Source organism: Vibrio sp. 397, from assembly GCF_033339395.1.
Taxonomy (GTDB): domain Bacteria; phylum Pseudomonadota; class Gammaproteobacteria; order Enterobacterales; family Vibrionaceae; genus Vibrio; species Vibrio alginolyticus.
On record NZ_JAWOUN010000003.1, the window covers coordinates 345,174 to 402,844 of the forward strand.

Sequence of the window (57,671 nt, forward strand, 5' to 3'; positions counted from 1 at the left end):
AGAGTTACTGCCATTAGGGGGTTATCAACCAGGACAAGATCCTGAGTTAGATCAATCTGTTGCTATGTATCCAAATTTGCGTGCATATCTACAACAAGCTGCCAACGAGTCTGTAGATTACCCAACCAGTTTGACCGAGCTCGCGCAGCTTTTTCAAAGTGCTTAATCAAATGGGAGTGACAAGGCTGAAATGAAATCCAAGTTAAAAGCCGTAGGCAAGTTACAGCAAATGGAAGAAAAACAGCGTGACCGTGTGGGTCAACAACTTGATGCCATGCGTCAGCGTCACTCCCATCTTTCAATGCAATTGGAACAGTTGTCGGCGTTGAAAGGCCACGCTGGACAATCAACCCGAACCGGCCCGACGCTGACGAGCGCGGCTTTGATGAACTTTAATCGTGTTGACCAAATGCTACAAAGAATGCTTCGTCACCACGAGCAAGAGCAAGCCGTTATGCAAGCGGAATGTGCATCTGTACAGAAAACGCTAGAACACAAGCACGCACGCGTTCAAGGGTTAGAAAAAGTGCTTGAACGTTGGCGTACTAAGCAGAACTATGAAAAAGCGAAAAAAGAGCAAAAGATGATTGAAGACATCATTAACTCTCGCGTTAAGCGCAAGATATTATGATGTCTTGTTGACGCTACTAGGAGCGCGAATAATTTCTGCGGTGTCTTAGCCAACCAAACCAGCCTCCAAGCATGATCAACCCTGATCCGAGAGCACCGCCGCCACTGCTGCCGTTGTTACCAAAGCCAGATGTGTTGGTATCGACAGGCTCAAAGCCAGAGTCCCCTTCGCTATGATAATCTTCCGAACTTGCTAAGAGGGCGTTATAACTGGTTTTTACACCTGAGCTGGTTTGGGTCTCAATCCATGTTGCATAGTTCAAAATCTCGGTAAACACACTTGGAATCGCAGCGGATTCGCAAACTGAAGAACCGTAGCTCACAATGCCAATTTGCTGATACATGCCATTATTGTCTTGATAGGTGAGAGGACCGCCTGAGTCACCACGACAGATGCCAGTGTAGCTTCGTTCAGGAAATCCATTCGCACATAAACTTTCCTGAGCGTTAAACCCTGTTACCAACGAAACGCATTGGGTGTCGGTAAGGGGTTTTACTTCTGCCCAGCGTAAATAGTTAGGGGGGCTTTCATCATTGGTTGAGGTCTGACCTAAACCGAATATCTGATAAACTGACTTGCTGCTGTAGTCTCCAAAGTCTTGCGGTAAAGTGATGGATTGGACGTTATCGGTGATAGGTCTAGTCAATTCAAGGACAGCGATGTCATTAATCCATAAATCGCTAGGCACATAATCAGGATGAATCGTGATAGAGCGAACATCTTTGAATTCTTCAACAAACACGTCATTCATCGTAGGGTTTTTGACTAACACTCGTAGGTCGTTGATTGTCCAGCCGTCAGTAAAAACGCTTGGTTCTACGCAGTGGGCCGCAGTTAAAATGAAGCGGTCGTTTACAATGGTTCCCCCACAAATATTGGCAAACTGATTCGCGCCAGTTTTATGTAGAATAAGACGTGCAAAAAAAGGAAGTTGGTTTTGGGTAGCCTGCTGACCCCCAATAATTGCCGTGGAGATCCCTTGTTCTGAAAGGCGGTTATCATTTTCTACTTCAGCGGTCGTACTCAAAGATACTGCAAAACAGAGTGCGCTTAGCCATATTTGATACTGCTTCATAAACCATCCTTGGATGAAAAGTGCTCTTCTAACTTTATACTAGTTTTTCAGTGAATGCGCTTAACAAAAGTTTCTAATAGTTGAATGATTGTTGTAGCCAAGATCGCAACAGATGAAACGATTCAAGCTTTAGCTTGTGTGGCGGGCATACAAAGTAAAGCTGTTGATGAGGATTAATGACGGGTTCACCCAGCTCGATTAGCTGACCATATTTGATGTCATCCTTCACAAACAAGCGATGAGTGACCAATAACCCCAAACGACGAGTTGTGGCCTGGACGGCTTGTATCGACATGTTAAAAGTGATTGGTTTTTTATTTTTAGGTCGCTGGATACCCGTCGCGTCCAGCCACACGTTCCAGTCATTTTTTCTTCGTTCGTTAGTAACTTCAATGATGGGGTACTGCTTTAAGAGTTGAGTGATGTTTGAGTCCTTTGTCTTCGCTATCAATTCAGGACTGCACACCAAAACCAGTTCATCTTCACTGAGCTTTTCGCAGTAGTAATCCTGCCATTCTTCGGGATTTCCATGCACCAAAGCCGCGTCGATACCTTCTTGTTCTAAATTGAATCTGCCAGACAGGTTTGATAAACGAACGTCTAATTGAGGAGCAAACCCTTGTAAATCTGACATTCGAGGAATCCACCAGTGAAGAGCCAATGAATTCACCATATTGAGCGTAACACGTTGCAAATTCTGATCTTGGATGAGTGCTTCCGTTGCATCGACAATTTGCTCTAAAGCGGGTGCCACCTTTCTGTAATACTTTTTACCGTCCGCATTGAGTTGAACTTGTCTGCCTATGCGATCAAACAGAGGCTTGTTGACTTGACTCTCCAGCGATTTAATTGCCTGACTTACGGCTGAGTGGCTCACACTTAATATCTGTGCTGCTTCTGTCATGCTGCCAGACTCAGCTACTGCAACAAATGCGTAGATGGACTTTAAGGGGACTAGTTTCCGCATAATTTAAAAACCGTAGCTGGTGATAGATAAGTTAAACTGTAAGTTTTTCTTACATCAATGGTTAATATTACTCGCTATTTACGATAAGTGATGTCTTTTAAAATGCTCCATATATTAAGGAGTATTGAATGAATGCTGTAAATAAATCTATCCTTTTCATGTTGATGTCTACGTTAAGCTTATCTGTTACTGGACTGTTAGCAAAGCAGTTGTCAGGCGAACTTTCCGTCACACTATTTAGCTTCTTACGTTTTTTGGTGCCTGCGCTTATCTTACTTATCTTACTTCGTGTGAAAAACCTTACCTTTCCTAAAGCGGGCACGCTAAAGCCTATTTTATTGCGTGCTCTTTGTATCGGTTTGTCACAACTTTGCTTTATCGCGTCATTACAAACGTTAACGCTCGTTGAAGGGGTTGTGTTGTTTGCTACTGGCCCATTATTTATTCCCTTGGTTGAAAAGCTGTTCATGAGGGGGCGCATTCGTGTTTCAACATTGGCGGCTTTAGCAATGGCGTTCACTGGTGTGGTTATGTTGGCGGGCGGTGGAAGTGAGATTACATGGCGAGCGGATTTATTGCTCGGCTTGGCTGGTGGACTCTTCAATTCTGGTTCTCAGCTTACGTTATATAAAGTGAGTAAAACAAATATGTCGCCGCTAGAAATCAACTTTTGGGCGTTTGGTTTTGCTGCCGTATTTCTGTTGCCGCTAACTTTGTTTAATGACTTCGACGCGTTACTTAATATGAGTGTTATGGCGCCTGAGATTTCTTCAAATACGCTGTGGATCGGTATGATGTCTCTGATGATCATTAACACCCAAGTTTTTCGCTCCAAAGCATATAAACTGGCAAGCAGTGGCTCTCAACTTGCGCCACTCATTTTTACTAACTTATTGTTCACTGCGGTTTGGCAGAGCCTGTTTTTTGAAGACCGAATGAGTCAAAGTCAAATTGTTGGGATGAGTTTAATAGTGCTCGCAATCATACTGAACACATGTTGGGTTCGTTTTACGGCGCATCGCAGTGGCGGTTTACAAGCGAGAACTTCTTAGTCTGTCGGAAAATGAAGGGGGCAGGTAGATAAATTGGTCGTGTGGTTTGATTTTTCCTGAGTATGGGCTAGCGTCAAGAAAGGTTCAGGGAGAGAAATCATGCTTACGCTAAATTATTACGTCGAAATTTCGGCGACACCGCAACGAGTGTGGGAAGTGCTAACCGATGTTGAGTTGTATAAACGTTGGGCACAAGCCTTTTCACCGCAGTCTCAATTTGAAGGAGCTTGGGAAGAAGGAGGTGGCATCACTTTTTTTGATCCAGATATGGGCGGGACAAGGGCGATCATAGATACGGTGCTACCGCTTCAAAAACTTGAATTTCATCATGTTGCCATTTTTAATCCGGATAATCGTCAACAACTCGATGCTGACCTAGCATCTAGGTGGATCGGATCGCGAGAGATCTACCAGATCGATACCAACAACGATCGTTTACTACTCAATGTTACCATTCATACTCACAACGACTTTGTTTCCATGTTTAATCACGGATGGGAAAAAGCTTTACCCTTGATAAAAGCCATTAGTGAAGAGCAAGCTTAGGGTTCTTGCTTATCTTGGGCTGACGATGCGTTGCCTGAAGGTATACAATAGCACGCAAGATAGCGCACCTAAGAGAGTGGATGATGGAATTTAAAGTTGATACCCATACACATACGTACGCAAGTGGTCACGCGTACAGTACCTTGATTGAAAATGCAAAGTTGGCAAAAGAGAACGGGCTGGATATGTTCTGCACGACCGATCACGCAGAATCAATGCCGGGTGCGCCTCATTACTGGTTCTTCTCTAACCAGAAAATTCTGCCTCGCTTTCTTGAAGGCGTTGCGATTATTCGTGGCGTTGAATCTAACATTATGAATACCGAAGGCGACATTGATATTCCACTGAGTGTGGACCGCAACTTAGATTGGGTGATCGCGAGTTTTCATGAACCCGTTTTTCGTCCTGCAAACAAGCAAACTCACACGGAAGCACTTGTTAATGTCATTCAGAGTGGTCGTATTGATGCGCTCGGTCATCTTGGTAATCCAAATTTCGACTTTGATTTTCAGACCGTTTTAGCGTGCGCGAAAGAGCACAATGTCGCGATTGAAATTAATAACACCACGCTGAAAGGCAACAGCCGAGTAGGCAGCGTAGACCGTTGCCACGAGATTGCACAAATCGGGAAAGATCTCGGTGTTTTCTTCACCACGGGCAGTGACGCGCATTTCTGTCACGATGTTGGTAATCTGGATTTGGTTGGAGAGTTAATGGACAAAGTGGGTATTGATAGCAAGAAAGTGATTACTCAAACCGCTCAGCAGTTTTTGTCTTTCTTAGCTTTGAGAGGCCGTAAACCAATTGCAGAATATGACAGCATTCTCAACGCATAAACTTGATTACATTTAAGGTATGCACCTGACGCCAGATTGCTTTACACTGCGACCCGGAAATACTCAAATAAGCTAGTTTTTCGCCTTTTATGGCGTAGGTTATTTGGGTGAATAAAGCCGACACAGAATTCGGCACTATAAATGGAGAAGTGAAAAATGTTACGTCCTTTAGTCCTAGGGTGTGCGATTGCGTTTGGCTCAACATACGCAATGGCAGAAGCGGTTGATTTAAAACAAAACATGAAACAGATGAAGATGGAATTCAAACAGGCGGCAGAAGCATCTGATGTCGAAACCATGAAATCTGCGATTGATAGCTTGCAAGCGATTGTTGAACAATCTAAGCGTGGTAATTACCCACCAGAGAAGTTTGATACTTACTTAGAAGGCTTTAACAAGCTGACGGTAACGCTAGATAAGATTGAAGCGGATCTTGATGCGGGCAAGCTACAAGAAGCAAAAGCTCAACTGCGTGAAATCGATAGTCTTCGTGAAGAGTACCACGACAAGCGCAATCCAAGCATTTGGAGCAAGTTGTTTGGCTAATTATCTACTGAGCGGAGCATTTGCTCGTGGCAGTGGATTACGCGTTATCTCTAAGTAATGAATGAACACATTATCAGCCTGCCATTTCGGCGGGCTTTTTTGCGACTGTCAATCGATGCATTCAAGAAAACCTGTGAGGTAGCAAGCACTTATTGATCCTGTTTTTGAGCTATCACTCAAAATTGGTTACGCTGTGTGAAATTTGTTAAGTCACCGTTATGCGTAGATTAATTCCTTTTTACCGCTCGATGTTATTTGCTAGTGCTCTCAGTTGGGTGCTAGTGACACTGATGCCTGTTATCAATGCTCATGGTAACAGCATGGGTGTGTGGGCGACGCTATGTACGCTTAACGGATTTGAGTTGGTCCAAATAGAAGAGGGCGACAATTCGGTCAGCCACAAAGGCAAGCCTTGTCCGTTTAGCCACTTCTCGACTTTTCATCACGATACACTTCCAACGACACCGATACTTTCAAGACAGAGCTTGGTGACTTCTGACAGCTACGCTTATTTGGCTCTAAGTGTGCGATTTGAAACACCAGTTCCTCGAGCGCCGCCAGTTTCCCTTTTCTCATAACAAAAACAATTACACGATACCCAAGTAACCTCGAGATGCTTGGTTCAGCGAGAATGACTTGGTTTGTAGACGCGGCGGCGATTTAAAGGTCTAGTGGGTCTAAATCAAGATATCGACAACAAAGTATACAAGCCAAGGCAACTCGCCCTTCGGGAGCGTGTTATTGCTCCGATTGCTGCTTCAAACAACTTGGAAAGAGTTGTCTATTACACAGCGTTGTTTTCTTTGCACTCGAATCAATGACAACGCTCTGAATCCAGCATCTTGAAGTCACTTGGGTATATAGTCAGCAACACTGCCACTTCGAGCAGTGGTACTCCCAAATCTAAGTCAATTAGCGCCGCATACAAATGTGTATGTGCAGGATGCGTTTGACTGAATTTGGGTGTTCAACAATGAAAAAAGGAAAATACACATGTTGAGAAACTCGGCAAAGCCTCAACTCAAGGAAGCCTCACGCGCAAAATCCATCTACTTTATGACGTGGCGATGGCACTTTTACGCAGGTTTGTTCGTCATTCCATTTATGCTCATGCTTTCCCTCACGGGGTTGGTGATGTTGTTTGATGATGAAATCGAACTGGCTCGATACGAAGCGACATTACAAGTTTCACCACAAGAGCACATGATTCCTGTCTCTGCACAATTGGAAACCGTAAAGCAGGCGTATCCCGATTTTAATGTCACTCAATTTGTACCTGCTAAAACGGCCGATATCGCCAACCGATTCTCGATTCAAAACCAAGAAGGCAGCTCGCTGATTGTTGCAGTAAATCCTTACACAGGAGACGTACAAGGCACCATTAATCGTGGTGATAGCATCTATGAACTGATGAATAGTATTCACGGTACGCTGCTCATTGGCGACCTAGGCGACCGTTTAATTGAAATCGCCGCAAGTCTGGGGATTTTGCTGTTGGTATCTGGTTTGTACCTTTGGTTACCTAGAGACAACGCCAGTCGCGCCGGCTTTTTGAAAATTCGCCTTAACAACGGTCCTCGGATTTTGATGCGTGACCTGCATGCGAATTTAGGTGGTGTGCTGTCGATTGTTCTGTTGTTCTTTTTGATTTCAGGTTTGTCGTGGGCAGGGATCTGGGGGGCGAAAATGGTGCAAGCTTGGAATACCTTCCCAACCTATTACACATGGGGTGAGAAACCGGAATCCACACTGACACACAAAGATCTCAACCATGGCGCTTCAGAAGAGATGCCATGGAACTTAGAGCTTGCTGCTGTGCCTGAATCGAAAGACAAACCCGCTCATGATCATGCCAATATGAAGGAAGATATGGCATACGCAGGCAGCCATGATGCGCTCTCCATTGATGATATCATCCTCAAGGCTGAAATGATGGGCTTCACTGGTTATAAGCTGTTTTTGCCACGCTCTGAGAAGGGCGTTTACACCGTTGCAGCTAACTCCATGGGTGGCGATATCTCCGACCCAAGACAAGATCGCACCAGCCACTTTGACCAATATTCCGGTCGCTTGTTGGTGGATGTAACGTGGCAAGATTACAGCGTATTTGCCAAGTTCATGGCGGCAGGTGTGTCATTGCATCAAGGTGATGTGAGTATATTGAACAAAGTGCTCAACGTAGTGTTCTGTTTGGCGTTCATCTTAATCTCAATCACAGGTGTGGTGATGTGGTGGATTCGTAGACCAAGTCGCAGTGCCACATTGGGCGCGCCACCTAAGTTTCAGCAAGACGGTATTTGGAAGCTTGGCTTAGTAACGTTGGTGATATTGTGTCTGGCGTTTCCGATGGGCGGTTTGGCAATTGTTACGGTTCTCGCACTGGATTGGCTGTTGTTCAACCGCGTTGAGAAACTGAAAACGGCGTTGAATTAGTAACAGACAAAGAATGGAATAATAAAAGAGCCTGCGAAGTCGAAGTGCTGGCTCTTTTTATTTCTGGTAAATCTCCAGTGGCAAGCCATCTGGGTCTTGGAAGAAGGTAAAGGCTTTGCCTGTAAATTCGTCAATACGAATTGGCTCAACTTCAACGTCATTCGATTCTAGGTAGGCTTTGACTTGCTCAACATCATCAACCAAAAAAGCGAGATGTCGCAGGCCTTGCGCTTCGGGAAAGCTCGGTCTCTCAGGGGCGCCCGGAAAGCTAAACAGTTCAACTTGACTGCCGTCAGGTAAAGCGAGGTCAAGCTTGTAGGAGTCTCTGGCTTCACGATAGTTTTCGGCAATGACTTTCAGTCCTAACACTTCAGTGTAAAAGCGTTTTGACTTTGGGTAATCGCTGCAAATGATCGCGACGTGATGAATGGCATTAAACATGGTTAGCCTCTTCAAGCATGGTTAGTATCCTCGGAGACTAAATGCTCCTTAACGAAGTCGATAAACACACGCAGACGAGCGGGCATGTATTTGGTTTGCGCATACTGCATCGCGATAGCGCCATGGTAGTTACTCTTGATCATCCAATCCGGCAGAACCTCTACCACTTCTCCTTGCTCTAACGCGTCTTTGATCACGAAGTCATGGAAGATCCCAATTCCCAAGCCAGACTTAACCCCGTTCAAGCGCATTTGAGAATGGTTGACGGCGTAGCGTCCACTCACGGCAATGGAGTGGAACGCTTCTTCTTTAAAGAATGACCAGATGTTGTCTTTGTCGTTCTCGGCAAGATAAATGCAGTCGTGTTGCTCAAGCTCGGTTGGGTGCTCAGGCATACCGTGTTTGGTGAGGTAATCTGGAGAAGCACACAAAACAAGATTGGTCTTGCTGATCTCTTTGAGGACCAGATTCTCATCGGGTTTGTCGGTGAGCTTAAAGGCGACATCAATACCTTGGCGGAAAAGATCGATCTCACCATCTGCTGCACGCAGCTTAAGCTGTATGTTTGGATAACGTTCTAGGAATGGCAACACAAACGGTTGAAGCACCGAATTAAGAAATGCTTCAGGGGCTGCTACTGTGAGTGCGCCTGTTGGCTCAGCATGATCTTCCGCAGATAGCTCAACGGCTTGCTGCGCGGCATTCACCATTGCGATGCTTTGGTCGTAAACCTTTTGCCCAGCTTGAGTGATGATCAACTTACGAGTCGTGCGCTCAAACAGTTTGACCGAGAGGGCTTGTTCCAACCGTGTGATCAACTTACTTAAAGCCGATGGCGTTACGCCGAGTTGTTTAGCAGCAGCGGTAAAACTGCCTTCGTTTACCACCAAGATAAACGAAGCAAGATCAGGAAGTAGGGCAATGAGTTTTGGATTAACCATAATTGTTCAGTTCTGCGCAGCGGAATAACGATATTGTCTGGTACGGTTTCACGAGGTTCAAGTGTCACCGTCTCGCTTTAACGATATTTTGCCAAAAATGCATTGAGTGCAGGCAAGCCAGATTCACCAGTATGGTATTGCTGCCAACAGTGATAAATGGCCGTTTCGTGGTCTGCAATTAACTCGATAGCTTCTCGCTCAGCGATTGAATACTGCTGTGAAGCGTTCACTTCTTCATGCCACTCTCGATACTTGACCTCATAAGGTTCTACCCATTTCAGAAGAGTCGCCACCAACTCTTGCCATGGTAAACCAATCCACTTAGTTGCATCTGCCAAGCCTTTATCCAGCATCTCTTGGTGTCGACTTTCGATATCCATGCCATTTGTTAGCAGTACAGGTTTGAGCTTTTCTGCGGTTAGCTCTTCCACTTCAATCAAGGTTTGCCACAGTGTTTGTTGTTCACTTTGGGTGTAATGGCTCAAGTAGTGGTTGAAAAAAGCGATGCCGTAGATTTCGCCATAGTAGGCAGACAGAACGTTATGAATCATGGTGAGAATCGTGATTTAAACAGGGAATATCGCATTGTAGGAGGGGAAAGCGCGACGTGTAAACACCTGATTAAGAGTAAAAAAGTGCTGCTGACAGAATTCGAACAGAACTTGTGAGAATTTTATGAGAATTCGATGAAGTTGCTGATAGATTTGCTCGTCATTCTTAGAGGCAAGAACGCAAAACGTTCGAAACGTAATGCTTAACCTACTCAAGTCACGAACAAAGAAGTAAAGCCGTACACATGGGCTTGGGTAGTTCAACCCTCATTAAAGGATGGAATCACAATGAAAAAACGTACCCAACTCGGACTCGTCATGACTTCAGTCGCTATGGCACTAGGCTCTGCATCAGTGAATGCGGCGGAATTGGAAATCACCGTGACAAACGCAACCAAAGGCATCTACTTTACGCCACTTATTGTTGCTGCACATGGTTCTGATCTTCAAATGTTCAGAACGGGTCAAGCAGCAACGCCAGAACTAGAAGCTATGGCAGAAGGCGGTGATATCTCTGGTCTTGCTAGCGTGATTGGTAACGCTGGTGGTGCGGTGGTTGAGAACCCTGCTGGTGGCATTTTGAATCCGGGGGTTGCAACCACCTTCACCTTAGACAGTGGCGACCACGGATATCTTTCTCTGAGCGCGATGTTGCTGCCAACCAATGACGGTTTCGTCGGTCTGGATAGTTGGAAGATTCCAACGGAAGCGGGTACATACCGAGCAACGCTAAGAAGTTACGATGCCGGTACAGAAGCGAACGATGAACTTGCGTCTAGCATGCCAAACCCACCTTTCATTACCTTTGGTACTGGCGGCACAGGCGTTGAAGCAACGGTAACTAACGACAAAGTCCACGTGCATCCGGGTAACCTTGGTGATAGCGATCCAACCGGTGGCATCAGTGACCTAGACAGCAGCAGCCATCGTTGGTTAAACCCAGTTGCAACCATCACAATCGTTGTGAAGTAAGGGGGATGTATGAAATACAGAATCTTACTAGTAGCAGCTTCAGTCGGCTTGCTCGCCGGTTGTCCAAGCGATGATGATAATGACGTAGTGAAATCGTACCGCTACACCGTCAACGTTGCGAACTTGACTGCGAATCAACCTATGTCTCCGCTTGCTGTACTCACTCACAATGGTGACTACCAATTGTTTGAAATTGGACAAGCGGCATCTGTTGAACTTGAGCACCTTGCCGAAGGCGGGAGTAACGCTGAGCTGATTGAATTGATGAACAGCAATGACAGTGTTTACCAAGGTATTTCGGGTAATGGATTGGTGTTGCCGGGTGCATCGGACGAAGTCACCATTACGGTTGACCCTAGTCGTTACGGTTACTTGTCTGTGGCGTCTATGTTCGTGAATACCAATGATGCCTTTGTTGGCGAAACGGGGCTATCGCTCAAATCGCTCGCAGTGGGTGAAAGCTACGAAATGAGCATGAACGTTTGGGATTCCGGCACAGAGCTGAACGATGAACTTGCTGCAACCATTCCGGGCCCAGCAGGTGGCGGTGAGGGTTTCAATGCCGCTCGTAATGACAGTAATGACGTTGTTGCATTCCATGCGGGTGTTGTTAGCCAAGATGACGGATTAGCAAACTCAGCACTTTCTGCGAACCATCGTTTCTTGAACCCAGGTGCGAAAGTCACCATCACTCGAGTCGAGTAACACAGGCTCCGATGACGTCTCCTTTCCAAAGCGCTTGTAGCCGAGCGCTTTATCCCTCATGGCGTCATCGGAACCTTTTTTGAAAGAATTTCTAATTTGTTCCGGTCATGTGCAAAGTGAGGATACTCGAAGGCAAGGAAAGGACCATGGAACAACAGGCAATCAATTTAGTCGCGAACATCTTGTTGGTGGAAGATGACGATGATTTGGCAGAACTGGTTCAGATGCATCTTAAGTTTCAGGGACACCAAGTGTCGCGAGCCACAAATGTCGCCGATGCTAAAACGCAATACCAGCAACAACCCTTTGATTTATTGATCCTTGACCGAGGTTTGCCAGATGGTGATGGTCTAGACATCTGCCATTATTTGCGTCAGCAACAAGATTGGAGCCCAGTGCTTATGCTGACAGCCAGAGACGGTGAAATGGATAAGGTTGACGGTTTAGAAGCAGGCGTTGATGACTACATCACTAAGCCATTTAGCGTATTAGAATTTCAAGCACGAGTGCGAAACGTGCTGCGCAGAGTCAGCCAAACCGCTGAAGCAAAGGTGGCAGATGAAGTCCTCGATGATGCGATGGATTTTGGCCCGCTGAGAATCATTCCGGAGTTGCACCAAGTATCCTTAAACGACAAGGATGTCACGCTCACCGCGACAGAGTTTACTTTGCTGCAGTTTCTCGCGACTCGTCCGGGCAGAGTCTACAGTAAAGATGAATTGCTCGATCACGTTTGGAACACCAGTCATTCTGGTTATCACCACACGGTGTGTAGCACCATAAATCGTTTACGCAGCAAGTTGTCGTTGTCTGATTCTGATCATCACTTCATCCAAACCGTGTGGGGTGTTGGATATAAGTTTCAACCAAGACACTAATGCCAAGAAAGTAAGTCAAAACATCAAGCCAAGACAGTAAGTCGGCAGTTGTTTTCACCATCATTTTTCAATCATCACGGGTGTTGCAAAAACACCGCTGTTTAAGGAGGCGATAGGATGAGCTTCAAATCTCGCTTAGTGGTATTTACTAGCTTGTGGTTCTGTCTCGCGGCGGTGGTGATTGCACTGACTTACAATTGGCAAAAAGAAACCATTGAGTTACGCACCAAGCAAAGCCTGCATAAAGAGCTAGCCAGCCACATGCGTGATGATAATCCGCTGATGATCGGAACGGATTACAACCCTAAAGCGCTCAAGTCGATTTTTCACACGCTCATGCTGATCGGCCCTGATTTTGAAATCTACTTCCTCGATAGCCAAGGCAATATCACCACTCATGCAGCACCGGAAGGGGCGGAGATCATGGGGAAGGTGGATCTCAATCCCATTAAGCAATTCTTAAATGACCAGCCTTTTCCTATTTTGGGTGAAGACCCACGTAATCGTGGTGAACACAAAGTCTTTTCTGTCGCCGCGATAGAGGAATTAGGCTCTACGGTCGGTTATCTCTACGTGGTGATTGGCAGTACCCGACATGACGCCATTGCCAATGCTCAAGTCGATACTCCTTATATCGCGCTGGCAGGATTGGTCTTAGTCTCCATTTTAGGCTTTGCTCTTGGGGCTTATGTGCTGGTGAAACGTAGCCTATTGAACCCGATTGAGCGTGTGACCAAGCAACTTCAACAGCAAGCCGAACATGATTTCCGCCTGCAACCTGATTTTACTCACCAAGTGCCGGAGCTCGTGCCGATTGCGCACTCTTATCAGATGATGGCGAAGCACATTCAGCAACAGTTTTTACAGTTGGAGTATCAATCGTCTCATCGTCGTCAAAGCTTGTTGCAGCTTAGTCATGATTTAAAAACGCCGTTATCGAGCGTGCTGGGCTATTTGGAAACGTGGCGTTTGCAACATCCGGAATCCGATCCTTTGATTGACGTTGCTTTCCGAAATTGTGAGAAGCTCTCAACTCAACTGCATTCTTTATTAGACGCCGCACGCAAAGAAGCTCCAATGCCAAATTACGAGTACCGCCCCGTAGATCTGGGCGCTTTGATGGCAGAATGTGCTGAAACGATGCAGAGCCAGTTTTCTCGTAAAGAAGTGGTATTGAAAGTGGATATCGATAGCGAAATCCAAACCGTGGGTGACAAGGGGCTATTGGAGCGATTGGTATTGAACCTGCTTGAAAATGCATTGCGCCACAGCCCAATCGGTTCAGAAGTGCATTGCCAAGCGCATTTGAGTGAGGATAAGTCGCGTATCCATTTTACCTTCGTCAATCACATCGAGAAAGAAGCGGAGGGCGGTTCTTTGGGGATCGGGACGAAGATTGTCCAATCGATCTTAATGCTTCACCACAGCTACCTTGAGACCAATGCAACCTCCTCTCAGTATCAACAGAAGTTCACACTTCTCGCAATCTAAAGAGAAGTGTGAGACATAAGTTAATGTTTATTCAATAACACCACATACGACGCGAGCGCCGCCACCACCTAGCTTACTTGGGTGATCGGAGTGATTGTCACCACCTGCATGGATCATTAACGCTCGACCTTTTAAATCCGATAATTTTAGGCGAGGCGCGACAACGGGCTGATTGGCATTGCCGTCCATGTCCACATAGAGTGGAGGCAAGTCGCCTAAATGATTGTCATTGGTCCAAGGATAGCCATGCTTCCCTGTGTTGTTAGGATCATAATGGCCACCTGCTGCGCCGCCTAATACGGTTTTGTCATCCTTTTCTATGCTATCGCAAGATGGATTAGTGTGAACATGGAAACCGTGCACACCTGCTGACAAACCTGATAATTGAGGCGTAAAAACAACGCCATAATCACTTTGTGAAATCTCAATGGTACCCGCGCTCTCATTGGTGTTGAGAGCAGTCATTTCTACCGTTTTTGCTAGCGCGTTAGGGGCGGCGACAAGAGCGGATGCAACTGAAATGCATAGCAATCCTTTTAACATGGGACCTCCTTCTTTTAGCGTGTACGCTCAAGCACATATTAGTGAAAACCTGTTTTACTTATGTCTGTTGAGCGGTGAGTTTATGTCATAGAGTGATGTGTATCACTTTATGGTCTTAAACTGATATCTCGATCCGAAATCAGCTTTCTCTTATTTAGTCTTAACATATTGAGATCGTTAAGATATAAAAAGAATAGACGCCAATCTTAAAATAGCCTGAATATTTTTAAATTAACGCAAAGTTAAATTTTTAATGACTTTATAACAAAGCTCATAATTGTTTTATAAAGAATTTGGTGGAATTGTCCGCAATAAAGAATAGTCAAATTAACGAATATATTAATGTGAACATTGTTGTTTATAGATTTGTGGTCAAACTGTTGCTTATATCATCAAATAAGATAAAAAATTGGAACTAAAGTCACTTAATGGCAGAGGAAAAAATTAAACTCTGATTGTAATGGGTAATAATGTTTTAGTAACAGATAGTTACGCACTTAAAATTAATAATATGGCTAATTTCCGACAAGGATTGAAAAAGATGAAAGACAAGGAATCTATTCAGACTAATAGCAGCCGCCGTAATTTTCTGAAAGGCGCAACAGGAGCTGTTGTTGCTGGTGTGAGTGCTTCCGCTTTCTCAGGCGTAGCTCAAGCACGAGAACAGAAAATTGATTGGAGCAGCCGCGGGCTAGGTAGAAAACACGATAAGCGCTTCTGGCGTAAAGTGCGAAGACAGTTCGTTTTGGACAAACGAACCACTTACATGAACATTGGTACAACAGGTTCAATGCCAAAACATGTTCTTGAAGATTACGAGCATAACAACAAGCTGGTGGCTAAATATCCTTGGGATATGAAAGGCAAATTTGGCTCTTGGCCTTATGTTTCAGAGATGGTTAAAGACGTCGCACCAGGTTTTGGTGCTAACCCAGAAGAGATCATTCTCAGCCGCAACACTACTGATGGCTTATGCTCGATCATTAATGGCTTACACTTTGAACCAGGTGATGTGATTCTAACGACACACCATGAACATATTGCTGCAACATCACCTATGAACGTAGCGAAACATCGTTTTGGTGTGGATGTGGTAGAAATTCAACTACCAGTATTTACTGGTACTGAAAACGTTTCTGAGCAAGATTACATTCAAGCGTTCCAAGACGCGCTTGATGCGAATCAAAACGTTCGCCTAATTGTTTTCTCTCATATCACATACAAAACAGGAACCGCGCTACCAGCCAAAGCCATTTGTGCTTTAGCAAAAGAGTATGGCGTGCCTACTCTTGTTGATGGCGCGCATACGGTCGGTATGTTTGACCTTGATTTCCACGATATGGATTGTGATTTCTATGCAGGATCTGGTCATAAGTGGCAGTGTGGTCCGGGCGCGACAGGTATTCTGTATGTTCGTGATAACGGTAACCGTTTGAATGAGTATTGGAGCGACCGAGAGAACCCGTTATGGTTGATCAACTCCTCACTTTCTCATGCTGATTACCTGGGTAAACAGCTGCAAATGCAATACATTGGTAACGATAACTATCCTGCGAAACAAGCACTAGTTGATAGTTGCAAAATGTGGGATGAGATTGGTCGAGACCGTATCGAAGAGCGAGTTGTAAGCCTTGGTAGTTTATGTAAAACCTTGCTTCAAGAGTACTTACCACAAGCCAAAATGTATTCACCAAACGTGGAAGGCTTAACCAGTGGCTTAACGACGGTTAACCCGTTCTCCGATGTAACTAATGAAGAGATATTGACGGAATTCCGAGATCGTTTACGTGAAGAGTATGGTTACATCATCCGTACGACTAGCTTTAAGCTGCATAAGGATGATGACTTTGATACTTACGCGCTGCGTATCTCTACGCATTTGTTCCATGACGAACAAGATGTGGAAGGGCTCGTAGTGGCGATGACGAATTTGTATTACTCGTCGTTCTAACATCGTTGTTTATCACTCAAGCGCCCATTATTGGGCGCTTTGTGAAAGGTAAGGATATTATTATGTCAGTCATAACATTCAAAAGAACTTTAGCGACGGTGGCGCTCATGGTTACCTCTGTTGCGTCGTCTGCCGCTTGGTCAGACGATTTACAACAAATCCGTGAACGCGGTGTACTGCGTCACATTGGTGTCCCGTACGCTAACTTTGTCTCCTATATTGAACAAGGTGAAGTGGAAACTTTGACTGGCTTGGATGTAGAGATAATAAAAGGTTTTGCCAAGTCGTTAGGTGTTCAGTACCAGTATGTTCCAGCACAGTGGAGCGACGTGGTTGGTAAGTTGACAGGGCAAAATGTGCAATATCACAACAAGCAGGCTGTTGTCGGAGAAAGTGTTCCAATTGAAGGCGATTTGATCGCAAATGGCGTTACTATTCTTGATTGGCGCTCTGAGGTTGTCGATTTTTCACAAGATTATTTTCCTTCAGGTGTATGGTTGGTTTCCAGATCCGACTCTAGTCTGAGCCCGATTAAACCAAGTGGGTCGGTCGATGAAGATGTTAAAAACGTCAAGCAGCTGATCGATGGTCGCGAAGTGTTAGCTTTAGAACATTCTTGCTTGGATCCTAACCTTTATGACTTATATGACACAGGTGCAAAAGTTATATTACCTGATGGGGCGCGTCTCCTTAATGAGATGGTTCCAGCGATAATGAAAAATGATGCGGAAAGCACATTATTAGATGTTGCGGATACGCTAATTGCCCTCGAAAAATGGCCGGGTGAAATAAAAGTCATTGGCCCTATATCTGAAAATCAAAAAATGGCTGTTGCATTCCGTAAAAATTCCCCTGAATTACGCAAAGCATTTGATCGTTATTTAGACTCGATAAAAAAAGACGGTTCATACGAAAAACTAGTAAAAAAATACTATCCATCTATTTACTACTTTTATAACGATTACTTTATAGAAGATAAAAAGAAAGTCCGATGAATAAGGCCGTTAAAAAATTTTCCAGTAAAAGATTTATTACAATAAGCGCAATATTAGTTTCAATTTACTTAGCTATGCTTATTACTGTGACTAGCGTAGGTCAAAATAAGTTAAAAGAATCTCAATACAGAGAACTAGATTTAAAAGTAAAAAGTTATGCAAGCACACTCGATAATTTATTTACCATAGCGAGTGAAGATGTTGATAATCTAGCTACAGATAAAACAATACAAACATTCTTTGGTAATTTAGCTTCTGGCATGTCAATGGAGTATGGGTTAGGTGCAAGTTTAATTAATTTAAAGCGTCGCTTCGATGAGAAGATAGACAGTAAGCTAATTAATAGCAGCCAAATCTATAAGAAGCTCACGCTGGTAGGCAGTGATGGAGTCACCATTGTCACCACTGGATCTGAAAACCTTGCCGAGCACAAAATGGACATACAAACCTTAATGACTCAACACGGGCATCCCGAAGAGGTTTGTGCGACGCGATACAATGATGACGTTCGCATTCAAGTCATTAAGCAAGTTAAGTTCTCCGGAAAGCCTGTTGCCTTTTTAATTGCCGATCTTAATAAGAATATTGTTATTGACCAACTTACTAACCAAGAACATGAAGATAGTTATAGCCGAATGGTGCTAAAAATAAAAGACGTGGAAATGGTTGTATGGGATACCATAAATAAAACACCTTCTCACAATAAGGATGAGAACTATTTCGTTTCTGAGGCTATAGACGGAAAAATTTACTTTGAAGTGCCTGTGGATAAACATCACTTCAAATTGATGGCGTGGTTCGAGCCTTTGAGTGAACGAGATATATTTACATCACGGCTCTTTATTATTGGTTTGAGTATTCTCGCCGTTATGATCGTCATTGCTTTATGTTATGCATTCATCACGAACAATAATAGGATTGAATTGAAAATTAAGCTTGAGGAAGAAAAAAAGCGTAAAGATATTCTTTCTAAACAGAATAAAAAATTAACGAACGAAATTGAACGTCGAAAAGCGTCTGAAAAAGAACTCGCCTTCCAAGCTAAATATGACACATTAACCAATTTACCTAATCGTAGTTATGGTTCCGAGCGATTGGCTTTGGAGTTAATTAGGGCATCGCGTAGTGGGTCTAAAGTTTTGGTGATGTTCATCGACTTAGACCACTTTAAGCAGATTAACGATTCAATGGGACACTTTGTTGGGGATGAAATCCTTAAACTCAGTGCTCAGCGACTGTATCAAGTCGCAAGAAAAACAGACTTATTGGCGAGAATTGGTGGGGATGAGTTTTTACTCGTCATCCCAGACTTGCCTGATAATGATACTGCAAAGCGAGTTGCTTCAAGTGTGCTTTCGGCGTTTAACGATCCGTTTGTTTGGAACAACCATGAATTCTTCTTGAGTAGCAGCGTTGGAATGTCTGTGTTCCCGGATGACGGAGACAACGCTGAGCAGCTCCTTGCATGTGCTGATATGGCAATGTATCGGGCGAAACAAGATGGGCGTGATGGCTTTTGTTTTTATAACCATAATATGAACCAAGACTTGCAACGCTACTTAGATCTGGAAAATCGTCTGAGAAGTGCGATCTCCAATCAGTTGTTAGAGCTGTATTATCAGCCAATTATTGAGCTGAGTAGTGGTAAAATCGTAGGGGCAGAAGCGCTAATGCGTTGGAATGATGACAAGTACGGATTCGTAAACCCTGAAGAGTTTATCTCTATTGCAGAGAAAAATGGTTTAATTCATCAAATTGGTGAGTTTGCTATTCAACAAGCGTGTCGACAAGCGGCACAATGGCAGAGTCTGACTCCGTTGTTTGTTTCTGTAAACTTTTCTAGTGTTCAATTTAGGTACTGCGAGCGCTTACTTACGTTTATTAAACACAGCCTTGAGGAGTCTGGTCTTCCGTCAGATAAGTTCGATATTGAAGTGACAGAAAGTCTCCTCTTCAATCACGATTCTGAGCTATTAGACATGCTTAATAACTTACGAGCGTTAGGCACCAAACTTACTATTGATGATTTTGGTACTGGTTATTCTGCGCTGAGTTACTTGCAGAAGTTTCCGTTCGACCGCTTAAAAATTGATCGTAGCTTTATGCAAAATATGTTCGAGAACGACTCAGACCGCGAGCTTGTCAACGTAATCATAGCAATGGCGAAAGCGCTGGATCTTAAGATCGTCGCAGAAGGCATCGAAGAACAGCGTCATGTGGATTACCTGAAAAACCTAAACTGTGAGTTCGGACAAGGTTTCCACTATAGCCGACCATTACCTGCTAAGGACTTTGAAGCACTTTTGGCTAAGCCTACCTGGCTATAATTCCTTTTATAACAACCTCATAGAAAAGCATTAATTGAATTTGTGCCTAGGATTCATTAATGCTTTTCCACCTTAAGGTATAATCCTTCCTCCTTCCTTGAATTACACTACAATTAATTGATGAGTGATAGCCCGTGACGCCCGTCACATAAAGGCTAAGCCTAATTCTAAACGAGTAAATACTCGCCAAAATAACTAGGAAGGAATTTCAAATGTCTTCTGCATTCTACCAACAGATTCAGCAGCAAATCGAAGAAGTAAAGGCGGAAGGCCTTTACAAATCAGAGCGTGTCATTACGTCTCAACAGCAAGCGGCTGTTAAAATCTCTACTGGTGAAGAAGTACTAAACTTCTGTGCGAACAACTACCTTGGTCTTGCTAACCACCCGGCACTTATCGAAGCGGGTAAAGCAGGCATGGACGAGCACGGCTTTGGTATGGCTTCAGTACGTTTTATCTGTGGTACGCAAGACATCCACAAAGAGCTTGAGCAGAAGCTTTCTAAGTTCCTAGGTAAAGAAGATACGATTCTTTACACATCATGTTTCGACGCAAACGCGGGCCTATTTGAAACTATTCTAGGCAAAGAAGACGCAATCATCTCTGACGCTTTAAACCACGCGTCAATCATTGACGGTGTTCGTCTATGTAAAGCAATGCGTTTCCGCTACTCAAACAACAACATGGAAGAGCTAGAACAACAACTGATCGCTGCGAAAGAAGCAGGTGCTCGCCACATTCTTATCGTAACGGACGGTGTGTTCTCAATGGACGGCGTAGTAGCAAACCTTCCGGCTATCTGTGACCTAGCAGAGAAGTACGGCGCGTTGACTATGGTTGATGACTCTCACGCTGTTGGCTTCATGGGCAAAACAGGTGCAGGTACGCACGAGCACCACAACGTAGTTGACCGTATCGACATCATCACTGGTACGCTAGGCAAAGCAATGGGCGGCGCTTCAGGCGGTTACACATCTGGTAAAGCGGAAGTGATTGACTGGCTACGTCAGCGTTCTCGTCCATACCTATTCTCTAACTCTGTTGCACCAGCAATCGTAAGCGCTTCTATCCGCGTTCTAGATCTACTAGAAGAGAGCGGTGACCTACGTGATCGTCTATGGGAAAACGCAGCACACTTCCGTACTCGTATGGAAGACGCTGGTTTCACAATGGGTGGTGCTGACCACGCAATCATCCCAATCATGCTTGGCGACGCAAAAGTAGCAGCAGAATTTGCAGAGCGTGCGCTGGAGAAAGGCATCTACGTAATCGGCTTCTCATTCCCTGTAGTACCAAAAGGTCAAGCACGTATCCGTACTCAAATGTCTGCGGCGCACTCTCGCGAGCAACTAGACCGTGCAATCGACGCGTTCATCCAAGTTGGTAAGGACATGGGTCTTATTTAAGATTCTAGGCCTTAGACAATAGGGCCTTTAATTAAGGTTACATTATGAAAATTAAAGCATTATCAAAGCTAAAGCCTGAAGAAGGCATCTGGATGACTGAGGTTGATAAACCTGAAGTCGGCCATAACGACATTCTGATCAAAATTAAGAAAACCGCTATCTGTGGTACAGACGTACACATCTATAACTGGGACGAATGGTCACAAAAAACCATTCCAGTGCCTATGGTTGTCGGTCACGAATACGTGGGTGAAGTGGTTGCGATTGGTCAGGAAGTTCGTGGCTTTGAAATCGGTGACCGCGTATCTGGCGAAGGTCACATCACGTGTGGTCATTGTCGTAACTGTCGTGGTGGCCGTACTCACCTATGTCGTAACACAATTGGTGTGGGTGTTAACCGTGAAGGTGCATTCGCTGAATACCTAGTGATCCCAGCGTTCAATGCGTTCAAGATCCCTGAAGGCATCTCTGACGATCTAGCGTCTATCTTTGATCCGTTTGGTAACGCAGTACACACAGCACTTTCTTTCGACCTAGTAGGCGAAGACGTGCTTATCACAGGTGCTGGCCCAATCGGTATCATGGCAGCGGCAGTAGCAAAGCACGTTGGTGCTCGTCACGTAGTGATCACAGACGTGAACGAATACCGTCTAGAACTTGCTCGTAAGATGGGTGTAACACGCGCAGTAAACGTTGCTGAAGAGAAGCTTGAAGATGTAATGGCTGAGCTAGGCATGACAGAAGGCTTCGACGTTGGTCTAGAAATGTCTGGTAACCCAGCAGCATTCAACTCAATGCTAACCACAATGAACCACGGTGGTCGCATTGCACTACTCGGTATTCCACCATCAGACATGGGTATCGACTGGAACCAAGTTATCTTCAAAGGCTTGGTGATCAAAGGTATCTACGGTCGCGAAATGTTCGAAACTTGGTACAAGATGGCTTCACTGATCCAATCTGGTCTGGATCTATCGCCAATCATCACGCACCACTACAAGATTGACGATTTCCAAGAAGGCTTCGACGTAATGCGCAGCGGCATGTCAGGTAAGGTTATTCTTGATTGGGAATAACTTATTCAAGTAAGAAATGCGCTCCTTTTTGGGGCGCATTTTTGTTTCATGAAGATTTTTGTTTCGGGAAGAAATGGTCGCCAATCTTTTCTAAACTTCTCGTATCGTTCTGCTACTTTTTTTAGATTTTTTCCACTCAACTTCACCCTACCTTCTAACTCATTGTCGATTCTGTATTTGGAATAAGATAATAACCATTTGTTCTTAGTGGTTATTTTTTAGCATTACATGCTTAAAAATCGTCATTTTTAAGTTTAATGTTTTTATTTTCCGTTCGTCTTTATCCTTATCCTGCTTCTTTTTATTGTTTTACATTTTATATGCATTTGGTTTGTCATAATTGAGCTATAACTAATAAAAAGGTTACCGATATACAGTGGAATGTAAAAATGGAGCTTTATATGAAAAGATTTTATCTGATGATGCCTCTGCTCTTAACCTCATTTAGTTGGCAAGCGAATGGAGCGTCAGTGAGCGGTACGATTGATGTTTCAATTAACCTTGTACAAGGTTGTGTGATTAATGGAAATAATGCGGTAGATGCAGCTTCTGGCGTTGGCTTTGGCTCACTTGCCTTTGGAGACGTGCCTGCAATCTTCAGTGAACAAGATGGTGTGGTAAATGGTGGTAGTGCGACGGGTATTGAAGTGCTTTGTAGTAACGGTGTGACACCGACGTTTACATTGGGCACCGGATTGTATGATGCAAGTGCGACCGTTGGTACCTACGCGATGTCAAATGGCGCGCAATTTATTGATTATACGTTGTTTACCGACTCAGACCGAAGCACACAAATTATACAAGGTGGGACGGTAGCTCTGTCTGAATTTACTAGTGCAACATCGCAAACTATTGAGCTTTTTGCGAAAGCTTACGGTACGAGCAGCATTGCCGGCACATACTCCGATACCATCAGTGTGACGCTAAGCTGGTAAAACGTGATGCTGGTTGTTAGGGGCTTTTCACTTGTCGCGATGAGTTTGTGCTCTTTAACTGTGCTGGCTGATGCGACACAAACTTTTCAGGTGTCTGCCACCGTAGATACAGGTTGTTTGATTAACGGCGCAGTACAAGAAGAAAGCGCAACCCAAGCCGGGCAAATAGGCACGTTAGATTTTGGTGAGCATTCTTCAGTTTACGCGACGGAAGTACAAGGCAGCATCACTTACAGTTCATCACTCACATTAAGCTGTACTCCGGGTATTACGATGAATGTTTCCGTAAATGGCGGGATGAATGCATCGGATGGTGTACGTAAGCTAAAGCACAGTGAAGAAGCGACAACGGTAGATTACTTTTTGTTCCAGGATCTAAATTACACGCAGGTGCTTGATATTGACACGCAATATTCCGTCGATACTGACCAAGACCCAGATAATATTCAGTTTCCTATCTGGGCAAAGGCGACAATAAATGGGAATGAAATGGCTGGAATTTATATGGATACGCTTACGCTGACATTAGAGTGGTAAGTGAACTTTGGAGGGGTGAAATGGAATTCATACTCAAAAAACTATTATTAATAGCCTTCCTTTTTGTTTTTTTCTCAAATGCCAACGCTAACTCATTATTAATTTGGCCAATTTACCCCAAAATATCAGAGGAGAGTAATGCAACATCACTTTGGATGGTAAATAAAGGCAGTGTTGATTCTTATTTACAGGTGAGAATTTTTAAGTGGGAACAAAACGAAGGAGAAGATAGTTATTCAAGTCAAAGCCAGTTAATTGCAACCCCTCCGTTTGTCAAAATTGAACCAGGTGAAAAGCAGTTAATCCGCATCATCAACCAAGATGAGGCCTCTGCAGGTAAGGAGTATGCATACCGAGTGATCATAGATGAATTACCGCCAACTCAAAACCCTCAAACAGAATTGACGGAAAATGAACTCGCTGTAAAAGTCCGAATGCGTTACTCGATACCTTTGTTTATTTACGGGAAAGGGCTGACTGATACTCAAAAACCAAACCGTGACAGTGAATTATGGGGTGATTTACAGGCACAGTTTATTAAGAAAAATAATCAGCGTTTTGTTCACATTAAAAATTCAGGAAAACACCATGTTCGCTTAGTGAATTTACAATTGAACCTACCAAATAAAGATCCTGTCGTTATTTCCGATGGACTAGCTGGCTATATTCTTCCTGAACAGTATAAGGTTTGGTCTATTCCCCATAGTAATGTCAGACCCTTGAGTTTGAGCGCGAATATTGGAGGTAAACGTTACCAAATACCATTGAAGCAATAATGAATAGATTTAATACAATGAATGCTTTCTTTTGGTTGGTATTACTTAGCGTAACGTGGAGCAGTATTGGTCTTTGTGCAAATTCAGCAAACCACTTCTCTGAGCTACCGAGTCCTGAAAATTTCTCATTAGAAAAGTTTGAGAATATTAGCCTCAATCTGGAGTTGGTGATCAATCAAAGAGCAACCGGGCTTGTTGCGAAAGTTGAGCGAGTTGGCGATCAGTTCTTTTTGCTCCGGGAGGACCTCATTTCAGTTGGGGTTACCGCCAAGTCGTTGCCTGGAACCGAAGAGAGACTTGAGGTTACGTCTATCCCAGGTGTTAACGTGCGTTACTTGCAATCGTCATTGCAACTCGCAATTGACGTACCGCCTAATTGGTTACCGATGCAGAATTTATCAGCGCAGGATATGGGGCGATTTTCCCCGGCTCAGTTTGGGCGTGGTGGCCTGCTTAACTACAACGTATTTGGTGTGTACGAGAACGAAAGCCGACAAAAGGAGGTTTCTATCAATCATGAAGTCAGAGCCTTTTCTGAGTTGGGCGTTTTTTCTACTACCGGGATATTTAAATCTAACTTTCATCGCGATGTTCAGTCCCAGCAAAGCAGCCAGTACACTCGTTTTGATACGAGTTACGAGTACGTCAATCAAGAGAAGCGAATTCGTATGGAGGTAGGGGACTATATTGTTCGCCCTTTATCTTGGAGCCAACCAGTAAGACTGGCGGGTATTCAGTTGTCACATGATTTCTCTATGCGTCCGGATGTCGTGACGACGCCGTTACCTGCATTTTACGGTGAGGTCACAGCGCCCACTACGTTAGATTTGTTTATCAATGGCTTTAAAACTGACTCAATGAATGTTGGGCCCGGTCCTTTCATTATTAACGATATTCCAATGCTCTCTGGTGCTGGGGAAGCAACGGTAATTGCAACGGATGCTCAAGGTAAGCAAACGGTCATGACCAGCCCATTTTTTCTCTCTTCCGATCTACTGAAGACCGGATTTACCTCTTACAGTGCGAGTATTGGTGCGATCAGAGAAAATTTCGGTAATGCATCTAACGACTATGGAGACGGTGGCGTGGTTACCGCTCTGCGTCATGGCATGACTGATTGGTTAACATTAGAAGCTCAAGCTGAAGCAAAAGATGACCTGATCGTTGCGGGGCTGGGCTTTGTCACTAATGCTTTCAACTTAGGTACGGTGGATGCCTCGTTTCGTGTGAGTAATTTTCAGGATCAATCTACCTCATATGCGCTAGGTTATAGTTATCAGTCTCGGTTGTTTAGCTTCGCTGCTCGAACTCAAGTAGAACAAGCCGACTTTTATACCTTATCTCATTTACCAAATTACGAAATGCTCGATGAAGGCAAGGACGCTTCACTCGCGTCGCGCCATCTATCACAAATCAATATGGGAGTCCGTTTGGGAGATTGGGGCTCACTTTCTGGTGGGTACTTTGATATTCAACAATCCGACTCAGATTCACGTACCCTAAACCTTACTTATAGCTACGCTCTGCCTTTTAATATCAATATGTCCCTTTCTTACAACCATAGTATTGGTGGTCAGAGTGTTACGTTGGCGCAATTCTCTCTACCTTTCAGTTCTTTGGGGGGAAGTTCGGGGCTAACGCTGAAAAGAGAGGACGATGGCGATGTGCGAGGTCGAGTGGGTTACAGCCGCCTCGCGCCAATACGAGGTGGATGGGGCGTCAATTTAGCGCATGATATTAACGAAGACCCAGAAAACCGTAAACAGGCCGATTTGACCTACCGTGCGTCATGGGCGCAGTTCAGAGCTGGGTTAAATGGCACCAGTGGCGACTATGATTATTTTGCGGAAATGGCAGGTTCGGTCTCTACGTTGGATGGAGAAATATTCCCGGCGAATGAAGTGTATGACAGCTTCGCGGTGGTGAGCACCAGTGGTTTTGAAGGTATTCCGGTTAAATATGAAAATCAAATTGTCGGAGTGACAGACGATGAAGGTTACCTACTTGTTCCTTGGGCTACGGCGTATTACACCGCCAAATATGAAATCGATCCACTTAATTTACCAGCCAATGCTGCGTTTTCTGCGACAGAGCAGTTTGCTTCGATACATTCGGGCTACGGCTACCTGTTAGAGTTCCCAATAGAGCTACAAATTGCACTGAGCATGACGGTGTTAGACGAAAATCATTTGTTCCTTCCGATTGGTACATATGGCCGCTCAGAAACGGGCTTAACAAGCCAAATTGGTTGGGATGGTTTTACCTACTTTGAAGGCGTTGACCCAGGCCGCTACATTCAGTTTTATCCTCAAGGACAGCCGCCATGTAAAGTGTTTATTGAGGGGTTGTATCAGCGTGAGAGTCAAAAAATACAAACATTGCCTGAGCAGGTTTGTATCAAAGCCGAAGAAGAGACCGCACTATGATTTTGCGCCGCTGGCTTGCTAGCCTACTTCTCTTTTTCTCGTTCTCGACAATGGCTTGTCAGCTCACGGCGGCAACCCCTTTAATCTTGTTTGGCAATGTTTCTTCGTTTACTGTTTCAAGCTCTCAGCAGCAAAGCTCAGCTCAGCCTCATGCGGGGATTACGTGTGACTTTTCTACACTTGTGTCTTTGTTAAGTGGCGACTACGTATCAGCAACGTTTAACAGTATAAATAATGGTTTGCTATTAAATGAGGATGATCCGAGTTCGGAGCTCAGCTATCAGATTTTTGGCGATCCAGGTCTTTCACAAGAGTATGTATTCGGCCAAACTTACAATTTTTTTGAAATTGGGTTACTCGATTTACTCGGGTTGTTTGGCACTCAAGCTGAGTTTCCGCTTTATGCTCGGACGGGAGTAGGCAGTAATCTTTCCGCTGGGACTTATAAAGACCAAATCACCGTATCCTGGATTTGGGATTACTGTAAGGGTATCGGGGTTCTAGGGGTATGCATTGGCCGCGCCAATGGCAGCGCTCAAAGCGTGATTACGGTTGAGTTGGAAGTGACCCCTGATTGTATGATCACGGCGCCAGATATTGATTTTGGTTCGTCCCCATTGGTGGCCGGTTTTGAGCCAGTCAGTCAGGTTATATCGTTAACTTGTACCAAGAATAGTTCCTTCTCCATTGGCTTGAATGACGGCCTAAATGCGTCCGGCGGTCAGCGGCGAATGATTTCTAGTGGTCACTATTTGGAGTATGAAATCTATAAGTCATCAACGATGGAGCGCTGGGGAGGAACCAGTTCTGAACGTCGTGAACACAGTGACGTCGATACTGGCGGCTCCATTCCGGATGGTATCACGCCACAGAATTATAATTATCGCGCGCAGATACTAACCAGCCAAACGACCCCTCCTGCAGGTACTTACACCGACTCAATAATCGTTGACGTTCAATTTTGAGCATCATGTCAATTACATCATTAGAGGCTTCTATTCCAAAAATCTTTTGTAATCATAGTTTTCACTCTGTCACTGCTTAATTTTGTGAGATTAGTATGGCTTTATTCTCACGGAATTTAACTTTCAGAAATAAGGAAAATGATGAAGAAGTCACTAACTACATTAGGTTTGGCACTGGTATTTACAGGAACAGCTTATGCAGCAAGCTGGGGCTACGAGGGAAACCATGGGCCAGCTCATTGGGGTGAGTTTGCATCTGAGTGCGCGAAAGGTCAAAACCAGAGCCCAATCAACATTGAATCGGCGACCGAAGCGAAGCTAGAAAAATTGAATTTCGACTACGAAGGTAAGGCAATTTCACTGCTGAACAACGGTCACACTTTACAGACTGGTTTAGAAGGTAAAAACACACTCACCATTGATGGTAAAGAGTTTACGTTGAAACAGTTCCACTTCCATACGCCATCTGAAAACCATGTGGATGGTAAAGAATACCCACTAGAAGTACACTTTGTGCATGCCGACAAAGTAGGTCATCTAGCTGTTGTCGCGGTGTTCTTTAAACTGGGTGACGCGAACCCAGATCTAGCTAAGATGCTAGCTAACATTCCAACTAAAGATCAAGATGTTACCATCAAGGTTCCATTTGATGCGGATGCCCTTATCCCAAGTGATAAAGACTACTACCGCTTTAACGGCTCACTAACGACACCACCATGCTCTGAAGGTGTGCGTTGGTTGGTGATGAAAGAAGCACAAACTATTTCTCCTGAGCAGATAAAATCTTTTTCGGAAGTAATGGGGAAAAACAATCGCCCAATCCAACCGCTGAATGCACGTATGGTGTTAACGCAACAATAACCACTTCATGCGAAGAAAAATAAAAAGCCCGCTTAAACACAGCGGGCTTGATTATTGGGGTATTGGTGAGAACTAGAAGCCGTGATCTTCTTGCTCTTCCGCTTTTACCATTTGTATAGGATCAAGCTTAAGCGTCTGAGTAGGAAACGCGATATCTGCATCGTGCTCTTTAATGATGTTGATTACCTTAAGCAGTATGTCCTGCTTAACCTCATGGTATCTCACCCAATTCACGGTTTTAGTAAAGGTATAGATAAAGAAGTGCAATGATGATGGACCGAATGTATCGAAATTAACGATAAGAGTTTGGCGTGCATCAATGTCTTTGTGATTTTTCAGCATTTCTTTTACCGCGGTGATAATTTGCGGCATTTTTTCAGCATCGTCGTAACGAAGTCCAATTTTTTCGTAGATACGTCGGTTCAGCATGCGAGATGGGTTTTCTACGACAATGCTGCTAAACACTGAGTTTGGCACATACAGTGGACGCTTATCGAAAGTTCGGATAATGGTCATACGCCAGCCAATGCGTTCTACCGTCCCCTCTATTTGTCGGTCTGGAGAACGGATCCAATCGCCAACTTTAAATGGACGATCGAAGTAGATCATAAGACCTCCAAAAAAGTTAGACAGCAAATCCTTCGCCGCTAAACCGACGATCAAACCACCAACACCACCGAAGGTAAGTAGGCCCGATAGTGACAGACCAAATGCCTGCATTACGGTTAGAATTCCGACGGTAATAAAGAACAGGCGCGCGACCTTAGCTATCGCTTGTACTGTTGTTTCATCTCGGTTCTTTTGTTCGAGAACATGCTCTTCAACATTGGTAATGAGCCGCATAACGGTCCATACGAAGATGCTGATGATTAAAATCAGTTTCAGCGTACTTAACCAGTTTATTTTATCGTTGAGCTCGCTCTCCAATATGATGCCGATAGAGACGGTTGCTGGCCAACACCAAATGAGTGTACTGACTGGCGCTTTTAGCGCATCAAGCAACATATCATCCCAGTGGAAGGGCGTTTTCTCTACGAGCGCAGCGAGGCGAGAGCGGATCAGCCGCCAAGCTATCCAAGCTATAAAGCTAGCGAGCGTAATGAAAAGGACGCTCCCACTCCAATTTTGATGAGACGTTTCAATGTAGCTTTGTAATTCGGTAAACCACTGTGGCATATGTAACTTATTTCTAGTGAACCATGGAAGGAAAGGTAGCAGATATTACTCCTTCACCCCAGTGATTTCCTTTAAATCATTTACTTATGTCTAAACCGTCCGAGATGGACTTTTCCTTCCGATGACAAGAGAGTCACCTCAATGTTCTGTTGAGCTACCGCCTCATGCACGTTCAGAGGTATGCTAACAATGATTGAGGGTTGATATTTGGACGATCAATTATAACTTCTCTGACTTATCGCTAACATTTATCTTAAGTAAGTGTGAGAGTGTATTGGCTCTTGAATTAGCGGAGGCAGATATGGAATTTACAGAGCTGGATCGAAACGCGCTCTACGACATCTGGATGTCACAAAAAGCCAAAATGCACATCACTCAAATGGAAATGGCGAAGCGCCTTGGTTTGAGTCTACACGAGTTTTCTGGCTTGTTACGTGGTAATTCTCCACTGACGCTAGGTTTTGTAAAACAGCTATGCGAGCAGCTACATGTACGTCCTGGTCAGGTGATTCCGTCTTTGACGGAGCGTGATCTATCTGCATCTGGTACCGTTTATTTACAAAATCGTGTGACGGTGGATGGCGATATCAGTAACGTGTTTATCGACGGAAACCAAGTCGTGATCGAGTACGTTCACCAAGTTAGCTAGCTTGCTCGTCAAATTATCGGGTTGAAGAGCAATAAAAAACGAGCCACTGTTGGCTCGTTTTTTCGTTTCTGTTTTGCTCGATTGCAAAGATTATGGGATTTTCACTAGCGAATCGCGTGAAAGATCCGCGATAGACTTAGCGCCAGTCAGCGTCATTGCTACACGCATTTCTTTATCGTACAGATCCAGTAGGTTTTCAACGCCTGCTCCGCCTTGTGCTGCCAATGCGTACACAAATGAACGGCCAAGAAGCGTACAGTCTGCACCAAGTGCGAGCATACGAACGACATCAAGACCAGTACGAATACCAGAGTCTACGAAGATCTTAAGATCACCTTTTACCGCATCCGCAATGCTTGGTAGTGCTTTAGCACTTGAAAGTACGCCATCTAACTGACGGCCACCATGGTTAGATACCACAATGCCATCTGCGCCGAAACGTACCGCATCTTTCGCGTCTTCTTCATCTAGAATGCCTTTGATAACCATTGGGCCATCCCAAAAATCACGAATCCACTCAAGATCTTTCCAGGAGATAGAAGGGTCGAAGTTTGCGCCTAACCAGCCGATGTAATCTTCTAGCTTTGTTGGTTCGCCACGATAAGTTGAGATGTTACCTAAGTCGTGCGGTTTACCAAGTAGACCCACATCCAGCGCCCAGCTTGGGTGGCGCATCGCCTGGAATACACGACGCATGGCTGCGTTAGGACCACTCATACCTGAGTGCATGTCACGGTAACGTGCGCCAGGAACTGGCATATCAACGGTAAACACCAGCGTTGTTACGCCTGCTGCTTTTGCACGCTCAAGTACGTTTTTCATAAAGCCACGGTCTTTAAGCACGTAAAGCTGGAACCACATTGGACGTTCAATTGCAGGTGCGACTTCTTCAATCGGACAAACCGAAACAGTCGACATAGTAAATGGGATGCCTTTTTTCTCGGCTGCTTTTGCTGCTTGCACCTCGCCTCGGCGCGCGTACATACCAGTTAGACCAACAGGAGCTAGCGCGATTGGCATTGCCAGTTTCTCACCGAAGATCTCGGTTTCGAGGCTCAAATCTGTCATATCGCGTAGGACGCGTTGGCGAAGAGCGACATCACCTAAATCGTCAGTATTACGCTTCAGCGTGCGTTCGTCGTAAGAGCCGCCATCAATATAATGGAATAGAAACGGGGGAAGCTTGGCTTTCGCGGCAGCGCGGTAGTCAGTAGAAGCTGAGATAATCATAATGGTGTCCTAGCGGTTATTCTAAGCAAAGTTGTGGAGCAATTTGCTCTTTCGTTGAGTCTTCATCGCAAAGCAGTGAAGACATCAAAATGAGTATAGTTACCTATGGTTCACTTACGTTTGAATCGGTGATGTTGGTAACCCATTTACATAATTGGTTGAAAAATTTTATTAAATCACTCAATCAGTTATGCAAACTGGAAAGGGTGACACAGCTGTCGGGGGAATTGATGTAGCAAGCTAAATCAACATGTCGGGGTAGTAGTGCAGACAGCTGTGTCAAATTAGGCAGGGCTGTAAACCCTGCATTTCGCGTTACTTCATTAAGACATCTGTCATTTGGAAGCCATAAATCAGCACCAATCCAATAATGCCTGTCATTACAATGTAGTAGAACGTAGGGATAATCGTCTTACGCAATGTTGCGCCTTCTCGACCAAGCAAACCTACCGTGGCTGATGCGGCAACAACGTTGTGAATCGCAATCATGTTACCTGCGGCAGCACCGACGGCCTGGAGTGATACAACAATCACACTCGAAATAGACAACGTTTGTGCCACTTCGAATTGGAACTGGCTGAACATCATATTTGATACCGTGTTTGAGCCAGCGATGAACGCACCCAGTGCACCAACGGTGGCACTCAGCGCTGGGAACGCAGAACCAACAAGGTCAGAGGCGAAGTTTGCGGTTGTGACGGGCATACTTGCTAGGTCAGCACCGTTGATGCCTGAGTTGATAAAGATACGAACCATCGGAATGGTAAATACCAAGACAAAACCCGCCCCAATCAGTGTTTTGCTTGACTCGCCAAATGCTTCACGCAATGGCTTTACGCTGCCGCTTTGTAACATTGCAGCAAGTAGTGCGACAAACACCAGAATGCCACCAGGAAGGTATAACGGCTGAATCGCAGCGCTAACGCCAGTCTCACCAAGAATGTTGCTGAACGACAAACTTACGCTTTGTACAAAGCCTTTCAGTTCTGGGCTTACGCGGCTTGCGACGAGAATAACTGCCAGCATTACATATGGAACCCAAGCTTTTACGATGCTCATTGGCTTGCCCGGATTATCGTTTAGATCGACTTTTAGCGAGCCTAACCACTCTGCAGGCCATTTGTCTTCGCTTTCGAAATCCCACTTAGTCTTTGGTACTAAGAAGCCTTTTTTCGCTGCGGTAACAACGATAGACAGACCAACCAAACCACCGATAAGTGAAGGAAACTCTGCGCCCAAGAATACGCCGGTTAACGCGTATGGAACGGTGAAAGAGACACCAGCGAATAGCGCAAATGGTAGAATATCCAGGCCTTCACTCCAGCTTCTGTTCTTGCCGAAAAAACGTGTTAACATCATCGCCATTAATACTGGGATCATCGTACCTACGACTGCGTGAATGACAGCAACGTGCGCTGTGATATCTTGCAGGTACATTTCCCACGTTGCACCTTGTGCGGCCAACGACTCACTGATGTTATGCGTGTCTAAACCTTTGTTTACACCTACGATGATAGGCGTGCCTACCGCGCCGAATGAAACAGGCGTAGACTGAATCATCATGCCCATTAGGACAGCGGCTAGCGCAGGGAAGCCGATTGCAACCAGCAGTGGTGCAGCGATTGCTGCCGGGGTACCGAACCCAGATGCGCCTTCAATGAACGAGCCAAAGCACCAAGCAATGATGATGGCTTGTACACGGCGGTCAGCCGAAATATCGGTAAATCCATTACGGATTGTGGTGATCGCTCCAGTGTGTTTTAAAGTGTTGAGCAAGAAGATGGCACCAAACACGATCCATAGAACAGAGACAGTAATGCCCAGTCCTTGGAATACGGAAGCCAGTACGCGATTGGCTGACATATCCCAAAACATAAGTGCGATAGCGACGGTTAGACCGAACGCAACAGGCATGGCTTTTTTAGCAGGCCAGTTGAGACCAACCAATAAGATGGCGGCAACAACAATTGGCGAAAATGCCACTAGGGCAAGTAGGGTTTCACTCATTTGTACATCCTTCGTACGCTGACTTCTCGAACGGTGTCAATCCGCTGTAGAGGTGACTTTTTGTTGTAATGGTTTTGTTAATTTGGCGTGAATTTACTCCTTTATTTTTTGTTGATATAGGGAAATAATGAAAATAATTAATTCCAAAAGTGACATAATGGTATGAGAGCAGACGACTTAATCCTATTTTCTCAAGTAATCGAACTTGGCAGCTTTAGTAAGGTTGCAGAGGCAAATAACCTTACAAATTCGGTAGTTAGCAAAAGAATGGCGAGGTTGGAGGAAGAAATAGGGGCTCAGCTATTATATCGAACAACGCGCAAATTAACCTTGACCGAGGCAGGTAAGGTGTTACTCCACAGTGCTAAAAATGTGAAGCAGGCCACTCAGGAGGCTATGGATGCTGTTGCAGGCTTTGGAGAGAATGTGAGCGGTCATATAAAAATGTCCGTGCCGTGTATCTCTGGAGATTTGATACTTGCTGATGCTGTTGCCGAGTTTTGTAACCTTCATCCGGGTCTGACCGTGGATATGTCATTGGATAATCGCTTTGTCGATTTAGTGGCTGATGGTTACGATTTAGTCATTCGAACTGGCTACCTAGCCGACTCTAGTTTGATCGCACGACATATTCTCGATTCCCAATGGGTGGTATGCGCGTCACCTTCTTATATTGCGAAAAATGGGAAACCGATCGAGCCGATTGATCTCACCACGCACAATTGTCTGCAATACGCTTACCAAACCACAGGTGCAACGGATTGGGAGTTTAAAGGAGAAGATGGCAATTACATCGTCAAAGTATCGGGCTGCTTTTCTACTGATAACGCGACCGCATTACGTAAAGCCGCTCTGGGCGGCCATGGTATTGCTTACGTCCCGCGCTGCTTGGTGTATCACGATATTCGTAACGGTCAACTGGTGGATATTTTTCCTGAATTAGTAGGTAAAAAGTTGGGTATCTACGCGGTGTATCCGTTTACTCGTCAACCACCGAACAAAGTGAAGTTGCTTATTGAGCACATTCGTGACCGATACTTAACGATATCTCATTATTTCTAGGTTCTTCATAGATTTAAAACAATGTCGTTGAAATCAAAATTGGGTGCTCTAAGGTAATCACCGCAATAAAACGATTGAAGATAAACAACTTAATAAAAACAACGGAGTAACACGGACGTTATGCATTACCCAAAAACACGTAAAGATTCTGTCGTGGACACTTATTTTGGTCACGACATTGCCGACCCTTATCGCTGGTTAGAAGATGATCGAAGTGAAGAAACCGCACAATGGGTTTCGGGTCAAAATTCGGTCACCTTCGATTTCCTTGGTCAGATACCGTACCGCCAACAAATCCGTGACTTAGTGGCGAACAGTCAAAACTACGAAAAATATTCCCAGCCATTTGTACGTGGTGACTACACCTACTTCTACAAAAACGACGGTTTGCAAAACCAAAGCGTATTGTATCGACGTAAAGGCGAGGGAGAAGCCGAGGTTTTCCTTGATCCAAATACTTTCTCCGAAGAGGGCACGACCTCTCTTGGCGAAGTCAGCTTCTCTAAAGACTACCGTTTGGTCGCGTATTCCATCTCGGAAGGGGGCAGTGATTGGCGTAAGATCTTTGTCATTGATACGGAAACCAAAGAACAGTTAGAGCCTGAGATTGTTGATGCGAAGTTTACGTCGATTTCTTGGCTGGGCAGCAAAGGCTTCTATTACTCAAGCTACGATAAGCCGCAAGGCAGCGAGTTGTCTGCTCGAACTGAGCATCACAAGCTTTATTATCATGAACTTGGTACACCTCAATCTGAAGATAAAGTGATTTTCGGTGAGTTGGATACGCAAGTTCATCGTTATGTGTCTGGTACGACGACGACAGATGATCGCTTCCTCATTATCTCTGGCGCAGAATCTACATCGGGTAATCGTCTGTTTTATATTGATTTACAGTCTGAGTTACAGGCAATTGTGACGCTGCGCGAGACAACGCAAGGAGACACCTACTTAATTGATAGCCAAGACGCAACCTTGCTGCTTTACACCAACCTAGACGCGCCGAATGGCAAAGTTGTCAGCTACAACACTCAGACAGAACAATGGGCTGACGTGATTGCTGAACAAGAACAGCCGTTAGAAATCAGCAAAGGTGGCGGTTATCTGTTTACGACTTATATGGTAGATGTGCTTTCTAAAGTGCAGCAGTTTAACTACCAAGGTGAGTGGATTCGAGATGTACAATTGCCGGGAGAAGGCACGGCTTATGGTCTGGCGGGTAAAAAAGAAGAAACCACACTTTATTACACATTCACTAACTACGTGACGCCTCCGACGATTTTCTCATTTGATGTCGAATCTGGTGAATCGACACTGTTTCAGGAATCAAAGGCACCGTTCGATCGTAATGAGTATGAATCAAAACAGGTGTTTTACACCTCAAAAGACGGCACGCAAGTTCCGATGATCATCTCATACAAGAAGGGCATTGCACTTGATGGTAGAGCACCAACCATGTTGTATGGTTACGGCGGTTTTAACATCAGCCTTACTCCAATGTTTTCTGGCAATGTAGCCAACTGGCTAGAGTTGGGGGGTATATATGCTGTCGCCAACATGCGAGGCGGCGGTGAATACGGTAAAGCCTGGCACAACGCAGGCACTCAGCAGCAAAAGCAAAACGTGTTTGATGACTTTATTGCGGCGGCGGAATACCTGATTGAAAACGACTACACTAGCTCGGATCGCCTAGCGATTCGCGGTGGTTCTAATGGTGGTTTGTTAGTTGGAGCGTGTATGACGCAACGCCCTGAACTATTCAAAGTCGCGCTGCCTGCGGTTGGCGTGCTTGATATGCTGCGTTATCACACGTTTACTTCTGGAGAAGGCTGGAAGTATGACTATGGCACGTCGGAGCAAAGTGAAGCGATGTTCCAATACTTGCTTGGTTACTCTCCTGTTCACAATGTAAAAGAAGGCGTGCAATATCCTGCTACCTTGGTGACAACTGCTGATCACGACGACCGAGTTGTGCCAGCACATTCGTACAAATTTATTGCGGAGCTGCAAGACAAACAGCAAGGCGCTAATCCAGTATTGATACGCATTGATGTTAATGCCGGTCATGGTGCAGGAATGCCGCTGAGTAAGCAAATTGACCTCACCACAGACGTGTATGCATTTACGTTACATAATATGGGTATTGAGTCGATTTAATGCCCTAGTTGTTAGAAACTTCTGAGAATAAAAAAATGCCGCGACAGTGTCGCGGCATTTTTCATGGTTGGGGGAACTCAATTCATACTGTTTGCCAGTATTTGAGCCAGGTTGACTAAGTCTGACCCTTGAACCAACCAGTCTCGGCGGCCAAACCGAAAGGCAGCTACGCCATTCTTAAGACAAGATGAATTTATCACCTTTTCTTAATCCTAGTTTATGAATATGAAACTGTGATGAACCTAAGCCGCATTGTGCTGATTTTCACTGTTTTCAAGATCAAATGAGGCATCTATCAGTTTTTTCGTGTAGTCATTTTTAGGGTTTTGGAAAATCTTTTCGGCCGTACCTTGTTCCATGACCTCGCCCTTTTGCATGACTAGAACACGATCAGAGAGTGCTTTAACTACTGATAGATCGTGGCTAATAAACAAGTAGCCAATATTGTGTTTTTTCTGCAAATCTTTCAGAAGGTCAATCACTGTCAGTTGCACCGAGCGGTCTAATGCAGAGGTTGGCTCATCAAGCAGAATAAACGAAGGTTCAAGGATCAGTGCTCGCGCGATAGCAATACGCTGACGCTGGCCTCCTGAAAACTCGTGCGGATAACGGTTGATGGACGCGGGATCTAAGCGGACCTCACGGAGCACGTCGCGCGCTTTCTGCATACGTTCTTTTTTACTCAACATTGGTTGGTGGACAGTTAATCCTTCTGTGATGATCTCGCCGATAGTCATACGAGGAGAAAGCGAACCATAAGGGTCTTGGAATACCATCTGAACGTCTTTTTTCAGCTCAAAACGTTCTTTGTTTGTCAGCAAGGCCATATCTTGGCCTTTATATTCTATTTTGCCAGTTGAGGGCAGTAGACCTATCAAAGCTCGGCCGAGTGTAGACTTACCTGAACCGGACTCCCCAACGATCCCGAGGGTCTCTCCTTGTTTAAGCTCAAGAGAAATGCCTTTTACCGCTTCGAAGTACTCATTCTTGCTCGCAATAAAATGCGACTTTACCAAGAATTTGACTCGTATATCGTCGGCCTTTAAAAGCTGTGTAGCACTTTCGCTAATAGGCTCCTTACTGCCTTTAGGAATCGAGTTGATTAGCATACGTGTGTATTCGTGCTTTGGGTCCTCGAAGAGTGTTTGCGTTTCGCCTTCTTCGACGACTTCTCCTTTACACATCACAATGACACGATCTGCAAAGTGTTTTACGACGCCTAAGTCATGAGTAATAAATAGGATTGCCATGCCCATCTGAGCCTGAATTTCTTTAATCAGGTGCAACACTTCTGCTTGAACCGTGACATCCAACGCTGTTGTAGGTTCGTCGGCGATCAAAATATCGGGCTCGTTAATCAGTGCCATCGCAATCATGATGCGTTGCAATTGACCACCAGAAAATTCGTGTGGGTACTTGTTGTACGCTTTTTCTGGGTTTGGCATATGAACCAATTCAAACAGCTCTAACACCTTTGCTTTTGCTGTTCGTCTGTCGACCGGGCGGTGACACATGATGGCCTCAGCGACTTGGATACCCACCCGCATGTACGGGTTTAGTGAGGTCATCGGCTCTTGAAAAATCATGCCAATGCGATCACCGCGAATACTTTGCATTTCACGCTCTGTTTTATCCAAGATGGAGCTACCCTCAAACATGATGGATGAGCTTTCATGCAAAATAGCGTTGTCTGGCAGTAGTTTCATCAGTGCATTGGTTGATACTGACTTGCCAGAGCCAGATTCGCCAACGATGGACAGCGTCTCGCCTGCTTTTAAATCGAAGCTAACATTCTTTACTGCATCGACGATACCATCGTTTGTCGTAAAGCTGACTGATAGGTTGTTCACCGAAAGAATGGTTTTAGAAGACATCACAGATCCTTGTGGTTGATAAAGCAAATGATACTCAAGTAATGGACAGCACAAACCTAGTTGTCCTCAATGCTTGAGCTTTAGATTAATTATACAGGTGAGAAGGCGAAGATTTTGCCGAACTCATTGCTTGCAAATGTAAGAACTGCTCATGTGCGCGCGTTACGTGCTCGAGTTCTATCATCCATTGAGCATTACGTTGGGCAGAGCAAAATGCCGCCATGTGAGCTAACAAGTCTTCGCTCTGTTGACCAAGTAGGTGACCTACGCGCTCAATCAGTTCATGGCTCTCTAGCTGCAAAAATTGAAATAGCGCGTAAGTTTGATTGAGTATTGAGAACGCATCATGCTGTAAGCCGAGTTTGTTGAGAATCTCTGATTGCGTCACGCTGGCATCTCTAAGCCCCGTAATGAGACATACAAACTGGCAAGGTTTAGTTTGTGCATTTTCTAGCGCTAGATGAATGTGGTTGGGTAGATTGTTGAGCACGTCGTCATATAAACGATGAGCTTCTGGCCAATGGCCTTGTTCCATCAGTTGCTCCGCTTTTAAGTAGCGCATCCAGCATTGCTCAATATTCATATCCATCTCCACAACATTTGATTTGTTTAGATATTAAATGAAATTGATTATCAATTGCAAGTGCGTGTTAATATCACTTATGTGTTCATAAAATGTCCAATCAATCTAGGGTGGAAGGTAAATCACTTAAAATTAAGCAAATAATCTCTACACTCAAATAACGAAAATAAGAAAAAAGGAAGTGGATATGGCAATACTAAGATTGAAAGCTAAGCAGCTATATTCTGTAGCAGATCTAGAGAATATGCCATGTAAGTCGACCAAGGAGTTACCTCCAATTGATGAAATCGTGGGCCAAGAGCGCGCGCAAAAAGCGGTCGAGTTTGCGATGTCCATCAAAGAGAAAGGGTATAACATCTACGCCATTGGTCAGAATGGGCTAGGTAAACGCACCATGATCTTGCGCTATCTGAATCGTCACCAGCACGATGCAGCAGCCCTGTTTGATTGGTGTTACGTTGCGAACTTTGAGGATACCCGTACACCAAAGGTATTAAAGCTGCCTTGTGGTATCGGAAATAAGCTACGTGTTGATATTGAAGCTTTAATGGGCAAATTATTGAATGCTTTACCCCTAGCATTCGACAATGAAATGTACTTTAGCCGCGCTGAGCGATTAAAAAATCAATTGGCAGCTAAGCAACAAAACGAGCTGGATCGTATTAGCCGAGAGGCAAAAGAAAAAGGCATCAGCCTAACACTGACTACACAGGGGGATTATCAGTTTGTCGCCATGAACGGTGATGAGCTTCATACGGAAGAGTCTTTTGATGTACTAAGCAAAAAAGAACAAGAGCAATTCAGCGATGCTATTGATGAACTCGAAGTGCGATTGCGCTCGATGGTTCGTGAGCTTACGGAGTGGGAAGAGACATACAGCGATAAAATCAAAAAGCTCAATGATGAAGTGACGCTTGATGTGATTACTCACTTCATCAAAAAACTCAAAGTGGATTACGCGCAATATTCCGAAATCAAAACCTACTTAACTGAGCTGCAAAAAGATATTGTTGAAAACGCAGATATCTTCCTTGACCAAAGTGGCGAGCAAGGCGAAATTGCGACGGCATCCTTGGATAAAAAATTGCCACGTCGTTATAAAGTGAATGTCTTGGTAAGCCGTAAAAGCAGCGAATTTCCTATCGTTGTTGAAGAAAATCCCAACTATCATTCACTCTTCGGGTCGATTGAGACTGCCACTTTCAAGGGAACGGTGTTTACCGACTTCTCGCTGATTCGTGCAGGGAGCTTGCATAAGGCGAATGGCGGCGTTCTATTAATGGATGCTCAGAAAGTACTTGAACAGCCTTACGTTTGGGATGGTTTGAAGCGCGCATTGCGTGCTCGTCAATTGAGTTTTACGTCTCTAGAAAAAGAAGTCACATTGACGGGAGCGGTATCACTCGATCCTGAACCGATTCCGCTTGATATCAAAATTATCTTATTTGGTGATTACCGAACTTACCAATTACTCCAACATTACGATCCAGAGTTCAGCGAGCTGTTCCGTGTGACGGCAGATTTCGAAGATGAAATGAAACGTACGCCGGAGTCTGAGCTGCATTACGCGCGCTTTATCTCTAGCGTGGTGCATGACAACAATATGCTGCATTGCGATCGCAAAGCCATTGCTCGGATCATCGAATACAGCTCACGTTTGTCTGGCGACCAATCCAAGCTATCTCTACATTCGGCTAATATCGCCAACTTGCTTCGAGAGTCGAACTACGTTGCTCGTCAAGCCAACTCCAACATGATCCGTATTGGGCATGTTGAAGAGGCGCTCAATAACCAAGAAATGCGAGTAAGCCGATTACGCGATAACGTAATGGAAACCTTTATTAACGGCACAACGCTGATTCGCACCGAAGGAGAAGCCGTAGGCCAAGTGAACGCACTTTCGGTATTGAGCACTAGTGACTACATGTTTGGTGCACCGAATCGCATCACAGCGACGACGTGTTACGGTGATGGGGATGTTATCGATATCGAGCGCAGCGTGGATTTGGGGGGCAGTATTCACTCTAAGGGCGTAATGATTTTGTCTGCCTACTTATCTTCCGTATTTGGTAAAACGGCACGAGTGCCATTAACGACAACCATTACCTTTGAGCAATCTTATGGTGGTGTTGATGGTGATAGTGCCAGCATGGCTGAGTTATGTGCGGTTGTGTCTGCTTTTTCAAAGCAACCAAACCGACAAGACATTGCGATAACAGGGTCGATGAATCAATTTGGTCAAGCTCAGCCTATTGGTGGCGTAAACGAAAAGATCGAAGGCTTTTATGATGTGTGTGTAATTAAAGGTCGTCATGACGGGCAGGGAGTCATTATTCCGCGCTCTAATGTTCACAATCTAATGCTTCGTTCCGACATCGTGAAAGCAGTCGAAAAAGGCGAGTTTAATATTTGGGCGATTGACCATGTTACTGAAGCTATCGAATTGTTTACGGGGAAAGTTGCTGGTGAGCCAACCGATGAAGGCTCTTATCCAATCGATACCATTTTTGGCCTTGCTCAAGCTAAGCTCAATTCGTTGAGAAAATAGGCTGAAACCGTCCTAAATGTGAATGTATCTCATCATAAGTGAACATAATTTATCATAACGACAATATCCCGACGCCACTGTCGGGATATTGTCAATAACAGATTGAAAATGGAGAGTTTTTGCACTAGACAAAAGTGTGATCGACCTCTAATATTCGCCACTTGTTTATTCGTCTGGGATTTATCCCGTCGCAAGGAAGCATAGATATTCAAACTGCCGAAAAGTAACGTTGTTATAGGCACTGCTCGAGTTTGTTTGGATATAGACATCACGCATACAACTGAGGCCCTGTCATGCAGTTATCACTGAAAAATTTGTCAGTACGAACGCAAATTTTGGTTCCGGTATTATTTACCGCGATTGTTTTGTTTATTGCTCTTTGGATTACTAAAAACAATCTTCAAGCAGAGCAAGGTGTTATTGCTTCCAACCAAGAATCTTTGGTTTTTCACAAAGACACATTGGCGAGTATTGACGACCAAATTTACCCTCTGCGCATAAGCGCGGTTTACGCTATTTACGATGCTTCTCGTCGTGAGAATTTTCTAACCGAATTGAAAGAAGGCTTAAAGCAAGTTGATGCCGATTTAAGCGCAATTGAAGCCCGAAACCTATTCCGTGACGATGCCGTTAAAGTTCGCCAAGCAATTGAATCCTATGTGCGATATTCAGAGCGCTCAGTTGATTTCTTCAACCAATACGATCAAGGTTTGAAATCGGATAGCGAGTACCGTGCATTTGTCAAAGAGTATCGCAATGTTGGCCGAGAAATGGTCCAACAAATTAACACGCTATCAAAGCATGTAAACGAGCAAGCTGAACAATCTACTATCAGAAGTCATCAGCAAAATGAACGTGTGCAAAATAACGCTATGTTGACGGTTTTAGCGGTATTTGCTTTCTCATTGATAGGCGCTTGGTTCCTATCTGGCATGATTGTTACACCAATCCAAAAGCTGCAAGAAGTGATGCGTCAGTTAGCAATGGGTAATCTATCAGTACGTGCAGATGTCGATGGGGACAATGAGATCTCTAAGCTGAGCAAAGATGTAAACCAAACCGCAGAGCAGTTATACAACACTGTGGACCAGTTAACCCGTATTAGTGAGGAAGTTGCATCTGCATCGACCGAATTAGCTGCAGTAATGACGCAAGCGGAAGCGAACGCTCAACAAGAGTTGGTGGAGATCGAGCAAGTTGCATCTGCGGTTAACGAGCTTGCAAGCACTGCGAATAATGTGAGTGATAACGCGACCTCTGCTGACGCAACCGCGCGTGAAGCTGATGGACTTGCTCAATCAGGTTTGGCTATCTTCCAAGAAAGTGCGGAAGCAAGTGCGCAAATGTCTCAAGCATTGAACGATGCAGCGCAAGTTGTTTTGCGTCTAAAAGAGCAATCTGTACAGATCAACGATGTTATTGAAGTGATTCGCGGCGTATCTGAGCAGACCAACTTGCTAGCATTGAATGCTGCGATTGAAGCGGCGCGAGCTGGTGAGTCTGGTCGTGGTTTTGCGGTAGTAGCTGATGAAGTACGCATGCTAGCAGCGCGTACTCAAGACTCGACACAAGAGATCCAAACGATCATTGAAGAGCTTCAAGCGCAGTCTGGGCTTGCGAATGACAGTATGCAAGTCAGCCTTGATATGCTTAGCCGCAACAACGAGCTGACGCAACAAGCGAATGAGGCGTTGGTTGGAATTACCGAGTCGGTCGCCAACATCAACGATTCAAACACGCAAGTAGCAACCGCAGCCGAAGAGCAGTCTCAAGTTACTCAAGATATCAATCGCAACGTGGTTAACATGTCGGAGCTTGTAAACCAAAACGTAGCGGGCATCAGCCAGAGTGCAAGTGCGAGTACTGAGCTTTCTTTACTTGCAGAGAAGCAGAAAGAGCAATTAAGTTTCTTTAAGCTTTAATTCATCATCTACTTATCAAATCTCTAAATCCCTGAGTGAATGCTCAGGGATTTTTTTGTTTGTAACAATCGGATTTATTATCAATAAGTCTATCTAAAACAGTCAGTTAACAAGATTTTTTTTGCGGGCAATATCACGTTTTGTGATATTGTTTTTACATTTTTTTCGTCAATTTTTTTTTTGACGCGAACATTTTTTTTAACTCAACCGATAACTTGATGGTTGAGAGGTATTCATATCGTCATTTTAAGTGGTGTTTTCTTCTATAAGCGCTGTTTATTCAACACGTTGCGTGAAAAATAACAGCTGCTACTATGCCGCCAGTTTTCTCGTTGGTACAGAAAAGTCCTGTTTTTCTGGTGAGAAAGCACATATAAAACAATGATATGGAAAATAAAAATGAAATTAAAAACTTTAGCTGTAGCAGTGGCGCTAATGGCATCAGGATCTCAAGTTGTCGCTTCAGAACTATACAACCAAGATGGCACTTCTCTTGAGATGGGCGGCCGCGCTGAAGCGCGTCTTTCTATGATGGATGGTAAGGCAGAAGACCGTACTCGCATCCGTCTTAACTTCCTAGGCAAACAGGAAATCAATGAAAACCTATACGGTGTTGGTTTTTGGGAAGGTGAGTTCAAAACAAAAGAAGAAGGTGCTGTAGATAACGATAGTGATCTTGAAACTCGTTACGCTTATGCAGGTCTGGGTGGCAAATACGGTGAAGTAACTTACGGTAAAAACGACGGCGCACTAGTGGTTCTTACTGACTTTACTGACATTATGGCTTACCACGGTAACACAGCAGCACTTAAACTGCCTGTTTCTGACCGTACAGATAACATGCTGTCTTACAAAGGCCAATTCGAGCAACTAGCTGTACGCGCTAGCTACCGTTTTGCTGATCGCACAACAGATGCACAAGGCTTTACAGACAACGAGGAAGATGGCTTCTCTCTATCTGGTGTTTACGCGTTTGCTAACACTGGTTTTGAACTAGGTGCTGGTTACGCAGATCAAAACGACAGCGATGAGTTCATGCTGGTAGCTGCATACTCTGTAGGTGACTTCTACTTCGCTGGTAACTACACTGGCGCGGATATGGATGTTGCAGGCAAGACTCTTGATTACAAAGGCTACGAACTAGCCGCTGCTTACACTATGGGTCAAACTGTATTCACTTCTACGTTCAACAAAGGTGAACTAGAAGACGCAGATACTGTAGAAAACCTAGCTGTTGATGTAACTTACTACTTCAAGCCTAACTTCCGTGGCTACGCATCATACAACTTCGATCTAATGGATAACGAAGGCGCTGATGAAAAAGATGAGCTAGCGCTAGGTCTACGTTACGACTTTTAAGTCATGACTCTTATCTAAGACACTGCCTTATTCTTAGTAAATAAAACCCCTTACTGAAAAGTAAGGGGTTTCTTGTTTTCTAGCACTTCAAAGCTTCTTGATAAGCGATAGGGGTTATCAAATCTATCTTTTTAGTGTGAGCTTAGTACCATCAAATTTGAGGTGACTGAGGAGGTTTTTAGCGTTGTTTTTACCAACCTCATCAAACTCCATTCCGTAGCGAGCATAGTGCGTTGATTTTTGTAAATTACAAATACGACCTCGCAACGGCGCTAGCATACGACTTTCTCCGGGCATCGTTAGATCCAATGAAACGTGGTCACCAACCTGAAGTGGTCGGCTCATTGGTGATGTTACAAAACGACAGCCACTACGAGATAAATCTCTTATTTCGCATTCAGTTCGATAGGCTTCTAAACAAACACGCGCTCTCAAATTTACTTCGTAACGCACTTCTTTGCGAAGCTGAAAGACCTGCATAGTGTTGGGTAGGTCTAGCACCAAAATTGGGTACGGATCGCCTAGTCGATGCTGTAATTGGGCCCGAAATGGGATAACGGCCCCTTCACCTCGATGAGAGTAGGCTTTTACATTGATCCAAAAGCCTTCTTGAAAATAGAACTTCAAGTCTTCATCGGAGATGTTCGGAACCTCTATCAATGCAGTATTATTTGAGTGACAGCCAACAAATGTGCTGGTTGTAATAAACTTTGTACCAACGGGGGTGGTGACGTTTAAGCTCACTTCACTGCCATGTTCGACCATTGCCATTGCATCGGTGCTATTTAATGTACTTGCCTGACGTTCTGGTGCCTTCTTGCTTTGCAGAGGTAGCTTGCCGTCTCTGGCAATTGGGCTCATATTTCTCATTATAATTGTCGTACCTGATGTAAGAAGGTAATCGCGTGAGGCGAAGCAGCACTCTCGCATGGTATCGATTTTATTCAGTGATATAGTTTGATTCAATCAATCTGTAACAAAAATTAGAGAGCAAGATATGCATAAAGTAACTCATGAGACCACGAATAGTACATTCTGGGTTGATTTAGAGCAGGGTTATAAAGCCAAGGTGATTTATCAGCTTAAGGGTGATGTCATGCACATTACATCAACGGTTGTTCCTGAAGCACTGCGAGGTAAGGGGTACGGAAAAGTGATGATGGAAGCGGTGTTGCCAGAAATTGAGTCACTCGGTTATCAAATCAAACCAGTTTGCCCATATGTTATTCACTATATGGAGAAGAACCAAACGTGGTCACATCTGCTCACATGATGAGTAACAACCACCAATGCTACCAAAATATTGGCCAGGAACTCAATCTCGGTAATTACCGCTCTGTAGAAGTCATACAATCGCTATGGGGAGGCTATGGGGAGTTAGTCCGAGTTACTTATTCTACTCGTTCGGTGATCATTAAGCATGTAAAACTCCCTAAGCCTTCAGAGCATCCTAGAGGCTGGAATACGGACCGTTCTCATCAAAGAAAGTTGCACTCTTATCAGGTGGAAGTGAATTGGTATGAGTATTTTTCCGGAGAGGTGGATACTCGCTGCCGAGTACCACAAGGTCTAAAAACGTTCCAATCGGAGAATGAATGGCTCATTGTGATGGAAGATCTCGCCGAGGTGGGCTTTCCAAAAGTCATCACAGATGCACAGCTAAAGCATCTACAAGCCTGCCTCACTTGGTTGGCGAACTTTCATGCGCGATACATCAATGTTCGTTCTGATAAGTTGTGGCATATCGGTACATACTGGCACTTAGCAACCAGACCCGACGAGCTTGAAGCATTGCAAGACACTGAGCTACAAAATGCGGCTCAATTGATTGATCAAACGCTTTCGCAAGCTAAGTTTAAAACACTAGTACACGGTGATGCCAAATTGGCGAACTTCTGTTTTGATGAAGAAGAATCAAACGTTGCTGCGGTTGACTTTCAATACGTTGGATGTGGGTGTGCCATGAAAGATGTGGCACTGTTTATGAGTAGTGCCGTTAAGCCAGAACGTTGTGCAGAGATGGAAGTTTGGGTTTTGGATACGTATTTTGCTCAGTTGCAACACGCGCTAATGGGCTATCAACCGAATCTTGACCCTAATGAAGTCGAGCGTGAATGGCGTCCTTTGTTTGCTGTGGCTTGGGCAGACTTTCAGCGATTTGTGAAAGGTTGGAGTCCCGACCACTGGAAGATCAATCCCTACACAGAAGCATTGACTCGCAGAGCGTTGGCTTACTTACGAAAGTGAGTCGAAGTTTAAAAAGAAAAGCCTCCAATTAGTAGGAGGCTTTGTTTTATCTTTGGCCTGGTCTGATGCGCGCCATGTAATAGGTATTGATGAATTCACCATCACGGAAGGAACCGTCAATCGCTTCACCCTCAATTTTAAATCCATGCTTTTTATAAAGCCCAATGGCGGCGTCGTTATCGGCATTGACCTCTATTTGAATTCTTCTCACATTTAACCAGTTATCTGCTAGTTCAGTGACTGTTTCTATCAGTTTGCTACCAATACCGAGTCCGTGGAAACTATCATGTACTCCGATGCCAAACGATGCCGTGTGCATTGTTCTTGGACGTAGAGAGTGATGAAAGCCAATATTTCCGACGACTTTACCATCTATTTCAGCGACATAGCTATAAACACCATCAGGTATGTTTGACAATCTTTCCACCCACATCGCGAGCGAAGGCTTTGGGAGTTGCAGGGTTTCACGTTGTGCTTTTGGTTGTGAATAGATTTCTACGAGTGCTGCTGCGTCTTCGACGGTCGTTGGACGTACGATAATTTCCATGTCTCTCTCCTTCGCTTTTTAGTTTTAATTTTTAATCTAACCACAGTTTTCTTATTTGGATAGTGTTTTCTTATGTTTAATGGATAAATGCCTTTTAAATTAGCTTGTTATGATGTCATTTTTTTGAATTTTTAGTAGTGATTTATCATCGAATTGAGCGAGTAGATTGCAAAGGTGTTGAATTATTGTACTGAGAATGGCGCGTACTGCAGAGTATCGTGGTGAATTTCATGTCGCAGTAAATAAACGCATTTAGTCAAACTGTGACGACGGCACTGTGCGTCAGTTGACTTGAATCAATAGAGGATGGGGTTACCTCCTATGAGGTATAGGGAAACGACACGTTTAGGGCTATTTATGCTTAACTTGATAAGGGAGTTTTGTTGAGGAAATAGCATGAAATCCTCTCAGTCTAAAATATCGCAAAGTCGGCGCCGATTTTTGCGTGATACAGCTCGGACTGCGGCTGGTGTTGGCGCAGCTGCGTGTGTATTGGGCTTACAATCGCTACAAAGCCAAGCTCGAGAAACCAAAGGTGTGCCTATTCGTCCGCCAGGTGCATTGCCGGAAGGCGATTTCGAATCAGCTTGTATTCGATGTGGCTTGTGTGTTCAGGCATGCCCTTACGATACCCTGAAACTTGCGACATTACTTTCACCCGTCGCGACTGGCTCTCCTTACTTTACTGCGCGCGATATTCCCTGCGAAATGTGCGAAGACATTCCTTGTGTGGTGGCTTGCCCGAGTGGGGCGCTGGATCCGAAACTAACCGATATTGATGATGCTCGAATGGGTACAGCGGTTCTTATTGACCATGAAACTTGCCTTAACTGGCAAGGGTTACGATGCGATGTTTGTTATCGCGTTTGTCCGCTGATTGATGAAGCCATCACGTTAGAGATGGTTCACAACGACCGAACCGGCTATCACGCCAAACTTATCCCTACAGTGAATTCTGAAGTGTGTACCGGATGTGGTAAGTGTGAACAAGCGTGCGTGTTGGATGTCGCTGCTATTAAAGTTGTCCCGACGGATTTGGCGAAAGGCAAAGTGGGCAGCCACTACAATTTTGGTTGGAAAGAGATCGACAAACCACTCGAAAATATCCTCCCTAGTGAGACGCCTGTGCCGGAAGGTGCGCTTGAATCGCTAAAAGGAGGTAAGTAATGGCAAAGAATTTAGCTCAAAATGCTGGCAAAGAAGCGCTTGAAAAGCTTGGTTGGTGGCGCGCGCATCGGTTTTTGATTTTACGTCGGCTATGTCAGTTCACCATCATTGCGCTATTTATGGCTGGGCCGACGCTGGGAATTCTAACTGGTAATCTGTCATCAAGTATGTTGCTCGATACCGTGCCGTTAAGTGACCCGTTAATTGTGCTTCAAGCTTTGGCGACAGGGCATGTTCCGGAGTTTAATGCGTTGTTAGGCGTAGTGATTGTCGTGGTGTTTTACGCGATTTTGGCGCCGCGCGCATTTTGTGCTTGGGTGTGCCCGTTGAACATCGTGACAGACTTGGCGGCGTGGTTGCGTCGAAAGCTCAACATTAAAGCGAGCTATCGTTGGTCTCCCGTGATTCGTTATTGGCTGATCCCTGTTTTGATGTTGGGCAGTGCGCTGTCTGGCGCAATTCTTTGGACATGGTTAGATCCAGTGGCGGCACTGCATCGCGGGTTGGCGTTTGGTATGGGCGCAGGTTGGGTGTTGATCGCCCTGGTGTTCGTGTTGGATTTACTCTTGGTTGAGCATGGGTGGTGTGGGCACTTATGTCCACTGGGGGCTACCTATGGCGTGATAGGCCGAAAAAGCCTGTTGCGCGTTACTGCTGTTCGCCGCGAAGGTTGCACCAAATGCATGGATTGCTTTTACGTTTGCCCAGAACCAGAAGTGCTTCGGCAGCCTTTGAAAGAGGGAGATCGTCGAGTTATGGATCAAAACTGCATTAGCTGTGGCCGTTGTTTGGATGTGTGTCCAGAACATGTGTTTGAATTTAAAAATCGCCTATCAGTAAAAGTCATTGATTAAGCCACTGAGCACATTTACTCATGCTTTAGTTCTCTTGATACTTGAACATCGCGCTTAGCCAAGGAATTGAGTGCGATGTTTATCTTCATAACAATATTCCTCAGCCATATCAGCTTGCTCTGGGTTGAAAATAATAATGATATTGCGAATTTGTTACATTTAAAGCTATGATGATGCCTTCATATTTAAAGGAAACATCATGACTACCTCATCGCACGGCTGGAGAACGCCGCAAAATTTCCTCCTGTTAATTTCCATTATCGTGCCCATTGCTTTTTCTACCTGGATGGCGTTGTTGAACAACTTTGTTATCGAGAAAGCAAACTTTGATGGTGCTGACATAGGCCTATTGCAAAGTGTGCGCGAAATTCCGGGTTTTTTGGCCTTTACCGCCGTGTTTGTATTGCTGTTTATCCGAGAGCAACGCTTTATGCTCGTCTCTTTGGCGATGCTTACGCTTGGTACGGCATTAACAGGTTATTTTCCCACTTTGTACGGTCTACTTTTTACAACCTTGTTAATGTCCACCGGCTTCCATTACTTTGAAACACTCAAGCAGTCTTTGTCTTTACAATGGCTATCTAAAGAAGAAGCGCCAGAAATGCTGGGTAAGTTTATTTCTGTTGGAGCTTTGGCTTCTCTGTTTACCTACGGCGCCATTTGGGTTTCGCTCGAACAGCTCAAACTTGATTTTAAAACGGTCTATTTAATGGCTGGTGGTTTAGGTTTTGTGCTCATTTTGGTGATGGCATTTGCCTTCCCACAATTTAAGACAAAAGTGCCTCAGAACAAGAAGCTCATCCTGCGTAAACGTTACTGGTTATACTATGCGCTTACGTTTATGAGTGGAGCACGCCGTCAAATTTTTACGGTGTTCGCTGGTTTCTTGATGGTAGAGAAGTTTGGTTACTCCGCCGCAGATATTACGTTGTTGTTCCTGATTAACTATGTCTTTAACTTCTTGTTTGCGAAGCGAATAGGCCGTTTTATCGGCGTTGTTGGTGAGCGCAAAGCGTTGATGTTTGAATACGTCGGTTTGATCTTCGTGTTCGTCGGGTACGGTTTGGTGCAAACGGCAGAGTGGGCGGCAGCATTGTATGTTGTCGATCATCTATTTTTCGCGTTAGCGCTTGCGATTAAAACCTACTTCCAGAAAATTGCCGATCCTGCCGATATGGCGTCGACCGCAGGCGTTGCGTTTACGATTAACCATATTGCTGCAGTTGTAATACCTGTTACGTTTGGTGTCATCTGGCTTGTTTCACCTGCGAGCGTATTTTACATCGGCGCTGGTATGGCAGCAGTGAGCTTGCTGTTGTCACTCAATATTCCAGCGAAGCCGGAAGAAGGCAACGAAACTCGCTTGTTGAAGTGGAGTTAAGTTGGTACTCACTATCTAATCATTAAAGCGAATACCTGTAATTAGACTCGCTAAAAAGGGTGCTTATGCGCCCTTTTCTTTTTATTGCAAATAGATAATCCCTCCAATGGTTGTCAATGCATGCCACGTCCGTTAGGGTTTAGAACTAAGTATTTCGAAATAACTTGGGCATAACTGACGCGAAACAATAAGAGGGGAGCTATACAGTGCAGATACATGGCAGAGAGTTGGATTTAGATCTAGGAAGCCGTCACATCGTTATTCAGCGCCGCTATGAGGCGTTAGGTGCTGCAAACGACCTACTCATTGCTATTTGGTTTTTAATTGGTAGCTTTTTCTTTTTGAATGATTCGTTGATTGAAAGTGGTACTTGGCTTTTCATTGTAGGCAGTGCGCAGTTGATCATTAAGCCCCTGATAAAACTGATGAGTTTAGTTCATGTTGGTCGTTTGAATAAGCAACTTTCTGGCACATCAGCGAGCCGCTGAAATTACCGCTTCTTTTGAATACTTGCAAGCAAGAAGCCAACAGGCGAGTTATCGAGGGGAAAGACGGAAGATAACGTGGTCACAACACTAACCACGTTATGTTCAGTTTGAAGCTTCAGAATTTAAAACGGATACCAGAACAGTTGTGTGTCCATCACACGCTTGCTTATCGCAGCAATCACTATCACCGCAATTACCGCCATGCAGATCATATCGGCTTTGGTCAGTGGTTTTAAGCTGTACCAAGTGCGAGAGGAGTGGCGGCCAAAACCACGTAGCGTCATCGCGTTTGAGATTTGATCGGCTCTGTCCAAACTAGAGAAAATCAGAGGGCCAAGAATCTTCACCACGTTCTTCATACGAGTGAGCAACGGAGCCTTCTTACTCAGTTCTACTCCGCGTGCTTGTTGCGCGTGCATGATGTTAACAAAGTCCTTTTTCACTTCCGGCAAGTAGCGCAGCGTTAAGCTCACAGCATAGGCGATTTTGTAAGGCACACCTAAACGGTTCAAGCTGGCTGAAAACTCTGTCGGATGAGTGGTAAATACAAACACCAACGCGATTGGGAACATGCTGAAGTACTTCAACGTCACTGTTACTAGGTAAAACAATGTCTCTTGAGTGAGCGAGTAATTACCGGGTAACGAGAGTAAAACCGTTGATGAGCTCATGAACTCAGTACCTTGTTGCGGTGCTAACGCGAACATAAACAGGGCATTGATCAGTAATACCGTGCCAGTACCGAATAACAGCGGTTTGTAGACATGAAAGGGCACTTTGGTCATTTTCAGTAAGCCTAAACCAAGCACGATCAACAGCGCGATGATTCGCAAGTCAAATGTGGTCAACACCACCGTTACCCAAGCAATGAAAAGCAAGAACTTAGTAATGCCATTCAACTTATGAAGTGGTGATTGGGTATCGATGTAGTTGATACCAAACTTCATCTTATTGTCTTTCATGCCACCGCTTTCTCTAGTTGGTTTACGTCGTCGCTTTTTTGTTGGCGGTGCGCTTTTTCTACATTGATAAAGTGCTGCATAAAGCCATTGGTGTCTTCGATGCCAACTTTTGTAGCCAACTCAAACAGACTTGTTGTGGTGAGGTTTGCTTGGTCTAGTAGCTCTGGACTGCTGAATACCTGCGTCATTGGTGCATCCGCGACTAATTTACTGTCTGCAATCACGATAGAGCGCGTGGTGTATTCCAGCACTAAATGCATGTCATGAGAGATGATCATCACGGTTACGCCCAACTCGCGATTGAGCTTTTCGATGAAACTCAGCATAGACGTGTAGTTTCGATAGTCCTGACCTGCCGTCGGTTCATCAAGGATCAGAAGCTCTGGTTCCAATACCAAAATTGACGCAATGGTTACGCGCTTTTTCTGGCCATAACTCAATGCTTCGATTGGCCAGTGACGGTATTTGCTCAAACCGCACAGCTCAAGGACTTCAAGTACTTTAGCTTCGATTTGTTTCTCTTCAACGCCACGATTACGGAGGCCGAAGGCCACTTCGTCGAAAATCATGTGATGGGAAATCATGTGATTCGGGTTTTGCATCACCACGCCCACTTTCTGGCTGCGCTCGAAGATGGTCAGTTCGTTAAGATCTTGACCATTCATACTCATTGAGCCGCTATCCGCTTCAATAACGCCCATAATCAGTTTGGTGATGGTCGATTTACCCGAGCCATTTTTACCAAGTACAGAGACAAACTCGCCACGCTTGATGTCAAAACTCACGTCTTCTAACGCGTTTTTCTCACCGTCGTAAGAATAGGTGAGGCCACGGACTTCAAACAAAGTCTCGGCTGGCGTTTTAGGTGGTTGTGCTGTTGAACCATCAAACCATGCTTGTACTGCCGGTTTATATTGCTCCAACGGTAAGGTAGTTAAACTAGAAGGTTTTGCATCGTCCTCAATCGCGCAGCCTGCTTCTTTCAGTGCTGAAATATAAAGCGGTTCGCGGATGCCGTAATCTTCTAGCAGAGGCGACGCTAAAATTTCATCTGGCGTTGTATCGGCAATGATTTCGCCGCTTTCCATCAAGATAATACGGTCAACTGAGCGATGCAGAACGTCTTCAAGACGATGCTCAATGATTACGATGGTTTTGCCCGTTTCGCGGTGTAGATCATCGATGATCTCGATGGTTTTTTTTCCCGTTTTAGGGTCAAGCGCAGCTAGTGGTTCATCAAACAAAAGGATATCGACATCATCGACGAGAATGCCCGCCAAAGAAACACGCTGTTTCTGCCCGCCAGATAAATCGTGGGGTGAGCGTTCTAGCATCTGTTCCAAGTCGACCATTTTGGCCGTGGCTTTGACCAATGGGTACATGTCGATATTTGAAGTTAGCTGGTTCTCCAGCGCAAATGCAATGTCTTCGCCAATGCTCAAACCGACAAATTGGCTGTCCGTATCTTGCAGTACGGTGCCAACTTGCTCAGTGTATTGGTGCATGTCGAAAGGGGCGGTGTCTTGACCATTGATGGTCAATGTTCCACTGGTTTCCCCTTTGATTGCGTGTGGGATCAGTCCGTTAAGACATTGCCCAAGGGTAGATTTACCACTACCACTTGGACCGATAATGACGATTTTCTCTCCTTTCTCTATCCTTAGATTGATATTTTTTAGCGTCGGTTTGTCCAGCGACTCATATCTAAAAGAGAAGTTAGAAAATTCGATTGTCATTCGACATTAAGCCTCTGTTAAGTTACGGCTTTGCTTGTTACGTTTAGCGACAGATTTAAGAATGAAGAAGCCAACAATAGCAATAAGAATGGTGTTACCGATCGCGATAATAGAAAGCTGGGTAAACACTTTAGTGAACGGTTCTGCGTATAAAATCGTGTCGAGGAATGCAGAGCAACCGTAACCAAATACGTTGCCTAATAGCGCAAGTACTACGAATAACGCGAAGTCTTTCATATTGAAATCACCTTTCTCCAAACGGTAGCGCGTTAGAGAAGGGAATAGACCGATAATCAAACCAACAATACCTGAACCAAGTACCCAAGTGAGCCATACGCCCCAACCTGCAAATAGGTCAGTAACCCAGTGACCAATAAAACCAACCAAGAAGCCAACAAGTGGTCCAAATAGTACTGAGAACAATGCTAATACTGCCATTGCTGGTTTTAGCGTTGTGTTTGCAAACACAGGGATGCCAAACATAGGTAAGCCGCCGATACCGTAAAGAGCAGCACCGATTGCAATAACCACAACAGTTTTAGCGGAAAGATTCATAGATAACCTCAGTTCAATAGTCGATTTTAAAGAACGTTTAATTGTTTTGTCGGAAAGCGTTAGTTATTTGATTGTGTAACATATATTCAAAACAACCAAGCTGCTTATTGTTTGCTCTATTTTTCTTCAGGAAATGTGTGATTTGATTCACGCATCCCTTTGACTGGCTTTGGTTTTAGCAAGCATTAAAAATAAGGCGCGCATTATACAGAATATTAATAAAAGTGGGAATGCTATCTATCTGGATGGCTAGAATGAATCAGGGGCTGATCGTCAGCCCCTGATTACACTGTTTGATGTTATTTTTACCGATAAATGAATGCGCTATATGTTCATTAATGGTCGAGGTATAAATAGTTCTGCCAGCTCTTCATACGAATAAGAACTTTGCGCATCACTGATACGTGAGTAAAGCTGTCTGAATAAACTGCAACTTCAACCGCAGTACCCATTGGTAGGTGGTATCCACTCAAGTCGTCGGTAATTTTCAGCTTCGCAAAAACACGTCCGCTCGTGCGCAAGGCATCAGTCCCAAGCAGAGCGCCTCGCGCTTGAATTTGGCTTTCACCAATGGCTGGAATCACGTCAATGACTTCGCCACGGAACACTTTGCCCGGAATTGCGCGGAACATAAATTCTGCTTCAAAGCCTGGCTTCAAGCGTTGTAATGAGTTCTGTCTGAATGCCGCGGTGTACGTAATGTCTTCGGTATGTACGAAGGTCATTGCCGGGGCAAGTGGCAACGGCACAGCCATAACACCAGGACGCAAAGCCAATTGCGTAACGTAACCATCGGTTGGCGCACGAACGACGGTTTGCTCTAGGTTAAACTCTGCTTTACGCAGCTCGGCAAGAAGTTGCGCGACTTGGGTATTTTCGCCTCCGATTTCAGAGTCCAGAGCGATTTGCGCTTGTTCTTGTTGCAAAATCGCAACGTCTAACATGGCTTCTGCCGCTTTATACGCTTGGCGTCGAGTATCCAAATCTTGTTCAGTAAACGCGCCACGATCAAAGCCCCTTTGATATCGGCTGAATTCCCTTTGTGCTTTATCTCTGTCCGCTTGCGCTTTCAATACAGCAGCTTCTGCCTCTCTTAGATCCGACTCTAAGCCCAACGCACCTTGGCTTGCTTCTTTGACTTTCGCTTCCAGGCGAGCAACTTCTGCTTCAAAAGGCACAGGATCGATTTTGAAAAGAATATCGCCCGTTTTGAGCGGTTGGTTGGCCTGGACTGGCACTTCCACCACGCGGCCACGCACGCCAGAGACGATAGGCGTAGTCGGGAACACTTGGTTACCCAATTGAGTAAATGGGTGGTTGTAGTTCATAAGCAGCACGAGTGTGCCCACTAACACTACGCCGCCAAGTACGGCGGTTGGAACGGTCCATTTGTTTAGAGGAATATTGAAAATTTTAAAAATGGCAATACAAAGAGCTGCGTAAGTCAGAATCAGCAATAAGTCCATTATTCGTCCTCTTTACTTTGTTCAGGCAAAGGCTTTTGCTGAATCTTTTGTTGTTTCAACATCGATACTTCGTTTTTGAGTTCGTTGACTTCATCGATGAGTTCTTCAAGGCGGTGATGAATGTCGTGTGTTTCTTGTTCTAGTTGTTTAAAACCCCAGCCGCGTTCCTTGCGCCATAATGTTGCCCAGATCCATAAAAATGGCCACAGCGCATGCAAAGTGAAAAGGCTGACCCAGCCAGCGTAGTGAATTGCGTCTTGGTGCGGGTGCTCTCTCTCTTTGGCGATTTCATATGGAATATCATGAATGACAATGATTCCGTAAAAGATCACTAAAGCAACGAAGATGAGTAACCCAAGTGCAAAATAGTCTAGAAACATCTTACCTACCTGTGCTTATTGCGAAATGGAAAATCTACGTAAATTAACAATTTAAGTATTTGTCTTAACTACAGATGAATCAAGCGGTTTTTATGTAGGAATTATGTTTATGCGATGTAAGTATCCACTGATGTTTATTGGCAGTTAAGGTGTTGCTGAGTACTTATTTAAACAAACAGTGAAGTGATAGAGGAAGGATAAGTAAAAAGTATAACAAAGCCCCAGATGTCAACCGGGGCATGGTTTAAAGTTCGGTACAGACTTGGTTTCTGCCATTGGCTTTGGCGCGATAAAGAGCTTTGTCTGCACGATAAAAAGTTCGCTGAGTATTCTCGCCTTCTCGATGCAAGGTAATCCCTATGGATACGGTCAGCCCCCGTTCACCAAGAATATCGTCCCAACCATATTGATAAATCCGTTCACGATAATTCTCGGCATGCATTTCTGCGCGTTCCAGTTGG

Annotated in this window: 54 protein-coding genes (2 of these 54 cut by a window edge); 35 read left to right on the forward strand and 19 right to left on the reverse strand. The window is 44.6% G+C overall.

What is annotated here, in order from left to right:
* Together fliI and fliJ are read left to right on the forward strand one after the other, a co-directional pair.
* Positions 1 to 166 carry the end of a flagellar protein export ATPase FliI gene (gene fliI / locus R7P36_RS07020; protein WP_005375057.1) on the forward strand. The gene continues 1,181 nt to the left of window position 1, outside the view, so 166 of the gene's 1,347 nt are visible here — the last part of the coding sequence; its start codon lies off the left edge, out of view; it ends in the stop codon at positions 164 to 166.
* A 24-nt stretch (positions 167 to 190) separates the two neighbouring features.
* Positions 191 to 631, forward strand: a complete 441-nt coding sequence (fliJ, locus tag R7P36_RS07025) for a flagellar export protein FliJ (RefSeq protein WP_005384016.1) — start codon at positions 191 to 193, stop codon at positions 629 to 631.
* 16 nt (positions 632 to 647) lie between these two features.
* Here fliJ and R7P36_RS07030 read toward each other — a convergent pair whose 3' ends face one another.
* A complete protein-coding gene (locus R7P36_RS07030) occupies positions 648 to 1,706 on the reverse strand; it encodes a S1 family peptidase (protein WP_017634716.1) in 1,059 nt (352 codons plus the stop codon).
* A 73-nt stretch (positions 1,707 to 1,779) separates the two neighbouring features.
* Positions 1,780 to 2,673: a LysR substrate-binding domain-containing protein gene (locus R7P36_RS07035; RefSeq protein WP_033906699.1), complete on the reverse strand. Its 894-nt coding sequence runs from the start codon at positions 2,671 to 2,673 to the stop codon at positions 1,780 to 1,782.
* A gap of 128 nt (positions 2,674 to 2,801) precedes the next feature.
* On the opposite strand from R7P36_RS07035, the gene R7P36_RS07040 reads away from it, so the two are divergent.
* The 6 genes from R7P36_RS07040 to R7P36_RS07065 all read left to right on the forward strand — a co-directional run bounded on the left by R7P36_RS07040 (position 2,802) and on the right by R7P36_RS07065 (position 8,086).
* The gene (locus tag R7P36_RS07040) at positions 2,802 to 3,725 is read left to right on the forward strand and encodes a DMT family transporter (protein WP_053307934.1); all 924 of its coding nucleotides are present in this window, start codon (positions 2,802 to 2,804) and stop codon (positions 3,723 to 3,725) included.
* A 99-nt stretch (positions 3,726 to 3,824) separates the two neighbouring features.
* On the forward strand, positions 3,825 to 4,271 hold the full coding sequence (locus tag R7P36_RS07045) for an SRPBCC family protein (RefSeq protein WP_005375065.1): 447 nt from the start codon (positions 3,825 to 3,827) through the stop codon (positions 4,269 to 4,271).
* Positions 4,272 to 4,354: 83 nt separating this feature from the next.
* Positions 4,355 to 5,107, forward strand: coding sequence for a phosphatase (locus tag R7P36_RS07050; protein ID WP_213885293.1), 753 nt, complete (start codon positions 4,355 to 4,357; stop codon positions 5,105 to 5,107).
* A 156-nt stretch (positions 5,108 to 5,263) separates the two neighbouring features.
* A complete protein-coding gene (locus tag R7P36_RS07055; protein ID WP_021035869.1) occupies positions 5,264 to 5,653 on the forward strand; it encodes a cytochrome b562 in 390 nt (129 codons plus the stop codon).
* Positions 5,654 to 5,871: 218 nt separating this feature from the next.
* On the forward strand, positions 5,872 to 6,231 hold the full coding sequence (locus R7P36_RS07060; RefSeq protein ID WP_080276971.1) for a hypothetical protein: 360 nt from the start codon (positions 5,872 to 5,874) through the stop codon (positions 6,229 to 6,231).
* 415 nt (positions 6,232 to 6,646) lie between these two features.
* Positions 6,647 to 8,086 (forward strand): PepSY-associated TM helix domain-containing protein, encoded by a 1,440-nt coding sequence (locus tag R7P36_RS07065; RefSeq protein WP_206225764.1) that lies wholly within the window; start codon positions 6,647 to 6,649, stop codon positions 8,084 to 8,086.
* A 57-nt stretch (positions 8,087 to 8,143) separates the two neighbouring features.
* Here R7P36_RS07065 and R7P36_RS07070 read toward each other — a convergent pair whose 3' ends face one another.
* The 3 genes from R7P36_RS07070 to R7P36_RS07080 form a co-directional block, all read right to left on the reverse strand.
* On the reverse strand, positions 8,144 to 8,527 hold the full coding sequence (locus tag R7P36_RS07070) for a VOC family protein (protein ID WP_053303870.1): 384 nt from the start codon (positions 8,525 to 8,527) through the stop codon (positions 8,144 to 8,146).
* 11 nt (positions 8,528 to 8,538) lie between these two features.
* A complete protein-coding gene (locus R7P36_RS07075; RefSeq protein WP_042601221.1) occupies positions 8,539 to 9,468 on the reverse strand; it encodes a LysR family transcriptional regulator in 930 nt (309 codons plus the stop codon).
* A 77-nt stretch (positions 9,469 to 9,545) separates the two neighbouring features.
* The gene (locus R7P36_RS07080; protein WP_033906704.1) at positions 9,546 to 10,019 is read right to left on the reverse strand and encodes a hypothetical protein; all 474 of its coding nucleotides are present in this window, start codon (positions 10,017 to 10,019) and stop codon (positions 9,546 to 9,548) included.
* Positions 10,020 to 10,307: 288 nt separating this feature from the next.
* Here R7P36_RS07080 and R7P36_RS07085 point away from each other — a divergent pair, with 288 nt between their 5' ends.
* The 4 genes from R7P36_RS07085 (at position 10,308) to R7P36_RS07100 (ending at position 14,065) form a co-directional block, all read left to right on the forward strand.
* On the forward strand, positions 10,308 to 10,991 hold the full coding sequence (locus R7P36_RS07085; protein WP_005384002.1) for a spondin domain-containing protein: 684 nt from the start codon (positions 10,308 to 10,310) through the stop codon (positions 10,989 to 10,991).
* A gap of 9 nt (positions 10,992 to 11,000) precedes the next feature.
* Positions 11,001 to 11,696: a spondin domain-containing protein gene (locus tag R7P36_RS07090; protein WP_005383999.1), complete on the forward strand. Its 696-nt coding sequence runs from the start codon at positions 11,001 to 11,003 to the stop codon at positions 11,694 to 11,696.
* 146 nt (positions 11,697 to 11,842) lie between these two features.
* Positions 11,843 to 12,574 carry a response regulator transcription factor gene (locus tag R7P36_RS07095; RefSeq protein ID WP_017820525.1) on the forward strand — a complete coding sequence of 244 codons (732 nt, stop codon included), beginning with the start codon at positions 11,843 to 11,845 and terminating at the stop codon, positions 12,572 to 12,574.
* A gap of 117 nt (positions 12,575 to 12,691) precedes the next feature.
* Positions 12,692 to 14,065, forward strand: coding sequence for a sensor histidine kinase (locus tag R7P36_RS07100; protein ID WP_017820524.1), 1,374 nt, complete (start codon positions 12,692 to 12,694; stop codon positions 14,063 to 14,065).
* Between the two features lie 27 nt (positions 14,066 to 14,092).
* Here the strand turns inward: R7P36_RS07100 and R7P36_RS07105 are convergent, their stop codons facing one another.
* Positions 14,093 to 14,608 (reverse strand): superoxide dismutase family protein, encoded by a 516-nt coding sequence (locus R7P36_RS07105; protein ID WP_005383991.1) that lies wholly within the window; start codon positions 14,606 to 14,608, stop codon positions 14,093 to 14,095.
* 541 nt (positions 14,609 to 15,149) lie between these two features.
* Between R7P36_RS07105 and R7P36_RS07110 the strand changes: the two genes are divergently transcribed.
* The 11 genes from R7P36_RS07110 to R7P36_RS07160 all read left to right on the forward strand — a co-directional run bounded on the left by R7P36_RS07110 (position 15,150) and on the right by R7P36_RS07160 (position 28,863).
* Positions 15,150 to 16,559, forward strand: coding sequence for an aminotransferase class V-fold PLP-dependent enzyme (locus R7P36_RS07110; RefSeq protein ID WP_017820523.1), 1,410 nt, complete (start codon positions 15,150 to 15,152; stop codon positions 16,557 to 16,559).
* Between the two features lie 62 nt (positions 16,560 to 16,621).
* Positions 16,622 to 17,554 carry a transporter substrate-binding domain-containing protein gene (locus R7P36_RS07115; RefSeq protein WP_005375093.1) on the forward strand — a complete coding sequence of 311 codons (933 nt, stop codon included), beginning with the start codon at positions 16,622 to 16,624 and terminating at the stop codon, positions 17,552 to 17,554.
* Positions 17,551 to 19,881 carry a putative bifunctional diguanylate cyclase/phosphodiesterase gene (locus R7P36_RS07120; protein WP_064354925.1) on the forward strand — a complete coding sequence of 777 codons (2,331 nt, stop codon included), beginning with the start codon at positions 17,551 to 17,553 and terminating at the stop codon, positions 19,879 to 19,881. Before R7P36_RS07115 ends, R7P36_RS07120 begins: the two co-directional genes overlap by 4 nt.
* 212 nt (positions 19,882 to 20,093) lie before the next feature.
* Positions 20,094 to 21,287: a glycine C-acetyltransferase gene (locus R7P36_RS07125; protein WP_005375095.1), complete on the forward strand. Its 1,194-nt coding sequence runs from the start codon at positions 20,094 to 20,096 to the stop codon at positions 21,285 to 21,287.
* Between the two features lie 44 nt (positions 21,288 to 21,331).
* Positions 21,332 to 22,363: an L-threonine 3-dehydrogenase gene (gene tdh / locus R7P36_RS07130; RefSeq protein WP_005383983.1), complete on the forward strand. Its 1,032-nt coding sequence runs from the start codon at positions 21,332 to 21,334 to the stop codon at positions 22,361 to 22,363.
* Between the two features lie 389 nt (positions 22,364 to 22,752).
* Positions 22,753 to 23,298: a spore coat U domain-containing protein gene (locus R7P36_RS07135; RefSeq protein WP_021035866.1), complete on the forward strand. Its 546-nt coding sequence runs from the start codon at positions 22,753 to 22,755 to the stop codon at positions 23,296 to 23,298.
* Between the two features lie 39 nt (positions 23,299 to 23,337).
* Positions 23,338 to 23,835, forward strand: coding sequence for a spore coat U domain-containing protein (locus R7P36_RS07140; RefSeq protein ID WP_017820521.1), 498 nt, complete (start codon positions 23,338 to 23,340; stop codon positions 23,833 to 23,835).
* Positions 23,836 to 23,855: 20 nt separating this feature from the next.
* Complete coding sequence (locus tag R7P36_RS07145; RefSeq protein WP_064369625.1) at positions 23,856 to 24,611, forward strand: molecular chaperone; 756 nt, start codon at positions 23,856 to 23,858, stop codon at positions 24,609 to 24,611.
* A complete protein-coding gene (locus tag R7P36_RS07150; RefSeq protein ID WP_411978666.1) occupies positions 24,611 to 27,037 on the forward strand; it encodes a fimbria/pilus outer membrane usher protein in 2,427 nt (808 codons plus the stop codon). The genes R7P36_RS07145 and R7P36_RS07150 overlap by 1 nt, the downstream gene beginning before the upstream one ends.
* Positions 27,034 to 28,002 (forward strand): spore coat U domain-containing protein, encoded by a 969-nt coding sequence (locus tag R7P36_RS07155; protein ID WP_053350038.1) that lies wholly within the window; start codon positions 27,034 to 27,036, stop codon positions 28,000 to 28,002. Before R7P36_RS07150 ends, R7P36_RS07155 begins: the two co-directional genes overlap by 4 nt.
* Positions 28,003 to 28,143: 141 nt before the next feature.
* On the forward strand, positions 28,144 to 28,863 hold the full coding sequence (locus R7P36_RS07160) for a carbonic anhydrase (protein ID WP_213885291.1): 720 nt from the start codon (positions 28,144 to 28,146) through the stop codon (positions 28,861 to 28,863).
* Positions 28,864 to 28,935: 72 nt separating this feature from the next.
* Here the strand turns inward: R7P36_RS07160 and R7P36_RS07165 are convergent, their stop codons facing one another.
* Positions 28,936 to 30,039 carry a mechanosensitive ion channel family protein gene (locus tag R7P36_RS07165; protein ID WP_005375107.1) on the reverse strand — a complete coding sequence of 368 codons (1,104 nt, stop codon included), beginning with the start codon at positions 30,037 to 30,039 and terminating at the stop codon, positions 28,936 to 28,938.
* Positions 30,040 to 30,340: 301 nt separating this feature from the next.
* On the opposite strand from R7P36_RS07165, the gene R7P36_RS07170 reads away from it, so the two are divergent.
* Positions 30,341 to 30,688 carry a helix-turn-helix domain-containing protein gene (locus R7P36_RS07170; RefSeq protein WP_005375109.1) on the forward strand — a complete coding sequence of 116 codons (348 nt, stop codon included), beginning with the start codon at positions 30,341 to 30,343 and terminating at the stop codon, positions 30,686 to 30,688.
* A 90-nt stretch (positions 30,689 to 30,778) separates the two neighbouring features.
* On the opposite strand, the gene lldD is transcribed toward R7P36_RS07170, so the two are convergent.
* The gene (gene lldD, locus R7P36_RS07175; protein ID WP_005383962.1) at positions 30,779 to 31,918 is read right to left on the reverse strand and encodes an FMN-dependent L-lactate dehydrogenase LldD; all 1,140 of its coding nucleotides are present in this window, start codon (positions 31,916 to 31,918) and stop codon (positions 30,779 to 30,781) included.
* Positions 31,919 to 32,233: 315 nt separating this feature from the next.
* Entirely contained in the window at positions 32,234 to 33,925 is a 1,692-nt protein-coding gene (locus tag R7P36_RS07180) for an L-lactate permease (protein ID WP_005375111.1), read from the reverse strand.
* A 162-nt stretch (positions 33,926 to 34,087) separates the two neighbouring features.
* Here R7P36_RS07180 and R7P36_RS07185 point away from each other — a divergent pair, with 162 nt between their 5' ends.
* Together R7P36_RS07185 and R7P36_RS07190 are read left to right on the forward strand one after the other, a co-directional pair.
* Entirely contained in the window at positions 34,088 to 34,987 is a 900-nt protein-coding gene (locus R7P36_RS07185; RefSeq protein WP_005375112.1) for a LysR family transcriptional regulator, read from the forward strand.
* Between the two features lie 120 nt (positions 34,988 to 35,107).
* The gene (locus tag R7P36_RS07190) at positions 35,108 to 37,141 is read left to right on the forward strand and encodes a prolyl oligopeptidase family serine peptidase (protein WP_213899102.1); all 2,034 of its coding nucleotides are present in this window, start codon (positions 35,108 to 35,110) and stop codon (positions 37,139 to 37,141) included.
* Between the two features lie 242 nt (positions 37,142 to 37,383).
* Here R7P36_RS07190 and R7P36_RS07195 read toward each other — a convergent pair whose 3' ends face one another.
* Complete coding sequence (locus R7P36_RS07195) at positions 37,384 to 39,015, reverse strand: ABC transporter ATP-binding protein (protein WP_017635486.1); 1,632 nt, start codon at positions 39,013 to 39,015, stop codon at positions 37,384 to 37,386.
* A gap of 85 nt (positions 39,016 to 39,100) precedes the next feature.
* The gene (locus R7P36_RS07200; protein ID WP_005375116.1) at positions 39,101 to 39,598 is read right to left on the reverse strand and encodes a hypothetical protein; all 498 of its coding nucleotides are present in this window, start codon (positions 39,596 to 39,598) and stop codon (positions 39,101 to 39,103) included.
* A gap of 187 nt (positions 39,599 to 39,785) precedes the next feature.
* Here R7P36_RS07200 and R7P36_RS07205 point away from each other — a divergent pair, with 187 nt between their 5' ends.
* The 3 genes from R7P36_RS07205 to R7P36_RS07215 all read left to right on the forward strand — a co-directional run bounded on the left by R7P36_RS07205 (position 39,786) and on the right by R7P36_RS07215 (position 45,427).
* The gene (locus tag R7P36_RS07205) at positions 39,786 to 42,146 is read left to right on the forward strand and encodes a Lon protease family protein (RefSeq protein ID WP_047102346.1); all 2,361 of its coding nucleotides are present in this window, start codon (positions 39,786 to 39,788) and stop codon (positions 42,144 to 42,146) included.
* 293 nt (positions 42,147 to 42,439) lie between these two features.
* Complete coding sequence (locus tag R7P36_RS07210; RefSeq protein ID WP_213899103.1) at positions 42,440 to 44,068, forward strand: methyl-accepting chemotaxis protein; 1,629 nt, start codon at positions 42,440 to 42,442, stop codon at positions 44,066 to 44,068.
* A 399-nt stretch (positions 44,069 to 44,467) separates the two neighbouring features.
* Complete coding sequence (locus tag R7P36_RS07215) at positions 44,468 to 45,427, forward strand: porin (protein WP_053350045.1); 960 nt, start codon at positions 44,468 to 44,470, stop codon at positions 45,425 to 45,427.
* A 123-nt stretch (positions 45,428 to 45,550) separates the two neighbouring features.
* Here the strand turns inward: R7P36_RS07215 and R7P36_RS07220 are convergent, their stop codons facing one another.
* Positions 45,551 to 46,297 (reverse strand): flagellar brake protein, encoded by a 747-nt coding sequence (locus R7P36_RS07220; protein ID WP_042521645.1) that lies wholly within the window; start codon positions 46,295 to 46,297, stop codon positions 45,551 to 45,553.
* A gap of 127 nt (positions 46,298 to 46,424) precedes the next feature.
* On the opposite strand from R7P36_RS07220, the gene R7P36_RS07225 reads away from it, so the two are divergent.
* Positions 46,425 to 46,700 carry a GNAT family N-acetyltransferase gene (locus tag R7P36_RS07225; RefSeq protein WP_213899104.1) on the forward strand — a complete coding sequence of 92 codons (276 nt, stop codon included), beginning with the start codon at positions 46,425 to 46,427 and terminating at the stop codon, positions 46,698 to 46,700.
* The gene (locus R7P36_RS07230) at positions 46,697 to 47,674 is read left to right on the forward strand and encodes a phosphotransferase (protein ID WP_176311648.1); all 978 of its coding nucleotides are present in this window, start codon (positions 46,697 to 46,699) and stop codon (positions 47,672 to 47,674) included. Before R7P36_RS07225 ends, R7P36_RS07230 begins: the two co-directional genes overlap by 4 nt.
* A gap of 46 nt (positions 47,675 to 47,720) precedes the next feature.
* Here the strand turns inward: R7P36_RS07230 and R7P36_RS07235 are convergent, their stop codons facing one another.
* On the reverse strand, positions 47,721 to 48,221 hold the full coding sequence (locus R7P36_RS07235) for a GNAT family N-acetyltransferase (RefSeq protein ID WP_149191636.1): 501 nt from the start codon (positions 48,219 to 48,221) through the stop codon (positions 47,721 to 47,723).
* Positions 48,222 to 48,617: 396 nt separating this feature from the next.
* Here R7P36_RS07235 and napG point away from each other — a divergent pair, with 396 nt between their 5' ends.
* The 4 genes from napG (at position 48,618) to R7P36_RS07255 (ending at position 52,111) form a co-directional block, all read left to right on the forward strand.
* Positions 48,618 to 49,388 (forward strand): ferredoxin-type protein NapG, encoded by a 771-nt coding sequence (gene napG / locus R7P36_RS07240; RefSeq protein WP_005383947.1) that lies wholly within the window; start codon positions 48,618 to 48,620, stop codon positions 49,386 to 49,388.
* Positions 49,388 to 50,242 carry a quinol dehydrogenase ferredoxin subunit NapH gene (gene napH, locus R7P36_RS07245; RefSeq protein ID WP_318122083.1) on the forward strand — a complete coding sequence of 285 codons (855 nt, stop codon included), beginning with the start codon at positions 49,388 to 49,390 and terminating at the stop codon, positions 50,240 to 50,242. Before napG ends, napH begins: the two co-directional genes overlap by 1 nt.
* 199 nt (positions 50,243 to 50,441) lie before the next feature.
* Positions 50,442 to 51,623, forward strand: a complete 1,182-nt coding sequence (locus R7P36_RS07250) for an MFS transporter (protein WP_005375129.1) — start codon at positions 50,442 to 50,444, stop codon at positions 51,621 to 51,623.
* Positions 51,624 to 51,829: 206 nt separating this feature from the next.
* Positions 51,830 to 52,111: a YrhK family protein gene (locus R7P36_RS07255; protein ID WP_025768568.1), complete on the forward strand. Its 282-nt coding sequence runs from the start codon at positions 51,830 to 51,832 to the stop codon at positions 52,109 to 52,111.
* Between the two features lie 122 nt (positions 52,112 to 52,233).
* Here R7P36_RS07255 and R7P36_RS07260 read toward each other — a convergent pair whose 3' ends face one another.
* The 6 genes from R7P36_RS07260 to R7P36_RS07285 all read right to left on the reverse strand — a co-directional run.
* Positions 52,234 to 53,073, reverse strand: coding sequence for an energy-coupling factor transporter transmembrane component T family protein (locus tag R7P36_RS07260; protein WP_213899105.1), 840 nt, complete (start codon positions 53,071 to 53,073; stop codon positions 52,234 to 52,236).
* A complete protein-coding gene (locus tag R7P36_RS07265; protein ID WP_149191632.1) occupies positions 53,070 to 54,809 on the reverse strand; it encodes an ABC transporter ATP-binding protein in 1,740 nt (579 codons plus the stop codon). The genes R7P36_RS07260 and R7P36_RS07265 overlap by 4 nt, the downstream gene beginning before the upstream one ends.
* A 6-nt stretch (positions 54,810 to 54,815) precedes the next feature.
* Positions 54,816 to 55,364 (reverse strand): ECF-type riboflavin transporter substrate-binding protein, encoded by a 549-nt coding sequence (locus R7P36_RS07270; protein ID WP_005375133.1) that lies wholly within the window; start codon positions 55,362 to 55,364, stop codon positions 54,816 to 54,818.
* A gap of 335 nt (positions 55,365 to 55,699) precedes the next feature.
* The gene (locus tag R7P36_RS07275; protein WP_005375134.1) at positions 55,700 to 56,830 is read right to left on the reverse strand and encodes an HlyD family secretion protein; all 1,131 of its coding nucleotides are present in this window, start codon (positions 56,828 to 56,830) and stop codon (positions 55,700 to 55,702) included.
* Positions 56,830 to 57,210, reverse strand: a complete 381-nt coding sequence (locus tag R7P36_RS07280) for a DUF3302 domain-containing protein (protein WP_005375135.1) — start codon at positions 57,208 to 57,210, stop codon at positions 56,830 to 56,832. Before R7P36_RS07280 ends, R7P36_RS07275 begins: the two co-directional genes overlap by 1 nt.
* Before the next feature lie 244 nt (positions 57,211 to 57,454).
* Positions 57,455 to 57,671, reverse strand: the end of a protein-coding gene (locus R7P36_RS07285; protein WP_115386795.1) for a GGDEF domain-containing protein. Its footprint extends 1,367 nt past the window's final position; only the last 217 of its 1,584 coding nucleotides appear in the window; its start codon lies off the right edge, out of view; its stop codon occupies positions 57,455 to 57,457.

Bases quoted from the DNA above. Each gene is read 5' to 3' on its own strand.
- fliJ (WP_005384016.1), top strand. From the start codon at position 191: ATGAAATCCAAGTTAAAAGCCGTAGGCAAGTTACAGCAAATGGAAGAA.
- R7P36_RS07030 (WP_017634716.1), bottom strand. From the start codon at position 1,706: ATGAAGCAGTATCAAATATGGCTAAGCGCACTCTGTTTTGCAGTATCT.
- R7P36_RS07035 (WP_033906699.1), bottom strand. From the start codon at position 2,673: ATGCGGAAACTAGTCCCCTTAAAGTCCATCTACGCATTTGTTGCAGTA.
- R7P36_RS07040 (WP_053307934.1), top strand. From the start codon at position 2,802: ATGAATGCTGTAAATAAATCTATCCTTTTCATGTTGATGTCTACGTTA.
- R7P36_RS07045 (WP_005375065.1), top strand. From the start codon at position 3,825: ATGCTTACGCTAAATTATTACGTCGAAATTTCGGCGACACCGCAACGA.
- R7P36_RS07050 (WP_213885293.1), top strand. From the start codon at position 4,355: ATGGAATTTAAAGTTGATACCCATACACATACGTACGCAAGTGGTCAC.
- R7P36_RS07055 (WP_021035869.1), top strand. From the start codon at position 5,264: ATGTTACGTCCTTTAGTCCTAGGGTGTGCGATTGCGTTTGGCTCAACA.
- R7P36_RS07060 (WP_080276971.1), top strand. From the start codon at position 5,872: ATGCGTAGATTAATTCCTTTTTACCGCTCGATGTTATTTGCTAGTGCT.
- R7P36_RS07065 (WP_206225764.1), top strand. From the start codon at position 6,647: ATGTTGAGAAACTCGGCAAAGCCTCAACTCAAGGAAGCCTCACGCGCA.
- R7P36_RS07070 (WP_053303870.1), bottom strand. From the start codon at position 8,527: ATGTTTAATGCCATTCATCACGTCGCGATCATTTGCAGCGATTACCCA.
- R7P36_RS07075 (WP_042601221.1), bottom strand. From the start codon at position 9,468: ATGGTTAATCCAAAACTCATTGCCCTACTTCCTGATCTTGCTTCGTTT.
- R7P36_RS07080 (WP_033906704.1), bottom strand. From the start codon at position 10,019: ATGATTCATAACGTTCTGTCTGCCTACTATGGCGAAATCTACGGCATC.
- R7P36_RS07085 (WP_005384002.1), top strand. From the start codon at position 10,308: ATGAAAAAACGTACCCAACTCGGACTCGTCATGACTTCAGTCGCTATG.
- R7P36_RS07090 (WP_005383999.1), top strand. From the start codon at position 11,001: ATGAAATACAGAATCTTACTAGTAGCAGCTTCAGTCGGCTTGCTCGCC.
- R7P36_RS07095 (WP_017820525.1), top strand. From the start codon at position 11,843: ATGGAACAACAGGCAATCAATTTAGTCGCGAACATCTTGTTGGTGGAA.
- R7P36_RS07100 (WP_017820524.1), top strand. From the start codon at position 12,692: ATGAGCTTCAAATCTCGCTTAGTGGTATTTACTAGCTTGTGGTTCTGT.
- R7P36_RS07105 (WP_005383991.1), bottom strand. From the start codon at position 14,608: ATGTTAAAAGGATTGCTATGCATTTCAGTTGCATCCGCTCTTGTCGCC.
- R7P36_RS07110 (WP_017820523.1), top strand. From the start codon at position 15,150: ATGAAAGACAAGGAATCTATTCAGACTAATAGCAGCCGCCGTAATTTT.
- R7P36_RS07115 (WP_005375093.1), top strand. From the start codon at position 16,622: ATGTCAGTCATAACATTCAAAAGAACTTTAGCGACGGTGGCGCTCATG.
- R7P36_RS07120 (WP_064354925.1), top strand. From the start codon at position 17,551: ATGAATAAGGCCGTTAAAAAATTTTCCAGTAAAAGATTTATTACAATA.
- R7P36_RS07125 (WP_005375095.1), top strand. From the start codon at position 20,094: ATGTCTTCTGCATTCTACCAACAGATTCAGCAGCAAATCGAAGAAGTA.
- tdh (WP_005383983.1), top strand. From the start codon at position 21,332: ATGAAAATTAAAGCATTATCAAAGCTAAAGCCTGAAGAAGGCATCTGG.
- R7P36_RS07135 (WP_021035866.1), top strand. From the start codon at position 22,753: ATGGAGCTTTATATGAAAAGATTTTATCTGATGATGCCTCTGCTCTTA.
- R7P36_RS07140 (WP_017820521.1), top strand. From the start codon at position 23,338: ATGAGTTTGTGCTCTTTAACTGTGCTGGCTGATGCGACACAAACTTTT.
- R7P36_RS07145 (WP_064369625.1), top strand. From the start codon at position 23,856: ATGGAATTCATACTCAAAAAACTATTATTAATAGCCTTCCTTTTTGTT.
- R7P36_RS07150 (WP_411978666.1), top strand. From the start codon at position 24,611: ATGAATAGATTTAATACAATGAATGCTTTCTTTTGGTTGGTATTACTT.
- R7P36_RS07155 (WP_053350038.1), top strand. From the start codon at position 27,034: ATGATTTTGCGCCGCTGGCTTGCTAGCCTACTTCTCTTTTTCTCGTTC.
- R7P36_RS07160 (WP_213885291.1), top strand. From the start codon at position 28,144: ATGAAGAAGTCACTAACTACATTAGGTTTGGCACTGGTATTTACAGGA.
- R7P36_RS07165 (WP_005375107.1), bottom strand. From the start codon at position 30,039: ATGCCACAGTGGTTTACCGAATTACAAAGCTACATTGAAACGTCTCAT.
- R7P36_RS07170 (WP_005375109.1), top strand. From the start codon at position 30,341: ATGGAATTTACAGAGCTGGATCGAAACGCGCTCTACGACATCTGGATG.
- lldD (WP_005383962.1), bottom strand. From the start codon at position 31,918: ATGATTATCTCAGCTTCTACTGACTACCGCGCTGCCGCGAAAGCCAAG.
- R7P36_RS07180 (WP_005375111.1), bottom strand. From the start codon at position 33,925: ATGAGTGAAACCCTACTTGCCCTAGTGGCATTTTCGCCAATTGTTGTT.
- R7P36_RS07185 (WP_005375112.1), top strand. From the start codon at position 34,088: ATGAGAGCAGACGACTTAATCCTATTTTCTCAAGTAATCGAACTTGGC.
- R7P36_RS07190 (WP_213899102.1), top strand. From the start codon at position 35,108: ATGCATTACCCAAAAACACGTAAAGATTCTGTCGTGGACACTTATTTT.
- R7P36_RS07195 (WP_017635486.1), bottom strand. From the start codon at position 39,015: ATGTCTTCTAAAACCATTCTTTCGGTGAACAACCTATCAGTCAGCTTT.
- R7P36_RS07200 (WP_005375116.1), bottom strand. From the start codon at position 39,598: ATGAATATTGAGCAATGCTGGATGCGCTACTTAAAAGCGGAGCAACTG.
- R7P36_RS07205 (WP_047102346.1), top strand. From the start codon at position 39,786: ATGGCAATACTAAGATTGAAAGCTAAGCAGCTATATTCTGTAGCAGAT.
- R7P36_RS07210 (WP_213899103.1), top strand. From the start codon at position 42,440: ATGCAGTTATCACTGAAAAATTTGTCAGTACGAACGCAAATTTTGGTT.
- R7P36_RS07215 (WP_053350045.1), top strand. From the start codon at position 44,468: ATGAAATTAAAAACTTTAGCTGTAGCAGTGGCGCTAATGGCATCAGGA.
- R7P36_RS07220 (WP_042521645.1), bottom strand. From the start codon at position 46,297: ATGAGAAATATGAGCCCAATTGCCAGAGACGGCAAGCTACCTCTGCAA.
- R7P36_RS07225 (WP_213899104.1), top strand. From the start codon at position 46,425: ATGCATAAAGTAACTCATGAGACCACGAATAGTACATTCTGGGTTGAT.
- R7P36_RS07230 (WP_176311648.1), top strand. From the start codon at position 46,697: ATGATGAGTAACAACCACCAATGCTACCAAAATATTGGCCAGGAACTC.
- R7P36_RS07235 (WP_149191636.1), bottom strand. From the start codon at position 48,221: ATGGAAATTATCGTACGTCCAACGACCGTCGAAGACGCAGCAGCACTC.
- napG (WP_005383947.1), top strand. From the start codon at position 48,618: ATGAAATCCTCTCAGTCTAAAATATCGCAAAGTCGGCGCCGATTTTTG.
- napH (WP_318122083.1), top strand. From the start codon at position 49,388: ATGGCAAAGAATTTAGCTCAAAATGCTGGCAAAGAAGCGCTTGAAAAG.
- R7P36_RS07250 (WP_005375129.1), top strand. From the start codon at position 50,442: ATGACTACCTCATCGCACGGCTGGAGAACGCCGCAAAATTTCCTCCTG.
- R7P36_RS07260 (WP_213899105.1), bottom strand. From the start codon at position 53,073: ATGAAAGACAATAAGATGAAGTTTGGTATCAACTACATCGATACCCAA.
- R7P36_RS07265 (WP_149191632.1), bottom strand. From the start codon at position 54,809: ATGACAATCGAATTTTCTAACTTCTCTTTTAGATATGAGTCGCTGGAC.
- R7P36_RS07270 (WP_005375133.1), bottom strand. From the start codon at position 55,364: ATGAATCTTTCCGCTAAAACTGTTGTGGTTATTGCAATCGGTGCTGCT.
- R7P36_RS07275 (WP_005375134.1), bottom strand. From the start codon at position 56,830: ATGGACTTATTGCTGATTCTGACTTACGCAGCTCTTTGTATTGCCATT.
- R7P36_RS07280 (WP_005375135.1), bottom strand. From the start codon at position 57,210: ATGTTTCTAGACTATTTTGCACTTGGGTTACTCATCTTCGTTGCTTTA.